The organism is Nonomuraea sp. NPDC050394 (assembly GCF_044459065.1).
Lineage (GTDB): Bacteria > Actinomycetota > Actinomycetes > Streptosporangiales > Streptosporangiaceae > Nonomuraea.
The window spans coordinates 110,749-166,922 of record NZ_JBITIO010000004.1; the positions used below are offsets into that span (position 1 = coordinate 110,749).

Annotated in this window: 48 protein-coding genes, 1 tRNA gene and 1 pseudogene (2 of these 50 only partly in view); 27 read left to right on the forward strand and 23 right to left on the reverse strand. The window is 72.2% G+C overall.

Translation table 11 applies throughout. The features are described from left to right. Positions 1–915 carry the 5' portion of an ABC transporter substrate-binding protein gene (locus ACIBKY_RS18070; RefSeq protein WP_397097793.1) on the reverse strand. The gene continues 684 nt to the left of window position 1, outside the view, so only the first 915 of its 1,599 coding nucleotides appear in the window; the start codon lies at positions 913–915; its stop codon lies beyond the left edge, outside the window. 164 nt (positions 916–1,079) lie between these two features. On the opposite strand from ACIBKY_RS18070, the gene ACIBKY_RS18075 reads away from it, so the two are divergent. Beyond that, on the forward strand, positions 1,080–1,784 hold the full coding sequence (locus tag ACIBKY_RS18075) for a FadR/GntR family transcriptional regulator (protein WP_397097794.1): 705 nt from the start codon (positions 1,080–1,082) through the stop codon (positions 1,782–1,784). Here the strand turns inward: ACIBKY_RS18075 and ACIBKY_RS18080 are convergent. Beyond that, positions 1,775–2,953 carry an esterase-like activity of phytase family protein gene (locus ACIBKY_RS18080; protein WP_397097795.1) on the reverse strand — a complete coding sequence of 393 codons (1,179 nt, stop codon included), beginning with the start codon at positions 2,951–2,953 and terminating at the stop codon, positions 1,775–1,777. The two genes, ACIBKY_RS18075 and ACIBKY_RS18080, sit on opposite strands and share 10 nt — an antisense overlap. Before the next feature lie 159 nt (positions 2,954–3,112). Between ACIBKY_RS18080 and ACIBKY_RS18085 the strand changes: the two genes are divergently transcribed. Further along, positions 3,113–4,480: a glycoside hydrolase family 16 protein gene (locus ACIBKY_RS18085; protein WP_397097796.1), complete on the forward strand. Its 1,368-nt coding sequence runs from the start codon at positions 3,113–3,115 to the stop codon at positions 4,478–4,480. Here ACIBKY_RS18085 and ACIBKY_RS18090 read toward each other — a convergent pair. From ACIBKY_RS18090 to ACIBKY_RS18105, 4 genes are all read right to left on the reverse strand, one after another. Next, complete coding sequence (locus tag ACIBKY_RS18090; RefSeq protein WP_397097797.1) at positions 4,473–7,001, reverse strand: M48 family metalloprotease; 2,529 nt, start codon at positions 6,999–7,001, stop codon at positions 4,473–4,475. The two genes, ACIBKY_RS18085 and ACIBKY_RS18090, sit on opposite strands and share 8 nt — an antisense overlap. Next, complete coding sequence (locus ACIBKY_RS18095) at positions 6,998–7,459, reverse strand: hypothetical protein (RefSeq protein ID WP_397097798.1); 462 nt, start codon at positions 7,457–7,459, stop codon at positions 6,998–7,000. The genes ACIBKY_RS18090 and ACIBKY_RS18095 overlap by 4 nt, the downstream gene beginning before the upstream one ends. Before the next feature lie 235 nt (positions 7,460–7,694). Next, the gene (locus ACIBKY_RS18100; RefSeq protein WP_397097799.1) at positions 7,695–10,163 is read right to left on the reverse strand and encodes a PEP/pyruvate-binding domain-containing protein; all 2,469 of its coding nucleotides are present in this window, start codon (positions 10,161–10,163) and stop codon (positions 7,695–7,697) included. Beyond that, entirely contained in the window at positions 10,160–10,873 is a 714-nt protein-coding gene (locus tag ACIBKY_RS18105; protein WP_397097800.1) for a TetR/AcrR family transcriptional regulator, read from the reverse strand. Before ACIBKY_RS18105 ends, ACIBKY_RS18100 begins: the two co-directional genes overlap by 4 nt. Before the next feature lie 126 nt (positions 10,874–10,999). Here ACIBKY_RS18105 and ACIBKY_RS18110 point away from each other — a divergent pair, with 126 nt between their 5' ends. Continuing rightward, positions 11,000–11,545, forward strand: coding sequence for a hypothetical protein (locus tag ACIBKY_RS18110; protein WP_379619586.1), 546 nt, complete (start codon positions 11,000–11,002; stop codon positions 11,543–11,545). On the opposite strand, the gene ACIBKY_RS18115 is transcribed toward ACIBKY_RS18110, so the two are convergent. Beyond that, positions 11,505–13,481: an ABC transporter ATP-binding protein gene (locus tag ACIBKY_RS18115; RefSeq protein ID WP_397097801.1), complete on the reverse strand. Its 1,977-nt coding sequence runs from the start codon at positions 13,479–13,481 to the stop codon at positions 11,505–11,507. The genes ACIBKY_RS18110 and ACIBKY_RS18115 overlap by 41 nt on opposite strands. A 308-nt stretch (positions 13,482–13,789) precedes the next feature. On the opposite strand from ACIBKY_RS18115, the gene ACIBKY_RS18120 reads away from it, so the two are divergent. The 7 genes from ACIBKY_RS18120 to ACIBKY_RS18150 all read left to right on the forward strand — a co-directional run bounded on the left by ACIBKY_RS18120 (position 13,790) and on the right by ACIBKY_RS18150 (position 24,569). Next, complete coding sequence (locus tag ACIBKY_RS18120; RefSeq protein ID WP_397097802.1) at positions 13,790–15,304, forward strand: cytochrome P450; 1,515 nt, start codon at positions 13,790–13,792, stop codon at positions 15,302–15,304. An 11-nt stretch (positions 15,305–15,315) separates the two neighbouring features. Continuing rightward, a complete protein-coding gene (gene lanKC / locus ACIBKY_RS18125; protein WP_397097803.1) occupies positions 15,316–17,829 on the forward strand; it encodes a class III lanthionine synthetase LanKC in 2,514 nt (837 codons plus the stop codon). A 164-nt stretch (positions 17,830–17,993) separates the two neighbouring features. Then, positions 17,994–19,133 carry a cytochrome P450 gene (locus ACIBKY_RS18130; protein WP_397097804.1) on the forward strand — a complete coding sequence of 380 codons (1,140 nt, stop codon included), beginning with the start codon at positions 17,994–17,996 and terminating at the stop codon, positions 19,131–19,133. Then, positions 19,130–20,137, forward strand: a complete 1,008-nt coding sequence (locus ACIBKY_RS18135; RefSeq protein ID WP_397097805.1) for a radical SAM protein — start codon at positions 19,130–19,132, stop codon at positions 20,135–20,137. Before ACIBKY_RS18130 ends, ACIBKY_RS18135 begins: the two co-directional genes overlap by 4 nt. Before the next feature lie 67 nt (positions 20,138–20,204). Next, the gene (locus ACIBKY_RS18140) at positions 20,205–21,338 is read left to right on the forward strand and encodes a sensor histidine kinase (protein ID WP_397097806.1); all 1,134 of its coding nucleotides are present in this window, start codon (positions 20,205–20,207) and stop codon (positions 21,336–21,338) included. Continuing rightward, complete coding sequence (locus ACIBKY_RS18145) at positions 21,313–22,884, forward strand: BTAD domain-containing putative transcriptional regulator (RefSeq protein ID WP_397097807.1); 1,572 nt, start codon at positions 21,313–21,315, stop codon at positions 22,882–22,884. Before ACIBKY_RS18140 ends, ACIBKY_RS18145 begins: the two co-directional genes overlap by 26 nt. Next, positions 22,881–24,569, forward strand: a complete 1,689-nt coding sequence (locus ACIBKY_RS18150) for a sensor histidine kinase (RefSeq protein ID WP_397097808.1) — start codon at positions 22,881–22,883, stop codon at positions 24,567–24,569. Before ACIBKY_RS18145 ends, ACIBKY_RS18150 begins: the two co-directional genes overlap by 4 nt. Here ACIBKY_RS18150 and ACIBKY_RS18155 read toward each other — a convergent pair. Both ACIBKY_RS18155 and ACIBKY_RS18160 read right to left on the reverse strand, forming a co-directional pair. Continuing rightward, a complete protein-coding gene (locus ACIBKY_RS18155; RefSeq protein ID WP_397097809.1) occupies positions 24,566–25,069 on the reverse strand; it encodes a DinB family protein in 504 nt (167 codons plus the stop codon). The two genes, ACIBKY_RS18150 and ACIBKY_RS18155, sit on opposite strands and share 4 nt — an antisense overlap. Continuing rightward, positions 25,066–25,854: a 1-aminocyclopropane-1-carboxylate deaminase/D-cysteine desulfhydrase gene (locus ACIBKY_RS18160; RefSeq protein WP_397097810.1), complete on the reverse strand. Its 789-nt coding sequence runs from the start codon at positions 25,852–25,854 to the stop codon at positions 25,066–25,068. Before ACIBKY_RS18160 ends, ACIBKY_RS18155 begins: the two co-directional genes overlap by 4 nt. A 43-nt stretch (positions 25,855–25,897) precedes the next feature. Between ACIBKY_RS18160 and galK the strand changes: the two genes are divergently transcribed. From galK to bla, 4 genes are all read left to right on the forward strand, one after another. Continuing rightward, a complete protein-coding gene (galK, locus tag ACIBKY_RS18165) occupies positions 25,898–27,010 on the forward strand; it encodes a galactokinase (protein ID WP_397097811.1) in 1,113 nt (370 codons plus the stop codon). Positions 27,011–27,195: 185 nt separating this feature from the next. Next, positions 27,196–28,329, forward strand: coding sequence for a nitric oxide synthase oxygenase (locus ACIBKY_RS18170; RefSeq protein WP_397097812.1), 1,134 nt, complete (start codon positions 27,196–27,198; stop codon positions 28,327–28,329). Between the two features lie 45 nt (positions 28,330–28,374). Then, entirely contained in the window at positions 28,375–29,148 is a 774-nt protein-coding gene (locus ACIBKY_RS18175; protein ID WP_397097813.1) for an enoyl-CoA hydratase-related protein, read from the forward strand. A gap of 105 nt (positions 29,149–29,253) precedes the next feature. Next, positions 29,254–30,153: a class A beta-lactamase gene (bla, locus tag ACIBKY_RS18180; RefSeq protein WP_397097814.1), complete on the forward strand. Its 900-nt coding sequence runs from the start codon at positions 29,254–29,256 to the stop codon at positions 30,151–30,153. A gap of 286 nt (positions 30,154–30,439) precedes the next feature. On the opposite strand, the gene ACIBKY_RS18185 is transcribed toward bla, so the two are convergent. Continuing rightward, a complete protein-coding gene (locus ACIBKY_RS18185) occupies positions 30,440–30,853 on the reverse strand; it encodes a type II toxin-antitoxin system VapC family toxin (protein WP_397097815.1) in 414 nt (137 codons plus the stop codon). Continuing rightward, entirely contained in the window at positions 30,850–31,110 is a 261-nt protein-coding gene (locus ACIBKY_RS18190; RefSeq protein WP_397097816.1) for a CopG family transcriptional regulator, read from the reverse strand. The genes ACIBKY_RS18185 and ACIBKY_RS18190 overlap by 4 nt, the downstream gene beginning before the upstream one ends. Before the next feature lie 392 nt (positions 31,111–31,502). Here ACIBKY_RS18190 and ACIBKY_RS18195 point away from each other — a divergent pair. Further along, a pseudogene (locus ACIBKY_RS18195) lies at positions 31,503–31,598 on the forward strand (pentapeptide repeat-containing protein); the annotation flags it as partial. Positions 31,599–31,789: 191 nt separating this feature from the next. Then, positions 31,790–32,476 (forward strand): cytidylate kinase family protein, encoded by a 687-nt coding sequence (locus ACIBKY_RS18200; RefSeq protein ID WP_397097817.1) that lies wholly within the window; start codon positions 31,790–31,792, stop codon positions 32,474–32,476. Positions 32,477–32,690: 214 nt separating this feature from the next. Here ACIBKY_RS18200 and ACIBKY_RS18205 read toward each other — a convergent pair. Next, positions 32,691–32,763 (reverse strand) — tRNA-Asn (locus ACIBKY_RS18205). Between the two features lie 123 nt (positions 32,764–32,886). Here ACIBKY_RS18205 and ACIBKY_RS18210 point away from each other — a divergent pair. Beyond that, positions 32,887–33,180: a YtxH domain-containing protein gene (locus tag ACIBKY_RS18210; RefSeq protein ID WP_397097818.1), complete on the forward strand. Its 294-nt coding sequence runs from the start codon at positions 32,887–32,889 to the stop codon at positions 33,178–33,180. Here ACIBKY_RS18210 and ACIBKY_RS18215 read toward each other — a convergent pair. Beyond that, positions 33,174–33,860 (reverse strand): TetR family transcriptional regulator, encoded by a 687-nt coding sequence (locus ACIBKY_RS18215; RefSeq protein ID WP_397097819.1) that lies wholly within the window; start codon positions 33,858–33,860, stop codon positions 33,174–33,176. The two genes, ACIBKY_RS18210 and ACIBKY_RS18215, sit on opposite strands and share 7 nt — an antisense overlap. A gap of 103 nt (positions 33,861–33,963) precedes the next feature. Between ACIBKY_RS18215 and ACIBKY_RS18220 the strand changes: the two genes are divergently transcribed. Continuing rightward, positions 33,964–34,740: an alpha/beta fold hydrolase gene (locus ACIBKY_RS18220; protein WP_397097820.1), complete on the forward strand. Its 777-nt coding sequence runs from the start codon at positions 33,964–33,966 to the stop codon at positions 34,738–34,740. On the opposite strand, the gene ACIBKY_RS18225 is transcribed toward ACIBKY_RS18220, so the two are convergent. The 5 genes from ACIBKY_RS18225 to ACIBKY_RS18245 all read right to left on the reverse strand — a co-directional run bounded on the left by ACIBKY_RS18225 (position 34,737) and on the right by ACIBKY_RS18245 (position 39,304). Continuing rightward, positions 34,737–35,213: a hypothetical protein gene (locus ACIBKY_RS18225; protein ID WP_397097821.1), complete on the reverse strand. Its 477-nt coding sequence runs from the start codon at positions 35,211–35,213 to the stop codon at positions 34,737–34,739. The genes ACIBKY_RS18220 and ACIBKY_RS18225 overlap by 4 nt on opposite strands. Then, positions 35,210–36,487: an amylo-alpha-1,6-glucosidase gene (locus tag ACIBKY_RS18230; RefSeq protein ID WP_397097822.1), complete on the reverse strand. Its 1,278-nt coding sequence runs from the start codon at positions 36,485–36,487 to the stop codon at positions 35,210–35,212. Before ACIBKY_RS18230 ends, ACIBKY_RS18225 begins: the two co-directional genes overlap by 4 nt. Positions 36,488–36,676: 189 nt before the next feature. Next, complete coding sequence (gene efeB, locus ACIBKY_RS18235; RefSeq protein WP_397097823.1) at positions 36,677–37,879, reverse strand: iron uptake transporter deferrochelatase/peroxidase subunit; 1,203 nt, start codon at positions 37,877–37,879, stop codon at positions 36,677–36,679. Between the two features lie 3 nt (positions 37,880–37,882). After that, a complete protein-coding gene (efeO, locus tag ACIBKY_RS18240; RefSeq protein ID WP_397097824.1) occupies positions 37,883–39,064 on the reverse strand; it encodes an iron uptake system protein EfeO in 1,182 nt (393 codons plus the stop codon). Between the two features lie 84 nt (positions 39,065–39,148). Next, positions 39,149–39,304, reverse strand: a complete 156-nt coding sequence (locus tag ACIBKY_RS18245; protein WP_379619625.1) for a hypothetical protein — start codon at positions 39,302–39,304, stop codon at positions 39,149–39,151. Between the two features lie 119 nt (positions 39,305–39,423). Between ACIBKY_RS18245 and ACIBKY_RS18250 the strand changes: the two genes are divergently transcribed. Genes ACIBKY_RS18250 through ACIBKY_RS18280 form a run of 7 tightly spaced genes read left to right on the forward strand, consistent with a single transcriptional unit; the run spans position 39,424 to position 47,698 of the window. After that, the gene (locus tag ACIBKY_RS18250; RefSeq protein ID WP_397097825.1) at positions 39,424–40,596 is read left to right on the forward strand and encodes a hypothetical protein; all 1,173 of its coding nucleotides are present in this window, start codon (positions 39,424–39,426) and stop codon (positions 40,594–40,596) included. Beyond that, positions 40,593–42,722: a tetratricopeptide repeat protein gene (locus ACIBKY_RS18255; RefSeq protein ID WP_397097826.1), complete on the forward strand. Its 2,130-nt coding sequence runs from the start codon at positions 40,593–40,595 to the stop codon at positions 42,720–42,722. The genes ACIBKY_RS18250 and ACIBKY_RS18255 overlap by 4 nt, the downstream gene beginning before the upstream one ends. Next, positions 42,719–43,525 (forward strand): PP2C family serine/threonine-protein phosphatase, encoded by an 807-nt coding sequence (locus ACIBKY_RS18260; RefSeq protein ID WP_397097827.1) that lies wholly within the window; start codon positions 42,719–42,721, stop codon positions 43,523–43,525. The genes ACIBKY_RS18255 and ACIBKY_RS18260 overlap by 4 nt, the downstream gene beginning before the upstream one ends. Positions 43,526–43,534: 9 nt before the next feature. Then, positions 43,535–44,809 carry a VWA domain-containing protein gene (locus ACIBKY_RS18265; RefSeq protein WP_397097828.1) on the forward strand — a complete coding sequence of 425 codons (1,275 nt, stop codon included), beginning with the start codon at positions 43,535–43,537 and terminating at the stop codon, positions 44,807–44,809. Continuing rightward, positions 44,809–45,498, forward strand: coding sequence for an FHA domain-containing protein (locus ACIBKY_RS18270; RefSeq protein ID WP_397097829.1), 690 nt, complete (start codon positions 44,809–44,811; stop codon positions 45,496–45,498). Before ACIBKY_RS18265 ends, ACIBKY_RS18270 begins: the two co-directional genes overlap by 1 nt. Further along, positions 45,495–46,898 carry a hypothetical protein gene (locus ACIBKY_RS18275; RefSeq protein ID WP_397097830.1) on the forward strand — a complete coding sequence of 468 codons (1,404 nt, stop codon included), beginning with the start codon at positions 45,495–45,497 and terminating at the stop codon, positions 46,896–46,898. The genes ACIBKY_RS18270 and ACIBKY_RS18275 overlap by 4 nt, the downstream gene beginning before the upstream one ends. Next, positions 46,895–47,698 carry a transporter substrate-binding domain-containing protein gene (locus ACIBKY_RS18280; protein WP_397097831.1) on the forward strand — a complete coding sequence of 268 codons (804 nt, stop codon included), beginning with the start codon at positions 46,895–46,897 and terminating at the stop codon, positions 47,696–47,698. Before ACIBKY_RS18275 ends, ACIBKY_RS18280 begins: the two co-directional genes overlap by 4 nt. 50 nt (positions 47,699–47,748) lie before the next feature. On the opposite strand, the gene rpoD is transcribed toward ACIBKY_RS18280, so the two are convergent. Together rpoD and ACIBKY_RS18290 are read right to left on the reverse strand one after the other, a co-directional pair. After that, positions 47,749–48,852, reverse strand: a complete 1,104-nt coding sequence (gene rpoD, locus ACIBKY_RS18285; protein WP_312896804.1) for an RNA polymerase sigma factor RpoD — start codon at positions 48,850–48,852, stop codon at positions 47,749–47,751. Between the two features lie 268 nt (positions 48,853–49,120). Further along, positions 49,121–49,987, reverse strand: coding sequence for an SDR family oxidoreductase (locus ACIBKY_RS18290; RefSeq protein ID WP_397097832.1), 867 nt, complete (start codon positions 49,985–49,987; stop codon positions 49,121–49,123). 56 nt (positions 49,988–50,043) lie between these two features. Here ACIBKY_RS18290 and ACIBKY_RS18295 point away from each other — a divergent pair, with 56 nt between their 5' ends. Further along, positions 50,044–51,042, forward strand: coding sequence for a helix-turn-helix transcriptional regulator (locus tag ACIBKY_RS18295; RefSeq protein ID WP_397097833.1), 999 nt, complete (start codon positions 50,044–50,046; stop codon positions 51,040–51,042). A 69-nt stretch (positions 51,043–51,111) separates the two neighbouring features. Here the strand turns inward: ACIBKY_RS18295 and dnaG are convergent, their stop codons facing one another. Continuing rightward, positions 51,112–52,953 carry a DNA primase gene (gene dnaG, locus ACIBKY_RS18300; protein WP_397097834.1) on the reverse strand — a complete coding sequence of 614 codons (1,842 nt, stop codon included), beginning with the start codon at positions 52,951–52,953 and terminating at the stop codon, positions 51,112–51,114. A gap of 303 nt (positions 52,954–53,256) precedes the next feature. On the opposite strand from dnaG, the gene ACIBKY_RS18305 reads away from it, so the two are divergent. Further along, on the forward strand, positions 53,257–54,114 hold the full coding sequence (locus ACIBKY_RS18305) for a M23 family metallopeptidase (protein ID WP_397098406.1): 858 nt from the start codon (positions 53,257–53,259) through the stop codon (positions 54,112–54,114). Here the strand turns inward: ACIBKY_RS18305 and ACIBKY_RS18310 are convergent. Next, entirely contained in the window at positions 54,074–55,237 is a 1,164-nt protein-coding gene (locus ACIBKY_RS18310; RefSeq protein WP_397097835.1) for an NAD(P)/FAD-dependent oxidoreductase, read from the reverse strand. The two genes, ACIBKY_RS18305 and ACIBKY_RS18310, sit on opposite strands and share 41 nt — an antisense overlap. Before the next feature lie 27 nt (positions 55,238–55,264). After that, positions 55,265–56,174, reverse strand: partial view of a deoxyguanosinetriphosphate triphosphohydrolase gene (locus ACIBKY_RS18315; RefSeq protein ID WP_397097836.1) — the 3' portion only. The gene runs 308 nt beyond the window's last position; only the last 910 of its 1,218 coding nucleotides appear in the window; the start codon falls outside the window, past its right edge — the gene reads right to left on this strand; its stop codon occupies positions 55,265–55,267.

A 56,174-nucleotide genomic window follows, 5' to 3' on the forward strand; every position in this document is an offset into this window, starting at 1 on the left:
GCGCACGTCGTCGAAGGGTTTGGCGGCGGTGTTGAACATGAGGAACAGGTGGTTCATGCCCTTACCGCCCTCGACGTTCAGGCCCTGCTGCTTGAGCCGGTCGATGTTGGCGTAGGGGATGTTGTCGGCGATCTGGGCCTCGGCGCCGCCGCCGGAGATCTTGGCCACGCGGGCGGCGGCGTCCACGATGGTCAGCCAGTTCATGCGCTTGGCGGTGGCGGGGCGCGGTCCGTTGTAGCCGGCGAAGGCCTCGAAGGCGGTGTTGGACTTGGGATTGTGCGCGGTCATCTTGTAGGGACCCGAGCCGACCGCCTTGCCGCCCTTGGCCGCGTCCCAGCCACCGGCGGCGCCGAAGACGTGCTTGGGCATGATCTTGGCGATGGTCAGGCGCGGCGCCGCGTCGGGGAAGGGGAAGTTGAAGACCAGCTCGACGCTGCGCTCGCCGGTCTTCCTGACCTCCTTCAGCCAGGCCTTGAAGAAGTTGCCGACCAGCACGTTGGCCGCCGGGTCCAGGACCCGCTCGAAGGTGAAGACCACGTCGTCGGCGGTCACGGGCTTCCCGTCGTGCCACGTGGCGCCCTCGCGGAGGGTGAAGGTCCAGCTCGTCGCGTTGAGGTCCGCCGGCAGCGCCGTCGCCAGCGCGGGGTACGGCTCGCGCGTGATCGGATCGGTGTCCAGCAGGCCTTCGTAGATGTGGGAGATGCCGGCCATCGCGAAGGCCGACGCCGTCTGGGTGGGGTCCCAGCTCTGGTCGTTGCCGTAGCCGATGACGGCGGTGATGAGGTCCTTGTCCGATCCGGCGCCGACGGAGCCGGTCGAGGCGGGGCCGCCGCTGCAGGCGGCGACGGTGGCGACGACGAACGCCGAGGCGCTGGTATAGCGCAGGAAGTCGCGGCGGCTGAACTCAGAGCTCACGGATGCCTCCTGGGGGATACGCTGGCCGGATGTGGCCAGGGGTAGAACGTGGGACATCCCATGTCCTATCTTGTGCGTAACGTGGACGCTAAGCCGGGAGAGAGCTTGCGGTCAACGGATGGTTTCCGGAATGTTACGCAGTGATCGCCAAGAAGGGGCTCTACATGCGTTCACGACCCAGCCGTGCCGTCGAGGCCCAGGAGGCCGTCAAGGAGATCATTCTCGGGCGCGGCCTGGCCGCTGGGGATCCCCTGCCCACCGAGTCCGAGCTCATGGAGGAGCTGGGCATCAGCCGCAACTCGGTCAGGGAGGCGCTCAAGGCGCTCCAGGCCGTCGGCATCGTCGACATCCGCCACGGCTTCGGCATGTTCGTCGGCCGGATGTCGCTGGCCGGCCTCGTGGACGAGCTGACCTTTCACAGCCGCATCACCCTGCAGGACGGCCGCAGCCACATCGCCCACCTCGTGGAGATCCGCGAGATGCTGGAGACCGGCCTCGTCCAGAAGCTCATCGACCTGGGCCCGGAGGCCGACCTGTCGGCCGCCGCCGAGGCCATGGCCAGGATGGAGGACGAGGCCGAACGCGGCGGGGTTTCCCCCGAGATCGACCGGCTCTTCCACGACGTGCTCTACCGCCCGCTGGGCAACCCCCTGGTCAGCCAGTTGCTCGGCGCGTTCTGGGACGTCTACCACCAGTTGCGCGATCAGATCGGTGCCCCGGACGAGCCGCCCGCCGACGTCGCCCGCCGTCACCGCGACATCTACGCCGCGGTGACGGCCGGCGACAAGAGCGCCGCGATCACCGCCGTCCGCGCCCACTTCGAGGGGGTACGCAACCGGGTGGCCCGGCTGGGCATCCCTCAGAGGTAGACGCGGGGGTCGGCGCGCAGGCCGCGCGTCAGCCGTACCTTGATGAACTCGTTGTCGTCGGCCGCGCCCGCGGTGCGGCCGGAGGAGAACGGGAAGTTGTTGTCGTTGAGGATGCCCAGCGTGCGGTCGTCGAGGATGATGACGTCCTCGATGGTCTGGAACGGGAAGGTGAAGGTGGCGCCGCCCGGGGCGGCGAGGTCGAGCAGGTCGGCCACCTGGGTCTTGTCGAGGGCGCCGTCGCGGTCCCTGTCACGGGTGTCGGCCAGGTAGACGCGCTTGAAGCGGGCCTCGGCCCCCTGCAGGTTGTCCCTCTCGATGATCAGGAAGCGGTGGCGGTCCACGGCGATGGCGTCGCCGATCGCGTGCGAGGGGTCCTCCAGGCGGTAGGTCCAGCGGCGCTCGCCGTAGGCGCGCTCGCGCGGGTCGAACTCGTACATGCGCAGCGTGCCCGCGGGGTCGCCGGTCACGGTCCCCTCCAGCAGCGGGTACAGGCGGCGCCCGTCCACGGACCTGGCCATGCCCTCGAAGCCCTTGCTGCGGCCGAGGTTCGGCTGCTCGCCGTTGAGGCCGGGGTTCTCGGGGGCCTTCACGCCGGGCAGCGGAACCGGAGCGTCGAGCAGCTCACCGCGCGCGTTGGCGTGCAGCAGGAACGGGCCGAACTCGTCGCCGAACCAGTAGGTGCCGTCAAGCGAGCGCACGATCGACTCGACGTCGAAGTCGGCGCCGGTCAGCTTGCGGTCGGGGCGGCTGAGCGGGAAGGGCACGAGCCCGCGCGGGTCGGACAGGTTGAAGCCGCCGCGCAGGCCCAGCTTCTTCGTCCGGAAGTCGGGGCGTACGTGGTGCACGCGCAGCAGGAAGTCGGCGCTGTTGGCCTTGGCGCCGAAGCCGTTGTCCGACAGGACGTCGTAGCCTCCGTCGTGGCGGCGGGCGATGCCGCTGAAGCCCTGCACGGGCTGGCCGGGGAAGGGCGGCGTGAGCCCGTTGATGGGCGCCGTGCCCAGCTGCGCGCCGGACCGCTCGCTGCCCGGCACGTACGTCTGCGCGGGCAACGACGCGAACCCGGCCAGGACGGCCCTGCCGAAGCCGCGCTCGGGGGTGGCGGTGGCCGGGACCGCGGCGCTCCCGAAGGCCAGCGCGCCGGCGCACATCAAGATGGCGAAACGTCTCATGGCGCGCACCCTAGGCCGGTCAGGTAACGGGAGGCGGAACACCATGCGAACCCACACCGATGCGAGAGCGCTCTCATCGAGGTTGACACGGCATCAACCGTATGTTTCCTTCAGGTGTGAGAGCGCTCTCTGCACCGTCCACCCCCGCTAGGAGCAGTGATGCCGCGCCGCCGTCTCGCCGTCGCCGCGGCCGCCTTGTCGGCCGCCCTCTCCCTCGTCCTGTACGCCGCTCTCGCCGCCTCGGCCGCCGTGCCGCCCCCGCCCTCCGGGTGGTCGCTGGTCTGGGCCGACGACTTCAACGGCCCCGCCGGATCGTTACCGGACTCCGGCAACTGGATCATCGACACCGGCCACTCCTACCCGGGCGGCCCCGCCAACTGGGGCACCGGCGAGATCCAGAACTACACCTCCAGCCCCTCCAACCTCAGCCTCGACGGAACCGGCAACCTGCGCATCACCCCGCACGGCGCCAACCGCGACTGGACCTCCGCCCGCATCGAGACCCGCCGCTCCGACTTCAAGCCCGCCGACGGCCGCGTGCTGCGCATCGAGGGCCGGATCCAGATGCCCAACGTGACCGGGCAGGCCGCGCTCGGCTACTGGCCGGCGTTCTGGGCGCTCGGCTCGCCGTACCGGGGGAACTACTGGAACTGGCCGGGCATCGGCGAGTTCGACATCATGGAGAACGTCAACGGCATCAACTCGGTGTGGGCCGTGCTCCACTGCGGTGTCGCGCCCGGCGGGCCGTGCAACGAGTTCAGCGGCCTCGGCGCCAGCCGCGCCTGCCCCGGCGCCTCCTGCCAGTCGGCCTTCCACACCTACCGGTTCGAGTGGGACCGCAGTGTCTCGCCCAACCAGTTGCGCTGGTACGTGGACGGCCAGCAGTTCCACTCGGTCAGCCAGTCGCAGTTCGACGCCGCGACCTGGAACAACATGACCGGTCACGCCGGCTACTTCATCCTGCTGAACGTGGCCATGGGCGGCGCCTTCCCCGACGGCGTGGCCGGCTTCTCCACCCCCACCGCCGCGACCATCTCGGGGCGTCCGATGGTCGTCGACTACGTGGCCGTCTGGCAGAGCGGCACCACCGGCCCCACCGATCCGCCGGGTGGCGTCGACGCCCGCTCCACCATCCAGGCCGAGCGCCACCAGGCCCAGTCGGGCACCATCGTCGAGACGACCACCGACACCGGCGGCGGCCAGAACGTCGGCGCGATCACCAACGGCGACTGGCTGCGCTTCGACAACGTCAGCTTCGGCGGCACCGCCGCCACCCAGTTCCGCGCCCGGGTGGCCTCCGGAGCCGCGGGCGGGGTGAGCGGGCTCGTCCAGGTCCGCCTCGGCAGCCCGACCGCGCCGCCGATCGGCGACTTCGCGCTGGCGAACACCGGCGGATGGCAGAGCTGGCGCACCATACCCGCCAACATCTCACCGGTGACCGGCACCCATACGGTCTACCTGACCTTCAGCAGCGGCCAGCCGGCCGACTTCGTCAACGTCAACTGGTTCACCTTCTCCACTAACTGACCCGCACGCAGTACGCGTTGAGCGCGGTGGTGAAGTCCCGCAGGCGGTACTGGGCGGCACGGGCGTCGGCGTAGCCGGCGTGCCCGAGCCTCACCAGGAAAGGGCTCCGGCTGGCGCCGAGCCTGACGAAGGCGGTCGCCCACGTGGCGTAGTAGCCGTCTCCGACGATCGGCGTCAGCGCGGCGCTCGCCAACGCCGCGCACGCCTCGCGGTCGGTGACCGTGCCGGGCGGGCCCGGCGGCGGGACGGCGTTCCCCGGGCTGACGAAGCTGCCGGTCTGCCGGAAGTCGACGAAGCCGTACTGCAGCAGCCAGGTCGGCGCCGTCCCGGCGACCCACAGCGCCGACGCCCCCAGCGCGGCGAGCGCCAGCGTACGGCGCAGCCACGCACGCGCCGGGCGCACCACGGGCCGGGCGGGAGCCGAGGACGTCAACGCCACGAGGGCGCGTACCGCGCTCACCGCGCCCGCCCCCAGCAGGCTCACCGGCACCCCGAAGCCGAACACGCCGATGCACAGCGCGGCGAACTGGGACAGGAGGTCCGCGGCCACGCACTGCCCGGTGGCACACGTCCGGGCCAGCGGCTGCCACACGATCGCCACCGAACAGCCCAGTCCCCCGGCGACCGCCCCCAGGACGGCGTGCGAAGGACCCAGCCCGCGGCCGGTGAACGCCGACGCCACGACCGCGGTCAGCGTCTGCAGCAGCCCCAGGACGACGACGATCGCGGCGGCCACGGCCATCATGTCGCCGAGGGAGTCGGTACGCACGCCCGGACGGAACCCGGCGATCAGCGACAGCAGTATCGGCTCCGGCGTGGCCAGCTCGGCGACCACCACCAGCGACGTCAGGACCGCGGCGGGGGCGAGCGCCACGAGCGGCCTGACCCGGGCGGCCGGCAGGGCGAACTCCTGCGGCGAGTCCAGGTAGAGCCGCCGCCCCCGCGCCCGCGAGGTGTACAGCAGCCAGGAGCCCAGCGGATACAGCGCGGCCAGGAGCAGGACGGTCAGCTTCCCGGAATCGAACACCGACACCAGGACCGCCCAGACGGCCGTGCCGGGCGCGCGCGTCTCCATGCCGATGATGGCGGACATGACCCAGGCACCGAGAAAGGGCCCGAACAGCAACGTGGCCGGCACCAAGGCGCCCAGATAGACGGGCAGCAGCGTGCGCGACCTCGCCACGGGCAGCCACGCGTCGGCGCACGCCGACAGCCAGCGCACGAACGTCACGCACAGCACGAGCAGGAAGAGCGCCATGGCCGCGGCGGCCACGGGCGCGGCGGCGATGGACTCCGCCCAGGACAGGCGCATCCGGCTCGGCGCGCCCAGCAGGCCCAGGACGATTCCCGCCGCCAGCGCCACCCCCGCCGCGACGCCCCTGGGCGCCGGGCGACCGGCCGCCATGGCCGCGAGCGTGGCACGGAACGCCCCGGCCAGCAGGATCGCCGCCACGGGCAGACCCGCGAGCAACGCGCTCACCTGGTAGGCGAGCAGATCCACGTTGCTCAGCCACAGGCTGACGAACTCCATCAGATGCGGCAGCACCAGCCCGGCCGCGACCCCGGCGCCCAGTGCCTCGCCCGGCATCCACCGCAGCAGCCGCCCCGGCTGCCGGACCACCTCGGCCCGGTCGGCCGCGCGCGGATGCAGGCGCAGGAGCCTGACCAGGCTGCCCTTCACATCGCCCCGGGACTCGACCGGGGCGCCGCCGGACATCGCCGCCCGCACGTCCGCGTAGTGCTCGCGGGCGCGCAGCACCGACGCCGCCAGCAGGACCACCAGGATGGTGCCGATCAGGGTCCTGATCGACAGGGGCGCCAGCCGTACCGGATCGAAGATCGCGATGTGGACCAGCAGCGGCGCGCCGACCAGCACCGCGAAGACCCACACGGCCGACAGCGTGAGGCTGGTCAGGTCCACGTCGCGGTTGCGGAGGTGGGCCAGCTCGTGCAGGACGATCGCCCTCAGCTCGCTGCGGTCGCCGCGCCGCGTGGCCTCGTGGAGCGTTCCGATGTTGAGGCGCAGGTAGTAGCGCGGGTAGCGGCCGAACGCGCGCCCGCCCGGCGTGCCGCGGTTGGCGTCGAGAAGCACCTCGGGCGTACGGCGCAGCCCCTCCTCGGCCGCCAGCCCCGCGACCAGGCCCGACAGGTCCTCGCCCGCGGGCACCAGATGCTGGCGGGCGATCGTCAGCCGGGGCCTGACCAGGTACAGGACCAGGATCGCGACGGCCACCGCCAGCATGGCGCCCAGCGCGACCGCGGCCCGCTCCAGGCCGACCGCGCGCAGGCAGCCGAGGTAGCCGGCGGCCAGCGCCCGCGCGTCCTGGCCGCCGGCTCGGGTGGCGGCGTCGGCGGCGAGGTCGCAGGGCGCGTAGGCCGCGCGCCACCGCGAGGTACCGCCCGCGACCAGGTCGATGGAGGAGGCCGCGGCCGCGAGCACGATCGTGACCAGCAGGACGAAGCGGGAGGTGGTCGCCGCCGGTAACAGGAACGGGTTGCCGGGACGCTCCCCGCCGCTCACTGGGGAGGGGTCCAGTCTCGGCGGCTCCAGCGTTCCACGGCGCGTTCGGCGATGGCCTCCGCGTGGTCGCGGCCGGCGGCCTCCAGTTCCTTGACGATGCGCCGCCTGACCTGGTCGGCCGACTCACCCAGCTCGGGCACCGGCGCCTCCGGGCCGCCCGCCCTGCGGCGCTCGCGCCAGCGCCGCAGCCTGGACCTGCCGTCGCGCACGCCGATGACCACCATCTCGGTCATGAGGCCGCCCACGACGCCCCACAGCAGGTTGGTGAGGGTGGGGTCGCCCAGGTCGATGCCGGAGGCGCCGGGCTCGTCGCGGGCCCGGCGCGCGCGGCGGGCGGCTCCGGGAGCGGCGAAGTACACGCCGGTCATCAGGTCGAAGTCGGGGAGTTCCTGGGGGGCGAACTCGGCCACCAGCGCGCGTACGAGCGCACGGCGAGCACCGTCACTGTCCGTCGTCACGCCCGCACTGTAGATCGGCCCGGGGCCCGGGGAAAAGCATTGACGGGGAGGAGGCAACCCCTGACACGCAATCGGTCAGCAATCGGGGCGCGTACGCGTCTTCGCCTGAGGCGGCCGGCGCCCGGTCCAGGGCCAGCTTGGCACGCCGGTAGACGACGCACCGCGCCTCCCATTCCATCTCGTCGATCATGACGGCCATCGTGACCACAGGACGTGATCGTTCGCATGCGTCTTGTCATCCTTTGAGGACTTCCACAGTCCCCCGTTCCCCGTCGACGCGGATGCGGTCGCCGTCCCGGATGCGCGCGGTGGCGTTGCCGGTGCCGACGACGGCGGGGATGCCGAGCTCGCGGGCGACGATCGAGGCGTGGGAGAGCGGTGCGCCCATGTCGGTGACGACGGCGGCGGCGCGCGGGAACATGGGCGTCCAGCCGATGTTGGTCAGCGTCGTCACCAGGATCTCCCCCGGCTTCAGCCGCTCGCCCTCCTCGGGGCCCGACAGCACGCGGGCCACGCCCTCGACGACGCCGGGCGCGCCGGGAAAGCCGGACACCGTGTCCGCGGGGGGCGCCTGGCCGCCGCGGGCGTCGTAGAGGTCGACGCGCCGGTCGGGCGAGGCGGCCCAGCGGACCGGGTCGAAGGGGCCGACGATCAGCATGGGGTAGATCGGAAGAGCGGCGTACTTCCGGTAGGTGGCGCGCCGTACCGGGATCCTCGCCAGCGGCGAGCGCCCGCCGCGCAGCACGTCGAGGATCTCGTCGATCTCCAGGTGGAAGATGTCGTCGCCGAGGCCGGTCAGCTCCCCCGCCCGCAGCACGAACGCGCGCATCGCCCAGAAGACCCGCATGTTCTCCGACCGGGTGTCCTCCCGGTCCCTGACGATCGCGTTCCACCTGTCCACCCGCGCGCGCATCGCCGCGCCCTTGCGCGGGTAACGGTGGTCGAAGCGGGCCCAGGCCGCCGCGCGCGCCTCTTCCTGCCGGGTGAGCAGGTCGCCGGCGGCTCCGGACGCGACCTCGGCGAGCCGCCTGTCGATCCAGCCGGGGTCCTCGCCGGGCCTGGGCACGCTGACCTCGAACTCGTGGGCGCCGCGGTGCCCGTAGACGGCGGCGAACTCCGCCCGGTCGATCTCGCCCCTGGCCAGCTTGTCCAGGCCGATGATCGGTCCCATGCTGGCCAGTTCGCCGCCGGCGTTGGCGCCGGTGAGCATGGCCTCGGCGTCGCTGTCGCCGACCATCTCGCGCAGCTTGTCGCGGGTCATGACGAGCGCGGCGCCACCCTGGCGTCCGGCCGCCTCCAGCATCCGGCAGGTCTCCACGACGTACGGCCGCAGCCCCTCCTCCCAGAAGGCGGCCAGCTCCGCGGGCTCGGAGATCAGCCCGGCGCGCTCGCGCAGCTCCTCACAGCGCGAGCGGGCGGTGGCGAGGAAGGGCCGCAGCCGCTTCACGTTGGCGGCGACCCGGCGGCGCAGCCTGATCGCCATCGGCAGCATGGCCTTGATCAGCTGCCACCGGGAGGCGGGCAGCAGCGGCACGTCGAGACCCGGCGGGATCCTGCCGAAGACCTGCTCGATCGCGCCGAGCCTGCCGCTCATGCCGAACGCCTTGGCGGCGGAGATGGCGATGCTGAGGTTCAGGTAGAAGCGCCCGCCGATGTTGCCGACCAGGCGGTAGCCGGGGATCGCCGACGCGGACATGGCCTCGCGGATGAACAGCCGCACCAGCGACCAGGTGACCGGGGTCATCACGTCGGGGATGGCCTCGCCGAGGTTGCCGCTGGTCCACAGGTACTGGCCGGTGAGGCTGTCGTTCCACTCCTCCACCTCCTCGGCCAGGGCGGTGATCGGGCGGGCCTGGACGACGAAGAGCTCCTCGCCGCGCCTGGCCCACTCGACGTCCATGGGCGTGCCGTACAGCCGCTGGATCTTCTCGCCCAGCGCGGCGAGGCGCAGGACCTGCCCGTCGGAGAGCACGCGCAGGGAGCGGCGCGCGGGAGGGACCGCCCGCTCGCGCGTGCCCCCGGGCTCGCGCACGGTCATGACGGCCTTGTCGGCCACGGTGTACGAGCGCACGCGCCCACCGGCGACCACGGCGTTGTCGGGGGTCACCTGGCCGCCGACGACGGCTTCGCCCAGGCCCCAGGCCGCGTTGACCACGCTCTGCCCGCGCGCGCCGGTGACGGGGTCGGCGGTGAACATGACCCCGGCGGCGTCGGCGTCGACCAGCTCCTGCACGACCACGGCGAGCGCCACGTCGTCGTGCGGGACGTGGTTGCGCTCGCGGTAGGCGACGGCCCGCGGGTTCCAGAGCGAGGCCCAGCAGCGGCGGACGGCGTCGAGCAGGTCCGCGCGGTGGACGTTCAGGTAGCTGTCCTGCTGGCCGGCGAAGGACATCCCGGGCAGGTCCTCGGCGGTGGCCGACGAGCGCACCGCCACCGCCGCCGCGCCGTCGCCGAGCTTGGCGTAGGCGGCGAGGATCTCGGCGGCCAGGTCCGGCGGGATCTCGTGCGTGGTGAACAACTCCCGCGCGCCGGGAGCGCCGAGCCGCTCGCGGAAGGGCGCGGTGAACGCGCGGTAGGCGTCGGTGGTGATGTGGAAGCCCGGCGGGACCGGCAGCCCGGCGCGGCTCAGCCGGGCCAGCGACGCGCCCTTCCCGCCCGCGACGGCGAGATCGGCGGCCGCGTCGTCGAGCGGGAGAACGTTCATGGCAGCTGCCCTTCGAGAGCGGCCTCAAGCTTGCGCCCGGCCATGCCCGCGGCCTGCGCGACGTAGGCGCGGACGGCTTCGGCGATGGCGCGGGCCTCGCGGGGCGACGGCTCGCGGCCCGCTTCGAGCGCGCGGTGCGCGGTGTCGGCCAGCAGTTCGGCCAGCCGTTCCGCCGGCACGCGGTAGGGCTCCGGCGTGAGCCGCGTGGCGGTCAGGAATCCGAACACGACCGAGGTGAGCACGCTCACGTGCTCGGCGTCGGTGAGGTCGGGACGGATCGCGCCGTGCTTCCTGAGCGCGCCGAGCAGCCGGTTCAGCGCCTCCGCCTGGCCGGGGTCGCCGGGACGGGCGCTCTTCATCGTGGTCAGCTTGCCGAGAACCTCGGTGTCGGCCAGCAGCACGGCGCGCACGAGCGGCCGGCGCATGACCTCGGCGGCCACCACCCCGACCAGCTCGCGCAGGGTGCCCGGATCGGCCCGCCGTACCTCCTCCAGAGTGGCGACGCGCTCGCGGCGCAGCAGCGCGGCGAACAGCAGCTCGCGCGTCTTCCAGTGCAGGTAGATCGTGCCCTTGGCGACCCCGGCGGCGCGCGCGACGTCCGCGATGGTGGTCTTGTCGTAGCCCCAGCGCAGGATCAGCTCGGCGGCCGCGTCGAGGACACGATGGGCGCGCTCACGCTGCCGGCCGGGATCTGCGGGCGGCCTGGCCATGTGAAGGTTCCATTCTTTGACCAGATAAGCATATTCGGTCAAAAAACCCGGCACAAGGTACGGCCCCGCCCGGACATTCCCGGATCTTCAGCCCCCGGGCCCGCCCCGCGCCGTACGGTAGACCCCATGGCCAAGGCCTTCTGGATCGATCAGGACTTCGACAGGGACCGCCACGGGCGCTACGCCGCGCACGTGGAGAAGAACCTGCCGGAGTTCGAATGGGGCGACATCGCTCCGGTGCGCTTCGCCTGTGCCGCCTGGAGGCTGGCCACGCCGCCGTCGCTCGACCCCGGCTACGTCCGCTGGGACCGGCGCGTGCTCGACGCCACCTGCGCGCGCAACACCTGGGACGGCACGCTGATCGCCCGCGTCCGGATCGTCTCGCCGCTGCCCGAGCCGCTCACCCGCTCGCGCGCCTGGTGGCGCGACCGCGGCTGGCAGGGCTGGCAGGAGCTGTTCGGCCAGTACGTCGAGCCGACCCAGCAGGACTTCGCCAGAAGCCCGTTCCTGCGGGCGACGCTCCTGGTGGAGGCACCGGTGCCGCTGGCCGGGCTGCCGCCGGAGCCGGAGGGCCCGCACGAGCGCGTCGAGGAGAGCGCCCAGCGGGCCGTCGCCGTGCTGGTACGCGAGCTCAACGAACTCGTCTCCCCGATCCTCGACCAGCTCGGCTAGCCGGCGAGAGATCATCCTCGAGCTGGGCAGGTGGGCAGGCGGCCCGCTCCTCGAGGTAGCCGTCGGCCTGCATGGTGAACAGCTCGGCGTAGCGGCCGCCCAGGGCCATCAGGTGGCCGTGGGTGCCCTCCTCGACGACGCGGCCCTGGTGCAGGACGTAGATGCGGTCGGCGTGCCGTACGTTGGCCAGGCGGTGGGTGATCAGCACCGTGATCCGGCGTTCGGCGCCGGCGCGCAGGCTGGCGAACAGGGCGTGCTCCGCCTTCGGGTCGAGCGCGGCCGACGGCTCGTCGCAGATGAGCAGCGGCGCGTCACGGTAGAAGGCGCGGGCGCAGGTGAGCCGCTGCCACTGGCCGCCCGACAGGTCCTGGCCACCGGCGAAGACCCGCGACAGCAGGGTGTCGTAGCCCTCGGGCAGCTTCTCGATCACCTGGTGGGCGCCGGCCCTGACGGCGGCGGCGCGCATCCTGGCGCGGTCCTCGTGCTCGGTGCCCAGCGTGATGTTGCGGGCGGCGGTGAACGGCCAGCGCCAGAACTCCTGGCTGACCAGCCCCACGTACCGCCACAGCTCGTGGCGTTCCACGGCGGCCAGCGGCAGGCCGTCCCAGGTGACCGCGCCGGAGGTGGGCAGGCGCAGCCCGGCCAGGAGCATGGCGAGGCTGGTCTTGCCCGAGCCGTTCTCGCCGACCAGCGCGATCGTCTGGCCGCGCCGGGCGGTCAGGCTGACGCCGTCGAGCGCCATGGGGCCGTCCTCGCCGTAGCTGAGCTCGGCGTGCTTCACCTCGATCGTCTCGGGCGGCGTGATCACGGCGGTGCCGGCGGGCGGCGGCAGGCGGCTCTCGCAGCGCTCGGCGAACTCGGTGAAGTCGCCGTAGTAGAGACCCTCTTCGTAGATCTTGTTGACGTTCGTGAGCGCCAGCGTGAGCGACTGCCTGGCCGCCTGCAGGGCCAGCACCGCGGTGGCCGCCGCGGCCAGCGGCAGACCGCCGCCGATCAGCAGCAGGCCGAGCACCGTGTAGAGCCCGGCGGTGGCGCCGCCGGACAGCAGGCCGCCCAGCACCCGCACGCGGGTCTGCCCGGCGACGACCTCCAGTTCCGCGCCGGTCTCCGCCGAGACCATCCGGTCGTACTCGCGCAGCAGGAAGTCGCGCATGGTGAACACGCGCACCTCCGCCGCGGTCAGCCGCTCGGCCATCAGCTCGCCGAGCATCCACATGCGGCGGCGGCGCGAGGTGCGGTTGCGTTCGCTCACGTACGACAGCCGTGCCACGCGCACCGCCGCCCACGCCCCCGGCAGGCTGGCCAGCACCAGCGCGGCCAGCAGCAGCGGGTGCACGACCAGCAGCGCCACCGCGGTGCCCGCCAGCCCGGCCAGGCCCGCGACCAGGTCGAGCGTCCCGCGCACCAGCGCCTGCAGGGCCATGCCGCCGCGGTTGCGCGCCCGCTTCATCTCGTCGCTGAAGCCCGGGTCGTCGAACGCGGCCAGTTCCACCCGGGTGGTCAGCTCGAACAGCTCCCGCTCGACCAGCGTCAGCACCCTGGGCATGAGCCTGGCCTGCGCCCAGCCGGCGCCGATCGACAGCCCTGACCTGGCCGCCACGGCCGCCGCCACCACCAGCAGTGAGGGCAGCGCCGCCTGGACCCGTCCGAGCGTGGGCCCGGCGGCGAACAGCGCCACGAGCACGTCGCGCGTGGCCAGCAGGCCGTAGGAGGTGGCGACGCCGCCGAGCATGCTCAGCGCGATCGCGAACGCGGTGTCGCGGCGGTCGGCCCGCCAGGCGACGGCCACCGCGCGGGCGGTGGTGGCGGGCAGCCGGGCGGCGACGCGCAGGAAGCTCGTGCCGGCGAGCGCTGCCGTGTGGGCGTCCCACCAGGCCGTGGCCAGGGACGGCAGGTCCGCGCTCCCCCGCGCGGTGTCCGCGCCTCGCCTTCGCATCCGCATGTTCCCTCCGCGTTTCGGCCGACGCCGCTGGCCAGCGTAGGAAGCCCGGCTTGGAAGTGGCTTGACGACGGCGGGGAAGCCCGGCGTTGGGGCGTTGACCTGCGGATTCACCGCCTCCGGACGGCTCGGGGAGGGGCGTGGCGTTCCGCCCGCCGGGACACCGCGGGTCGCCGTCTGGCGCCGCCGTACGCGCTGACCTGGGAAAACACAGCCCCGGCCGGGCTTTGCAGCCGTCTCCCAGGGCGATCCAAGTCAGGCCGTCCATTCTCGGTCTGTCAGCTCGAAGACGTGAAGGAGCGGTGATGACGGGGACCCTGGTGGTGTTCGGCGCGGGGGCGCCGCCGGTGCGCGAGAACTGGCGGGTCCACGTGGCCGGGACGCCGGACGGCGACTGGGCGCGGGCGGTCGAGGACTTCCTCGCCGCCCCGGCAAGCCCCGCACGAGCGGTTCTCCTGGGCTACGGCGCCGCCGCCCCGGCCGTCGTGGACTTCGCCGACCTCCACCCGGAGCGCGCGGCGGCGGTCGTGGCCGTGGGCGCGCCGTGCGACCTCGACCCGTCCGGCCTGTGCTGCCCGGCCCTCGTACTGGCCGAGGACGACACCCGGAGCGTGACCTCGTTCCTGGCCGCGCTCGACCCGGGCGAGGAGACCGGCTGCCCCGTCCGGCTGCCCGCGCTCACCCCGGTCCTGCTCAACGATCCCGACGTGATCCGGCAACTGCGCGTGCTGGGTCCGGTCCACCGGGTCGACGCCCCCGGGGTGTCGACCTCGTGGATCCTCACCGGCCACGCCGCGAGCACCGCCGCCCTCGCGGACCCGGCGCTGGCCGGTGAACTGGAGATCACGGCCGGATTCCGCCTCCAGGGCGAGCTTGAGCACCGCGGCGAGCAGGACCTCATCACGATCGGCGGCGACGAGCACGCCCGGCTGCGCAAGCTGGTCGGCCCGCACCTGACGCCGCGCCGGCTGGAGACGCTGACCCCGCGCGTGCGGGCCGCGTGTGAGCGCCTGCTGGACGCGCTGCCCGCGCACGAGCCCGTGGACCTGGTGCGTGCCTTCGCCCGCCCGCTGCCGATCATCGTCCTGTGCGAGCTGCTCGGCATCGCCGAGCACGACCGCGACGACATCGCCGACTGGCTGCTGGTGCGGATGAACACCGTGCCGCCGGTGGCCCACGCCGACATCGACGAGCGCCTGCGCGCGCTCATCGCGGACCGGCGGGCGGCGCCCCGCGACGACCTGCCGAGCTGGGTGGCCGAGGCCGAGGGCGAGCGCCTGCCGGAGGACGACCTCGTGGCCGCCGCCCGCCTGCTGATGGTGGGCGGGCACCGCGCGCCGACGACCCTGCTGGCCAACGGCCTGGCCGCGCTGCTGCGCGAGCGGGAGCAGTGGAAGCGGCTGGTCGCCGAGCCGTCGCTGGCCGAGAGCGCGGTCGATGAGCTGCTGCGCTACGTCACGCCCTTCCCCGTCGGCCTGGCCAGGACCGTGTCCTGCCCGGCCGAGGTGGCCGGCCGGACGATCCCGCCCGGCGACCTCGTGGCCGCCTCCCTCGTGGCGGCCAACCGCGACCCGGCCTTCTTCGACGAGCCGGACGAACTGGACATCGGCCGCGCCCGCAACCCGCATCTGGCCTTCGGCCACGGGCACCACTTCTGCCTGGGCGCCGCCCTGGCCAGGATCCAGGCGCGCGTCGCCCTGGAGACGCTGGCCCGCCGCTTCCCCGGCGTCGACCTCACGCACGACGCCCGTGACCTGCACTACCGGCAGAACCGCGTGCGCTACCTGCTGGAACTCCCCGTCGTCCTCAGCCCGCGCTAGGAGCCCGCCCCATGGACGCGACCATTCCCCAGCTGCTCGCCTACTGCCAGGCCGATCCGCTGTTCTTCGAGCCGCCGTGGCGCATCGCCGACGAGCCCGGCCGCTTCGCCGCCGCCCGCCGCGAGCTGCCCGAAGGCTGGCGGCGGCGCGAGAAGGAGCTGTGGGTCGTGCTGCGCCCGCCCGGCGGCGAGCTGCCCGAACAAGGATGGAAGATCCATGTCTCCGCCACCGCCGGCGACGCCGGGCGGGTGTGCGACCTCGTCGTGGAGCACTGCCTGGCGCGTGGGATCGCGGTGAAGTTCCTGCGGAGCCCCGCCGCGGTGCGGCTGCTCAACAGCAAGTACGCCGAGCGCGGCGGCAGCGGCAAGCTGCTCACCCTCTACCCGGCCGACGAGGACGAGCTGAGCCGCGTGCTGCCCGAGCTGGAGGAGTTGCTGCGCGGGTTCGCCGGGCCGTACGTGCTGACCGACCTGCGCTACGGCGAGGCCCCCGTCTACGTGCGCTACGGCGCGTTCCGTCCGATGACCTACGCCGGCGCGGACGGCGAGACCGTCTACGCGATCCGCGCCCCGGACGGCGAGCTGGTGCCCGACGACCGCAGCCCCGCCTTCACCGTGCCCGAGTGGGTACGGGTGCCCGAGGTGCTGACCGGCTCGCTGGCCCGGCGCGGCCAGGGTGGCGCGCAGGACTTCCCCTACCAGATCGAGCGCCCGCTGCACTTCTCCAACGGCGGCGGCGTGTACCTGGCCCGCGACAGGGAGTCCGGCGGCTACGTGGTGCTCTCCGAGGCGCGGCCGCACGCCGGTCTCGACCGCGACGGCACCGACGCGGTCGCCCGCTTGGCGCGCGAGCGCGAGGTCCTGAAGCGGCTGGAGGGCCTCGACTGCGTCCCCCGCGTCCTGGACCACCTGGTGATCTGGGAGCACCACTTCATGGTCGAGGAGTACATCGAGGGCAAGACGCTGATGGAGGAGGTCTTCGACCGCTACCCGCTGGCCGGGCCCGACCCGACGCCGGAGGAGGCGGCCGCGTACACGCGGTGGGCGGTCGACGTGCTCGCCAAGGTCGACCAGGCGCTCATGGCCGTGCACTCCAGGGGCGTGCGCTTCACCGACCTGCATCCGGGCAACGTCATCGTGCGTACGGACGGGCGGGTGGCGCTGATCGACTTCGAGATCGCCTGCGACCTGGCCGACCCGCACCGGCCGGGGCTGGCGGCGCCCGGCTTCGCCGCACCGGTGGGGCTGAGCGGGCGGGAGGCCGACCGGTACGTGCTGAACTGCCTGCGCCAGTGGGTGTTCCTGCCGATCTCGCCGCTGCAGGATCGCGACCGGGTCAAGCTCTCCAGCCTGACCGGCGTGATCACCGAGCACTTCCCGGTGCCGCCGGGGTTCGGTCCCCGGATGCTCAGGGGCTTCGGGCTGAGCGCCGGGATGGACGAGCGGGCCAGGATGTTCGACGACCCGTCCTGGCCGGAGATCAGCGACTCGATCACGGCAGGGATCCTGGCCAGTGCCACGCCCGATCGGCGCGACCGGCTCCATCCGGGCGACCCCCGGCAGTTCGTCTCGGGCGGGCACACCGTGGCCCACGGCGCCGCCGGGGTGCTCTGGGCGCTGCGTTCCGTGGGGTCGCCGGTGCCGGAGGAGCACGTGGACTGGCTGGTGGCCGCCACCCGCGCGGCTCCGGCCCGGCCCGGACTACTCGACGGCCTGCACGGCGTCGCGGTGGTGCTGGACGAGCTCGGCCGCGGCGAGGAGGCCGCGCGGACGCTGGCCCGCGCCAGGGCGGCCGAGCCCGGCTGCGTGGCCGCGGGGCTCCACGGCGGCCTGGCCGGTGTCGGGCTGAGCCTGCTGCACTTCGGGCAGGCCGAGGCGGCCGTCGCGGTGGGCGAGCGGGTCGCCGCGGCGGCCGGCGGCTGCGAACGCGGCGGGCTCCAGCACGGCCTGGCCGGGATCGCCCACTTCTTCCTGCGGCTGCACGAGGTCACCGGCGAAGAGCGCCACCTCGGCCTGGCGCTGAAGGCCCTGCGCCGGGCCGTCGAGCACGGGCGGGTTCTCCCGGACGGCGGCTTCCAGCTTCTGGAGGACAACCGCTACCACGCCTACCTCGGCACCGGCGGCAGCGGCCTCGCCCTGGTCCTGGCGCAGTACCTGGCCCGGCGGGAAGAACCCGGCTTCGCCGAGGTGATCGACGGAGCGCGCCGATCGTGCCGCGCGCCGTTCATCCGGCACCCGTTCCTGTTCATGGGGCGGGCCGGCACCATCGCCGCCCTCCACCACCTCGGCCGGCCCGAGGACCGGCCGGTGATCCACGACCACGTGCGCAGGCTCGCCTGGCACGCCCTGTCCTACCGAGGCCATCTGGCCTTCCCCGGCAACCAGTTGCTGCGCCTGTCCATGGATCTGGCCACGGGCACCGCCGGCGTGCTTGCCGCCCTAGGCGTCGCGTTCGACCTGAACGCGTCGGTCATCCCCGCCGTCGACCTGCGCGCACCCGCGGTCGAAGGCGCCGGAAGGAGGTGAAGGAAATGGCATTCGTCCTTGAGCTCCAGGCGCTCAACGCCCCCAAGGCTCTCACGGCGCACCCGTGCTACAGCCACGTCACGTCGTACGCAGGTACCTGCTGACCGGCACCGGTGCCGGGGATCGGGCAGTGATCCCCGGCACCGGCCACAGAAGGGTTCCCCATGGACAGTAGTTTGCCCCTCGTCAGCGTCGAGACGCTTCGCGACATGGACGCGCTGCGCCGGATGAGGGAGGCAGGTCCGGTCCACCACGTCAACATGGGCGGCAGGGAGCCGGGCTGGATCCTGACCTGCCACGAGGCCGCCGCCAAGGCGCTGGTCGACCCCAGGCTGCGCGGCGACGCGCCCCAGGCGCAGGGACCGGAGAAGGAGCTCGCCGACGAGGAGGACCTGTTCTTCCTGCCGGGCGAGCAGCACGCCAGGCTACGCCGGATGATCTCCCGTCAGCTCACCCCGCGCCGCGTGGCCGGGCTGCTGCCGCGCATCCAGCACGAGGCCGACCTCCTGCTGGACGCCATGCCGGCCGGCGAGCCCGCCGACTTCATCGCCGCGTTCTCCCGCCCGTTCCCCGTCGCGGTACTGTGCGAGCTGCTGGGCGTCCCGCCCGAGGGCCGCCGTTACATCCGCGACTACGTCTTCGGCTGGATCGCCGAGGCCGGCGTGGGCACCGTGGTCACCGAGAGCGCGGGCGTCGCCATGGCCGGCTACCTCAAGGAGCTCATCGCCCTGCGCCGTGCCGCGCCGCGCGACGACCTCATCAGCGCGATGTCGGCCGCCGACCCACGCGACGTGCTCTCCGCGGTACGGCTGCTGCTCGTCGCCGGCCACCGTCCCGTCACCCGCCTGCTGACCGAGGGCGTGGAGATCCTCCTGAGCCGCCGGCCCGGCCTGGTCGAGGACCCCTCGCGGCTCGACCCGGCCGTGGAGGAACTGCTCAGGCTCATCACCCCGACCGCCCTCTCCTCCAGGTACGTCAAGGAGAGCCTGGAGATCGGCGGCGTGGAGCTGCCGGAGGGCGGCGGCGTCCACTGCGTGCTCGCGGCGGTCAACCGTGACCCGGACCGCTTCCCCGACCCCGACACCTTCGCCCCGGACCGCCCGGCCAACCCGCACCTCGCCTTCGGTCTCGGCCACCGCCACTGCCTGGGCGCCGCCCTGGCCAGGGCGGAGGCCAAGGTCGCCGTCGGCACGCTGGCCCGGCGCTTCCCGCGCATGCGGCTCGCGGCCGACCAGGGCCCGGCCCCCACCCGGGCGGGCACCAGGAAGCTGCTCGTCGTCCTCGACCCTGGAGGCCCGCTGTGACCGTCCCCGACCGTCCCCTGGAGATCATCTGGGACATCACCTACGCCTGCCCGCTGCGCTGCGTGCACTGCTACTCGGAGTCGGGCCGGCGGCCCGGCCGCCAGTTGCGCCGCGACGACCTGCTGCGCATGGCCGACGCCATCGTCGCGATGCGCCCCGCCGGGATCTCGATCGCCGGTGGCGAGCCGCTGCTGGTGAAGGAGCTGTTCGAGGTCACGGAGCGGATGACGGCGGCGGGCATCCAGGTGGCGCTGTTCACCGGCGGCTGGACGCTGCGGCCCGAGATGGTCGCCGACCTGGCCCGCGCGTTCTTCCGGGTGAGCGTCAGCGTGGACGGGGCCACGGCGGAGGTGCACGACCGCGTCCGCGGCCGGCGCGGCTCCTTCGACCGGGCCCTGCGGGCGCTGGCCATGCTGGACGGGGCCGGGCCCGTCTTCGGCATCGACTGCGTGGTGGTGCGCAGCAACTTCCGGCAGATCGAGCAGGTCTGCACGGACCTGGTGCCGCGTTTTCCCGGGCTCGGGTTCGTCTCCTTCGGTGCGGTGGTGCCCGAGGGGCTGGCCAGCCGTACCGGCTTCGCCGAGCACGAGCTGCTGACGGAGGAGCAGATGGCGGCGATGGGCGATCCCGCCCTCCGCGAACGGCTGCGCGCGCTCGTCCCGCCGGGCGTGCACGTCACCGCCACCGACAACCTCGCCCTGCAGATGCACCCCGACCGGATCCGCGAGGGCCGGTTCTTCCCCGCGCTCCAGATCGAGCCCGACGGCGCCGTACGGGCGATGCCGGCCTACGAGGGCACCGTCGGCAACCTGCTGACCGACTCCCCCGCCGAGCTCTGGCGGCGTTCGGTCGAACGGTGGCACGACCCGTTCGTGGTCGCCACGCTCACCCCGGTGCGTACCGTGCGGGAGTGGGCCGAGGCCACCCGGCTGATCGACTACCACTTCGCCTCGGCCGCCGATCGCGCGCGCATCGACCGCCGCCCGGCGTTCGCCCAGCTGTGAGGCGGGTTCCGCGTTGAGCGGACGTTGATCCGACGTTGGCAGGCCGCGATTAACCTCCCCGGAAGAGATGGGGAGAAGAAGCTGCCGGGTCCGCAGCGTGGCGATCGGCGTCGCCACGCTCGCCGTCATGCTCGCGGCCGTGGGCGGGGCCCGCGCCGCCGGCCAGTGGGCAGGTCTCGGGGCCGCGCTGCTGGCCGGCGCGCTCTTCCAGCCCCTGCACCGGCTGGCCAGACGGGCCGCCGACCGGCTGCTGGACGGCAGGACCGCCGACGTACGCGCGCTGGCCGCGACCGCCAGGCAACGTCTCCAGCAGGGCGACCCGCACTCCGGGCTGCGCGCGATCCTGGCGCTGCTGTGCGCCGCCCTGCCGGTGACCGGCGCCGCCGTCGAGCTCGACGACCAGGTCGTCCAGACCGGCACGCTGCCGGTCGCCGCCTCCTCGGTGAGCCTGGACCGGCGCGGCGAGCCGGTCGGCCGGCTGCTTCTCGGGGCCTACACCGGGCGGGGCGCGCCCGGCCCCATCACCACGCGGGTGCTGGCCGCGCTCCTGCCCGCGCTGGCCGACGCCGCCCACGCCGTACGGCTGGCCGGAACGCTCCAACGCGAGCACGAGCGGGCCTCCGCGCTGCGCGCCCAGGAGCGCAGGCGGCTCGGCCGGGACCTGCACGACGGACTCGGCCAGTCGCTCAGCGGCCTCGCGATGTCCATCCACGCGGCCCGCATGGCCGCCAGAACCGCCCCGGAACAGGCCGAAGCCCTGTTTATGCGGTTGCTCTCCGCGATGGAGGAGGTGACTATTGAGGTCGGCAGGCTGGTGGACGGCGCGCCCCCGCCCCAGCTGGCCGAGCTCGGCCTCCTCAGGGCGATCGAAGCACTCGTCGGTTCCCCGCTCTCGTCGGGGGGCGGTGACCTGGAAGGGCTGCCGCCCGCGGTGGAGCTCGCGGTCTACCGCATCGTCCAGGAGGCGGTGACGAACGCGCATCGGCACGCGGCGGCGACCTCGGTCACCGTCGCCGTGGAGCGATGCCGGGACCGGCTGCGTGTGCGGGTCCGCGACGACGGTCGCGGGCTGCCCGCCCAGCCGCCGGCGGGCATCGGTCTGCGGTCCATGCGCGAGCGGGCCGCCGAGCTCGGCGGCTGCTGCGTGATCCGGCACGCGGAGGGAGGCGGGACGGTTGTCGAAGTCGATCTACCCCTGTGAGGTTCCCACGTCCACCCGGCTGAGCTTCCAGATCCTTGGACCGTTCCAGGCCCATCGCGACGGCACCGCCCTCGACCTGGGCGGACTGCGCCAGCTCGCGGTCCTGGCCCGGCTGCTGGTGGCGCGGGGGCGGGCCGTACCGGCGAGCCTTCTCGTGGACGAGATCTGGCCGGGACGCCCGCCCGCGCAGCCGCTGGCCAGCATCCAGGGGTACGTCTCCCGGCTGCGCCGCGCCCTTGAGCCCGACCGGCCGCCGCGTCAGGAGGCCACGGTGCTGGTCAACGCGCCGCCCGGCTACGCCCTGCGGGCCGGCGTCGAGCAGGTCGACGCCTGGCGCTTCGAGTCCGAGGTACGCCGCGCCTGCGACGAGCCCCGCCAGGTCTGGACGTCCATGGAGGCGGCACTGGCTCTGTGGCGCGGTCCGGCGCTGGCCGAACTGGCCAACCTTCCCTGGGCGGCCACCGAGGCGGCCCGGCTGGAGGCGCTGCGGCTGGTGGCCGTGGAGCGGCACGCCGACGCCGGGATCCGGCTGGGCATGGCCGCGGCGCTCGTACCCGATCTTGAGGCGCACGCGTGCGCCCACCCGCTGCGCGAGGAGGCCTGGCGGCTGCTGGCCTCTTCGCTCTACTCCTGTGGCCGCCTGGGCGACGCGCTCGGCGCGCTGCGCAGGGCCCGCGCGTTCTGGCGGGAGGAGCTGGGTCTCGACCTGTCTGCTGAGCTGCGCGCGCTGGAGGCGGACTTCCTGGCCCAGCGTCCGGCCGGGCGGCCGTGGCTGCCCGAGCAGCGGCGCGCGCCCGAGCGTCCGGCGCCGCGCGTGCTGGTCGCCGACGACCAGGCGCTCGTGCGGGCGGGGCTGCGCGTGGTGCTGGACGCCGAGCCCGACGTGCGCTTCGCGGGTGAGGCCGCCGACGGGGAGGAGGCGGTGGCTGCGGTGCGGGCGCTCAGGCCGGACGTGGTGCTGCTCGACATCCAGATGCCGCGCCTGGACGGCCTGGCCTGCGCCCGCCGCATCCTGGCCGGGCCACGACCGCCGAAGGTGATCATGCTGACCACGTTCGGCAGCGACGAGAACCTCTACGCGGCGCTGCGGGCCGGGGTCAGCGGGTTCATACTCAAGACCTCGCCACCCGAGCAGCTCGTCGCCGCCGTGCGCGCGGCCGCGGCGGGTGACGCGCTCATCGACCCGGCGCTCACGACCCGCCTCATCGCCTCCTTCGCGTCCTTCTCCTCCTCCGCTTCCTTCGCCGCACCTTCCCTCGCCACCCCTTCCTTCGCCACCCCTTCCTTCGCCACCCCTTCCCTCACCACACCGCCCGAGCCCGCGGGAGTGCCGGTGGGCGGGCTCGACGGGTTGTCGCCGGGGCAGCTGAGCGTGCTGCGCCTGGTCGCGCGGGGGCTGAGCGACCGGCAGATCGGCGAGGTGATGGGCGTCGCCGACGCGGGCGCGCTGGTCGGCGAGCTGCTGGCCCGGCTGGGCCTGCTCGACCGTGCCCAGCTGGTCGTGCTCGCCTACGAGTCGTCCCTCGTCACTCCGGGGGGCCGATGAGCGCATGGACCCGATGGACGGCCGTCGTGGCGGCGGTGCTGACGCTCGCGGCGCTGGTGATGCGGGCGTTGCTGCCCGGCGCGTGGTCGCCCGACGTGCCGCTGCTGCCCGACTACGCCGCCGGGCTGGCCTTCCCCGCGCTGGGGGCGTTCCTGCTGCGCCGCCGTCCCGGTCACCTGCTGGCCCGGCTGATGTGCGCGGGCGGGCTGGCCTGCGCCGTGCGGATCGGCGCCGAGACGGGCATGCTCACCGCGGCCGCCGCCGGTGAGCTCGAACTGGCCGCGCTGCTGCGCTATCCGGCCGCGATCGGCCGCGTGGTGGGCGGCATGCTGCTGGCCGGGCTGCTGCCCGTGTACTCGCCGGACGGCCGGTTGCCCTCGCCGCGCTGGCGGCCGGTGGTGGCCTTCGCGGTGCTGGTGACGGCGCTGGAGTGCGTACGGGCGGTGGTCCGGCCCACGCCGCCGCCGCAGGCGCTCCGCTGGCCCGCGCCCATCCCCAACCCGCTCGCGATCGAGGCGCTGGCGCCGGTCGACGGTCTGCTGCGCGACGTCACCGAGGTCGGCACGCTGGCGGTGGTCGTGGCCGGATTGTTCTCGCTGGCCCTGCGGGCGCGCGGAGCCGACGCCGCGCTGCGCCGCCAGCTCGCCTGGCCGCTCGCGGCCTTCGCCCTGTATGTCATCTGCCTGCTGGCCGGACCGGCGTTCTGGGCGGCGTGCCTGGTCGCGACCGCGCTCGTGCCGATCACGATCGTCGCCTCGGTGCTGCGCCACCAGTTGTTCGGCATCGAGGTGCTGCTCGGCAAGGCGCTGGTCGGCGCGGGGGTGGCGAGCGTGGTCAGCGTCGCCTACCTGGCCGCCTCCGGCGCGGCCAGCCTCGTGGTCTCCGGCCGCGGCCAGCTCGCCGGGCTGGCCGCCGCGCTCCTGGCCGGCGCCGCCTTCCAGCCTCTGCGGGTACGGCTGCGCCGCCTCGTCGACCACGCCATGTACGGCCCCCACGGCGACCCGCACCGCCTGGCCAGACGCCTGGCCGCCGAAGTCGGCCGCGCCGACGCCGACCAGGCGCTCCGTGCGGCGTTGCGGGTGACGGCCGACGGGCTCGCGGTCCGCGGCCTGGCCGTCCGCATCCGCCACGGCGCCACGATCGCGATCGGCGAACCCATCCGGGTCGGCGACGCCGACACCATCGGCCACCGGACGACCAGGACGAACAGGACGACCAGGACGAACAGGGCGGCCAGGGGCGGGCGGCTCGCGGGTGAGGTGCGGGCGGCGGGCAGGGAGTTTCCGCTGGTCTGGTACGGCGAGCCCGTCGGCACCCTGGTCATCGGCCCGCCGGGCGCCAGGCAGTTCACCGCCGGCTACGCCGAGGAACTGCTGTGGGCGGCGGCGCCGTACGTCGCCGACTGCGCCCACGCCGTACGGATGCGCGACGACCTGCGGCGCTCGCGCGAACGGCTGGCGGCGGCCAGGGAAGAGGAGCGGCGGCTGCGCGACGGCCTGCGCGCCGAGCTGGACCGGGCGCTCGAAGGCGTGCACCGGTCGCTGCGGGAGGCGGGCACGAGCCTGCGCAGTTCGCCGTCGGCGGCCGACCGGCTGCTCGGCGACGTGGGCACGGACGTGCACGACGCGGCCATGCGGGTCCGCGCGCTGCTGCACGGCCTGAGCGGCGAGGCTCCCCGGCGCTAGTCGCCCTTCGTGCCGTCGATCAGCTCGCGGATGATGTCGAGGTGGCCGTTGTGGCGCGCGGTCTCCTCGGTCATGTGGCCGATCACCCAGCGCAGCGTCGCGTGCCGGTCGCCGCTGAGCGTGCCGTGGGACATGGTGTCCAGGCCGATCCCGGCGATCTTCCGGCGGACCCGCTCGCACTGCTCCTCGTACTCGGCCAGCAGCCTCGCGATCGGCACCTCCAGGGCGACGGTGAACTCGGCGTCCGGGTCGTCCTGGGTGTAGGGGCCGAGGTCGGTGCCACCGAGGAACATCACCTCGAACCAGTAGTGCTCGTTCCAGCGCAGGTGGTTGACGATTCCGGCGGGCGTCATCAGCGGCGAGGACGGCAGCGGGGCCTTCCTGGCGGCCTCGTCGCCGAGCCCGGCGCACTTGTGCACGACGGTGGCGCGGGCGTAGTCGTGGAAGGTGTCGAGCGTGGTCCGCTCGTCCCACGTGCCGGGGGTGTCGCTTCGTGTCATCGCTCCAGGATGCCGGAAGTGACGAGGGCGACGATCCGGGTGCCGGGGGCGAAGGCGCCCTGCCGTACCAGATCGAGGACGCCGTAGAGCATCTTGGCGACGTAGATCTTCTCCACGCCGTGGTGGGCGGCGAAGGCGTCGAGCTCGGGGGTGGTCCTGGCGTAGCCGCCGAAGTGGTAGCCGGTCTCCAGCCGCCAGTTGGGCCAGACGCGGCCGTAGGCCTCCCGCTGCAGGCGCTCCACCTCGCCGGCCAGGAAGCCGCCGCCCTTCAGGACGGGGAAGCCGATCGCCCGCCGTCCCTCCGGCAGCCCGGCGGAGATGCCCGCCAGCGTGCCGCCGGTGCCGGCCGCGCAGCAGATCACGTCGTACGGCTCGCCGATCTCGCCCGGCAGCTCCGCGCAGCCGCGTACCGCCGCCGCGTTGCTGCCGCCCTCGGGCAGGATGGCCACCTCGCCCCACCGCTCCCGCAGCATCTCCTGTACGGCCGGCGTGTGCTTGAGCCGGTAGGTGGCCCGGTCGAGATAGCCGAGGCGCATGCCGCAGGAGACGGCGTGGGCCAGACAGGGGTTGAGCGGCAGGTGCTCCTCGCCGCGGATGATCCCGATCGTCTCGATGCCACGCTCGCGCCCCGCGGTGGCGACGGCGCGGATGTGGTTGGAGTAGGCGCCGCCGAAGGTGAGGATGCGCGGGTGGCCGAGGTTGTACTTCAGCTTGCGCGGTTTGTTGTCGTCGGCCTTCAGCATGACCCGTACCGAGCCCAGCGACGGATCTGCCAGCGTCCGCATGGCGCTAGTCTACGGACGGGCCGTTGTTGAGGAGTGTTGGGTTATGCGGGTTACTGAAGCTTTCCGTGCGGCGTTCGGCGCCGACCCCCGGACCGTCTGGCACGCGCCCGGCCGGGTCAACCTGATCGGCGAGCACACCGACTACAACGACGGCTTCGTCCTGCCCTTCGCGGTGCCGTGGGGCGTGACGGCCGCGGTCAGCCCGCGCGCGGACGGCGTCGTGCGCCTCCTGTCGCTGCAGGCCGAGGGCGGCCCGGTCACCCGCGGGCGGCTCGGCGACACCCAGGGCTGGGAGCGGTACGCCGCCGGGGTGCTCGCCATCCTCGGCGACCGGGTGCGCGGTGCCGACATCGCCGTGGACGGCGACGTGCCACAGGGCGCGGGGCTCAGCTCCAGCGCGGCGCTGGAGGTCTCGGTCGGCTCCGCGGTCAACGAGGTGTACGACCTCGGCCTGACCCCCATGGAGATCGCCCTGATCGGTCAGAAGGCGGAGAACGACTTCGTTGGCATGCCCTGCGGGATCATGGACCAGGCGGCGTCGGCGCTGTCGAAGGAGGGCCACGCGCTCTTCCTCGACTGCCGCTCGCTGGCCTCCCGCAACGTCCCGCTCGACCTGGCCGCCGACGGCCTGGAGATCCTCATCATCGACACCCGCGCCCACCACGAACTGGCCGACGGCGAGTACGCCAAGCGCCGGGCGGAGTGCGAGTCGGCCGCGCGCACGCTGGGCGTGGCCGCGCTGCGCGACGTCACCGACCTGGCCGACGCCCTCGGCAGGCTCTCGGGCAACGAGCGCAAGCGGACCATGCACGTCGTAACCGAGAACCACCGGGTCGAGGCGGTCATCGGGCTCCTGCGGGCGGGCAGGGCGGCCGAGATCGGCGCGCTGCTCAACGCCTCCCACCTGTCGCTGCGCGACCAGTTCGAGGTGACCGTGCCCGAGCTGGACGTGGCGGCGGAAGCCGCGGTGCGGGGCGGCGCCCGGGGCGCCCGCATGACCGGCGGCGGCTTCGGCGGCTCGGTGATCGCCCTGACCGCCACCGAGCGCGTCGAAGCGGTTCAGCGCTCGGTCACCGCCGCCTACGCGGAAAAGGGCTGGCAGGAGCCCCGCTACCTGCGCGCCACCCCGGCACAGGGCGCCCGCAAGCTCGCCTGAGCATCACTCTATGTATCCATAAGATCACCGAGTTTTCGATTTTGTGGGACAAATCCCGGCCTGTCGGTTAAGGATGTGAACTGCTGCGGAAACGGGGCGGTGCGGAGAGGGCACCGCCACGAGGACGTCAGGCCGGCCCGGAACCGGCCAGGCGATCCGTGTTGCGGAATGCGTTGGTTCACTGCGTGCGTACCTGGATCAGGTCCCTGCGTCCCTTCGATGCCGTCTCCATCCACACGATCATCGAGCGAACGGTCGACCTCCGCGAGGCGGAGCGCTTCATCAGGCTTTTCCACGCCGAGAACCCCGGCGCCGGCGACCTGCTGTCCCGCCTGCGCCAGGTGGTCACCGACGTGGCGCGCCACGGCACCTACACCCACACCCCCGAGGAGCTCCAGTTCGGCGCCAGGGTCGCCTGGCGCAACAACGACCGCTGCATCGGCCGCCTCTACTGGCGCTCGCTCAAGGTCCGCGACCGGCGCACGATCTCCAGTGCCGAGGGCGTGGCGCTGGAGTGCGTCGAGCACCTGCGCCAGGCGACCGGCGACGGCAGGATCCGGCCCACGATCACCGTGTTCGCCCCCGACGCGCCCGCCCGCCCCGGTCCGCGCATCCTCAACGAACAGCTCATCCGGTACGCCGGCCACCGCGCCCGCGACGGCTCGGTCATCGGCGACCCGCGTGCCGCCGAACTGACCGCGCTGGCCCGCGAGCTGGGCTGGCGGGGCGGCCTGGGGCGCTTCGACGTGCTGCCGCTGATCATCCGGCCGGGGTTCGGGGAGCCGCTGTTATGCCACCTGCCCGGGGACGCGGTGCTGGAGGTACCGATCGAGCATCCGGAGTACCGGTGGTTCGCGGATCTGGGGCTGCGGTGGCACGCCGTACCGGCGATCTCGAACATGTGCCTGGAGATCGGCGGGATCTGCTACCCGTGCGCGCCCTTCAACGGCTGGTACATGGGCGCGGAGATCGGCGCGCGCAACCTCGCCGACGCCACCCGCTACGACCAGCTTCCCGTGGTGGCCGAGCGCCTCGGTCTCGACACCTCGACCGAGCGCTCGCTGTGGCGTGACCACGCGCTGGTGGAGCTGAACGTGGCGGTGCTGCACTCCTTCGACCGCGCGGGGGTGACGATGACCGACCACCACACCGAGTCGCGCCGCTTCCTCACCCATCTGGAGCGCGAGGAAAGTGCCGGGCGGGTCTGCCCGGCGGACTGGTCGTGGATCGTCCCGCCGATCTCGGGGGCGGCCACGCCGGTCTTCCACCGCTACTACGACCAGTCCACGCTGACCCCCGCCTACGTCCCCCGCCATTGAGCGGGGTCCTTGCGCGCGCGCCCTAGAACATGATTCGGTTGCGGTATGCCGGAACTCGTTCTCTCCTCGCTCGACCAGGGCGTGCTGACGCTGACGTTCAACCGTCCCGAACGTCTCAACGCCTGGACCGACGCGCTCGGCCGCCGCTACTTCGACCTGCTCGAACAGGCCGAGAAGGACACCGCCGTACGCGCCGTCGTCGTGACCGGAGCGGGCAAGGGCTTCTGCTCCGGCGCCGACTTCCAGACCCTCACCGCGCTGCGGACCGGCGACTACGACGAGACCCCGGACCCACGCCCCAACACCTTCCCCACCACGATCCGCAAGCCCGTCATCGCCGCGGTGAACGGCGCCTGCGCCGGGCTCGGCATGGTCCACGCGCTCGTCTGCGACCTGGTCTTCACCGCGGCCGAGGCCAAGTGGACCACCGCCTTCCCCCGGCGCGGCCTGGTCGCCGAGTACGGGCTGTCGTGGATCCTGCCCAGGCTGATGGGCCAGCAGCGGGCCATGGACGTGCTGCTGTCCGGCCGCGTCTTCACCGGCGCAGAGGCGTACGAGATGGGCCTGGTCAACCGCGTCCTGCCCGCCGGCGAACTGCTGGCGGGAGCTCAGGAGTACGCGCGTGAGCTCGCCGTGCACAGCTCACCCGCCTCGATGGCCGTCATCAAGCGCCAGGTGTGGAACGACTGGGACGTCACGCTGGAGGCCTCCGCCAAGACCGCCGTGCAGGAGATGCTCGCCTCCTTCGGCCGCCCCGACTTCGCCGAGGGCGTGGCCAGCTTCCTCGAACGCCGCGACCCCGACTTCCCGCCCCTCTAGCTCCCCTTCGAGTGGGCCGAAACGCCGTCATATCCGTTTCGCTATCAACCCATGATCCATATCGCTATTGGACACTCGGCGGCGATCTCTGCTCTGCTCTCCGCTATGCGATTTCCCTTCCGGAGTGCCACGGCGGTGTTGACCGCGGCCATCCTGCTCGCCTCCGCCGCCCCGGCGCACGCACGCACCGCCCCGACCGAACTGGAGCGCAAGCTGCGGCAGCTCGAAAAGTCCTACGACGGCCGCATCGGCGCCGCGGCCATCGACCTGGCCACCGGCAAGACCATCGGATACCGGGCGAACGAGAGGTTCCCGTTCAACTCCATGTTCAAGGCGTACGCGTGCGCCGCCGTCCTGCGAAAGGCCCGCGACACCGACCCCGGCCTCCTCGACCGCGTCCAGCGCTGGAAGCCGGAAGAGGTACTGGAGAACTCCCCGGAAACCCGCGAATACACCGACACCGGCATGACCCCGGCCCAGTTCTGCCGCGCCGCCGTCACCAAGAGCGACGGCTTCGCGGGAAACATGCTGCTGAAGCAGATCGGCGGCCCCGCCGGCCTGACCACGTACTTCCGCTCCCTGGGAGACCGCGCCAGCCGCCTGGACCGCTTCGAACCCCACCTCACCGAATGGAAGCCCGGCGAGGTACGCGACACCAGCACCCCGGCGGCAGCCGCCGCCAGCCTGTCCAAGATCACCGTAGGCAACGCCCTCCACCCTCACGACAGAACCCGGCTGATCGGCTGGCTACGCGCCTCCCTCACCGGCGCCGAGCGCATCCGCGCCGGACTCCCCAAGAACTGGACGGTGGGCGACAAGACCGGGACGGGCGGCGCGAGCAACTACGGCACCGCCAACGACATCGCGATCGCCTGGCCACCCAAGTCGAAGGCACCGATCATCATCTCGATCTTCACCAACCGCAACACCAACGGCGTCTCCCCCGACCAGAAGGTCATCGCCACCACCGCCACCGAACTGGCCAAGGCCCTAGGCCACCTCTAAAGGGGACCTCTCATGGGCCTGGCAGTCTTCCTGCGCCCCCGGCCAGTTGGTACCCGGGTCCTCACTCCGCTCGGGTGTCCTCCTTGAGCGCCAACGCCCAAGCCCGGCCGGAGGCATGGGGAGCCGACACCCCGTCCCGGGCAGACCCGCCGAAGGGCCTGAGGAGTTGACGCCCCAGCTCGACCGGACGAACGTCCAGACCGCTCGGCGCCCCGCGGCCTACTGGGCAAGTCCTGCAAATTTGCAAGATCCGGGCACTCCTAGCCAAGCAGGTCAGGAGGACAACTCAGACCTTGATGACAGTGACGCGAACACCGCACAGCGCGGCAATATCCTCAGGGCCGGAGGTGAGAACCGTGACAGGCCCCGGAGCGGCCAGGGCGGTGGCACTGAGCATGGCATCGATGGCGTACCTGTGCCCGTGCAGGCCGGCATCGGACAGGAGCGTGGCGGCGTGGCGGGCGACGGCCTCGGTGATCGGCTCGACGACAAGGCGGGACAGCGTCCACTCCAGGGCCGGCCGGTTGACGCGGGGGTGAACCACCTCGACAAGGGTGGCGGCAGAGGTGATGACGCGAAGGTCGTCGGCACGGGCAAGAGCGAGCCACGAAGTGACCGTCCGGTCACGCAGAACCGCCTTGGCCAGCCCCTCGCTGTCGAGGACAAGGGTGCCGCCGGGAACCGCAGGGGAACGGCTCACGCGGCCGACCCACCAGCGGCCTGTCCCCGCCGGGCCTGGTGAAGCTGGTCGCGCAACGCCTGAACCTCGTCGTCGGTGATGGGGCCATGCTCGGCCTCCGCGACCTGGATGAGTTCGTTGAGGTTGTCGCGCTCGATCTGGCGAGCCACGGCAGCGGCGACGTAGGCGGACAGCCCCGAAGGACCGCTCCGGGACCGGGCGGCCTCGGCGATGTCACGCGGCATCGTGATCGAATACTTGCCAGTAGGCTCGCTCATGCTCCCTATCCTACCTCGCATCCTCCCGCTCTTCTAAGAGCGCCCGATTTACCCACCAGAATCCCGACGGCAACCCTCAGACCTCCGCCAGAGCATCGCCGTACTGACGCGTCTCGGGCGGACTGAACCCCGCCCTCGCACTCGCCCACCACAGCGACTCCGGACCTGTTCGCCGACCCGTGCGTCCGGGGTCTACTGGTGGCTGTCACCTGCACGGGGCCACGAAGTGGCCCTTTCGGCGGCCCGCCCGGAGCTGGTTGTCCCCCGAGGCTTTGAGTCTTTCTGTGATCCGCTTCTCGATCGCCAGGCGGATCCGTCGCCGCGCCCGCAGCGTGTGCGAGGCCCTCGAACTCGATCGCTGCCGATCAAGACATGGTTCGCCGATCTAAACGCTGCGCGGCGCGGAGCTCACCTATGGCAAGCTTGCCGATGCGCGCTTGACTGACGCGAACCTGAGCGGCGCCCATCTGTCCGACGCGAACTTGCCCGGCGCGAACCTGGCGAACGTGGTGTGGAATGAGGAAACATTCTGGCCCGGCGCCGGGTGGGCGGAGCGCCTGCGCCGATCGTCGGAGCGGCGGGCGGACGGCCGGTTCCGGGTACGCGCCGGGGCGTCTCGGACAGGGCCCCCGTACCGCTCTGAGCCAGTTTGTGTGCCTGCGCATTTGGGAGAGGCGGCATGGACCAAGGCACCCGCGGTGAGCTCGTCAGCCGGCTGGCCGAGGCGGTCGGGGCCGTCACGGCCGCGCATCCGCTGCGGGTCGCCATCGACGGCCCGCCCGCCGCCGGCAAGACCACGCTCGCCGACGAACTCGCCGTCGTCCTGCGCGCGCGGGACCGCGACGTCATCCGCGCGACCATCGACGACTTCCTCGTCCCCCGTGCCCAGCGCTACCGACGCGGCCGGTACTCGGCGGAAGGCTGCTACTTCGACGCCCACGACCACGCCGCGCTATGCCGGGTCCTGCTCGATCCGCTGGGTCCCGGCGGAGACCGAAGGTTCCGGCAGACGGTCTACGACGCGGACACCGACACCCCGTCGTCCCCGCCGGCCAAGACCGCCCCCTCGGACGCCGTCCTGCTCTTCGACGGCGTCTTCCTCCTGCGCCCAGAACTCATCGACCGGTGGGACCTGCGCATCTTCGTGTCCGTCCCCTTCGAGCAGACGGTGAAGCGCGCCCGGGACCGAGGCGAAGCGCTGACCGGATCCACCGCCGACACCGCCGCGATCGAACGGTCCTGGCGCGACCGCTACATCCCATCCCAGCAGCTCTACTTCGCCACAGCCCGCCCGGCCGAGCACGCCGACGTCGTCGTGTACAACGATCAGCTCCACCGTCCGACCTGGGAAGTCCGACCGCACTGATCGGCACACCGCCCCCGCCTGGGCCTGGGCGTCAGCCCCTGAAGAAGAACGCCCGAGCGAGGAGGCTCCAACCACCCAGACCGTCTACCGCCACCAGCTCAGACCCGTCTTCGGCAACGACGAGCGAACGCGGTGGTGGCTCCCGGAACGACTCAGGCCCTCTACCTGTTGTTTGGTAGAGGGCCTGAACTGTGCTTACACAAGCACTGTCCTGCTCCCGCGATAGGACTCGAACCTATAACCTGCCGGTTAACAGCCGGCTGCTCTGCCGGTTGAGCTACACGGGATCGAACTTCGCGCTGATCGGCGGGGCTTTGGGCCTCTCGTTCGGCGCATGAATAGATTAGCGCACTCCGGGAGTGCGTGTCGCATCGATAGTGGGGTAGGCCGGGAGACAGCGGAGGTGCAAGATGCGTTATCGGATGACATTCGCGATTGGCCTGGCTGTGGGCTATGTGCTGGGCAGCCGCGCCGGTCGTGAGCGTTACGAGCAGATCAAGCGGGCCGCCCAGCGAGTGGCCGACAGTCCCACGGTGCAGGAGGCCGCGGGGCTGCTCGGAGCACAGGTCTCCAAGGCGGCCTCGATGACGAAGGCCAAGGTCGGCGACCGGGTTCCGTTCCTGTCGCGGTTCAACCACCACGACACGGGCACCGGCTGGCCGGACGAGGAACGCAAGCCCGAGGAGACCGGCGTTCCCTACTGAGAGACGATGCGGGCCAGCGCCCTCAGGCCGGCGACCACGTCGGCCCCGGCCAGGGTCTGGCCCGGATTGGTGAGCCCCGGACTGGTGGGCCCCGGACTGGTGGGCCCCGGACTGGTGGGCCCCGGACTGGTGGGCCCCGGACTGGTGGGCCCCGGACTGGTGGGCCCCGGACTGGTGAGCCACTGTGTCACCACTCCGGTGAGCAGGGCCATCTGAACCGCGCCGAGTGTACGCGCCTCGGCGTCGCCGATCGCGTCTTCCTCGACGCCGCCCAGAAGGGCGGCCAGCCCCCGCCGCCCCTGGAACTGCCCGCCGGCCAGGTAGCGGCGTAGCTCGCCGGAGTGCTCGGCCTGGACGAGCGCCTCGATGGAGGCCAGCCACAACGTCCGGTGCGTGGAGAAGGATTCGATCACCCGGTCCCACATGGCCTCGTAGCGCTGGGCGGGCGTGGCGTCGCCGGCTCCGTAGGCGGCCAGCGTGCGGCCCGTTTCCGTGCCCCAGTCGTCGAGCGCCTCGATGAGCGCGGCGGTGAGCAGCGCCTCGCGGGAGCCGAAGTGGTAGCCGATGGCGGCCATGCTGACGCCCGCGGACGCGGCGATGTCGCGGACGGTGGTGCGCGCCCACCCCTTCTCCTCCAGGCACCGGCGGGCCCCGGCGAGGAGGTCTTCGCGATTTCCCATGCCGCGATGATAGCGGAACGTTCGTCTTAGACAATTGTCTTGCGCGTTCGCGCAAACGGAGGCTACGGTTCTGCCACCACCACCGCCGCGAAAGGGTCACCTCATGGAGAACCGCGCCGAACTGACCATCGACGGCCGCCGCCTGTCCTACCTCGACTTCGGCGGCACCGGCCGCCCGCTGGTCGCGCTGCACGGACACCTGTCCGAAGGCGCCACGTTCGCCCGCCTGGCCGCCGACCTGGGCCCCGGGTGGCGGCTGATCGCCCCCGACCAGCGCGGGCAGGGCGAGTCCGACCGTGCCGCGGACTACACGCGCGAGGGCTACCTGGCCGACCTGGAAGCCCTGCTGGATCACCTGAGCCTGGACCGCGTCGCGCTCCTGGGGCATTCACTCGGCGCCATCAACGCCTATCAGTTCGCCGCCCGTCACCCCGGCCGCGTCGGCGCGCTCGTCAACGCCGAGGGACCGGCGGAGCTTGGGCTGGACGGCAAGAACCCCTTCGGCTTCCTGCTGGACCTGCCCCACTCGGCGCCGACCCGCGACGCGCTGGTCACGGGCCTGGGCCAGGCGGCCCCGTTCTTCGCCGACCGGCTGAGGGAGAACCCCGACGGCACCTGGCGGCTGCCCTTCCACCCGAAGGAGATGTACGCGTCGGAGGAGCACGTGCACGGCGACCACTGGGCCGACTGGACGAAGAGCGGCTGCCCCGCCCTGCTCGTCCACGCGACCAGGGGAGTCATCCCCGCCGGACAGGTGCGTGCCATGGTCGAACGCCGCCCCGGCACCACCGCGGCCCAGGTGGACGCCGACCACCTCGTCTACACCGCGGCCCCGGAGGCGTTCGCCGCCGCCGTCCGGGACTTCCTGGCGACGGTCTAGACGCCCATGCTCCGCCGTACACCCTCAAGGGCTTGTTCGGCCTGGGCGCGGACGCCGGGGTCGTTGGGGTCGATGCCCTCGTCGAACACGAGCGTCCATTCCTTCACCTCGCCGCCCGGCGGGCGGCGGGCGACCAGGCGCACTCCACCCCGCCCCGGCAGCCGCACGTGCTTGTTGACCACGATCGTGGAGTTCACCCGCTCGCGGACCGTCTCGGGCAGGCGGCGGGGCTCGCTCACCGGCGCCCGGTGACGCTCGCCGGCGGTGGTCGCGACGTTCAGCACGCCGTCCTCGCTCCATGCCGCACGCTCGATCGTCTCGTACGGCACCCGCCCCCCGTCAGGCAGGAACAACGCCCGATCGGTGGCCACCACGTACCCGTCGCCCGAGGGCGCGAAGGCGAGCACGCGCTCCCCCGGCTCGGTGGCCAGGGACTTGCGGACGTCGGCGGGCAGGCGGCTCAGGAAGCTCATTCCTCCACGCTATCGGCCAGCAGGTCGAGGGTGAGCGCCGCACTCCAGGAGAAGTCCCTGCACCCGCGCCCGCTGCCGTCGAACGGGTCGAAGCACTCGCGGAACCCGGCCTGCCTGACCAGACGCAGGGTGCCGGTCGTGAGCTGCCGGGAGAGCTGGCCGAGGGAGTGGACGGCGGCGGCGCGGCGCAGCAGCCAGTTGGTGTTGACCCAGGACGGGCCGCGCCAGTAGCGGGTGCGGTCGAACTGGGCGGCCCTGATCTCGCAGCTCGGAACGGGATAGCCGGTGGCGCCCATGAACCTGGCCGACTCCAGCACGTCGATCAGCGCGCGCACGTGCCCGGCGGGCAGGCCGGGGTCGAGGAGGGGGCCGAACGCGCCGATGGTGCTGACCCGGATGAGGCGGTCGGTGCGCAGGTCGCGGGCGTAGAAGCAGCCGTCCCAGAGCCGGTCGAGCAGCGCCTGCCTGATGCGTTCCGCCTGCTCGCGGTGGGGCGTGGGGTCGGCTCCCGCGACCCGGGCGAGTTCGGCGAGAGCTTGGCAGGAGGCCAGCCAGATGCCGTTGAAGAACGGGTCCTCGACGGCGAAGGGGTGCTCGTCGCGCAGGTACTCGGGGCGGTACCCGGCGTTGCGGTAGCGCAGGGCGAGCCAGACGTAGCGGTCGTGGTCGCTGTCGGGGTGGCGTTCGTCGAGTTCGACGTTGCGGTAGCCGTACCGGATCTCTGGGAGGGCGGCGAGCGGCTCGTCCCAGGACGGGCTGTCGTCCATGCCGGACTCCCACGGATGGATGATCGCGGCGAGTCCCGAGCCGCCCAGGTCGCGGGCGGAGGCGAGGTAGGCGTGCTGGGCGGCGAGTTTCGGATACAGGTGGCGCGCGAAGGCGGCGTCGCCGCCGTGCCGCCAGATCCACCAGGTGGCGAGCGCGTGCAGCGGCGGCGCGGTGAGGCCGGAGGTGAGCACGCCGCCGGGCGCCGCGGCGTGGTCCTGGGAGCGCCAGACGGACGGCCCGGGGAAGTACGCCTCGGGGGTGTGGAAGACGATGTGCGGCACCATGCCGGTGGACCACTGGCCGGCGAGCAGTCCGGCGAGCTCGGCGTGGGCGCGCTGGGGGCGGTGGCGGGCGAGGCCGATGGCGACGAAGCCGGAGTCCCAGCTCCACTGGTGGGGGTAGAGGCCGGGCGCGGGCACGGTAGCGGTCCCCGTCCAGTTCGCCTCGAGCACGGCCATGGCCTCGCGCCCGAGCGCGGCATCATCGACCGCGGGCCGCGCTTCCATCAACCCACTATGCGCGCCTCACGTCAAAACCCAAACCCCCAAAAACCTGAGGATCTCGTACGGCTTTCGCCATCCCCCCGCCCCACCGACCCCGGCGGGCCTCCGTCGGGCGCCGCCAGTGAGGGCTCACGGGGCACCCGCCGTAACGACTACGCCCTTACCCAAACAAACCACGCACCAGAACAACGCCTACCCGAACAACGTGTGCCCCCAGAACTGCCCGGGTGCCACGCCCGGCGGGCAGGCCCAGATCCCGGACCCGACGTGCTGGATGTACTCGTTGAGCGGATCCTGCCGAGCCAACGCCCGCTGAATCGGGATAAATCCGGTTTCGGGGTTGCGTTGGTAGGCGAGGAAGAACAACCCCGCGTCCAGCCGCCCCAGCCCGTCGGTGCCGTCGGTGAACGAGTAGCCCCTGCGCAGGATGCGCACCCCGCCCAGCGAATCCGGGTTCGACAGCCGCACGTGCGAATCCGGGGGCTGCCTGGCCAGGTCCACGGCGTCGTGCTCGCGCCGCCCGCCGTAGGGCGCGCCCTCCCCCTTGGTCCGCCCGAAGATGTCCTCCTGTTCCCGCAGCGAGGTACGGTCCCAGGTCTCGATGTGCATCCGGACCCGCCTGGCCACCAGGTACGAGCCACCGCGCAGCCACGACGGCGCCTCCGTGCCCACCCACACGTGCCGGTCGAGCGCGGCCCGGTCGTTGAAGGCGATGTTGTTGGTGCCGTCCTTGAACCCCATGAGGTTGCGCGGCGTCTGGGCGTCCGGCGTGGTGGAGGAGGTCTTGCCGAAGCCGAGCTGCGACCAGCGCACCGCGGCGGTGCCGAAGGCCAGCCTGGCCAGGTTCCTGACCGCGTGCACCGCCACCTGGGGGTCGTCGGCGCACGCCTGGACGCACAGGTCGCCGTCGCTGCGCGCCGGATCCAGCTTGTCGGCGGGAAAGTGCGGCAGCCTCCGCAGCTGGGCGGGCCGGTGGGCGGTCAGCTTGAGCCGGTCGAAGAACGACGGGCCGAAGCCCACCGTCAGCGTGAGCCGCGAGGCGGGCAGCCCGAGCGCCTCCCCGGTGTCGTCGGGCGGGGCCAGCGCCGAGCCCAGCGCGCCCCTGCCGACCTCCTGCCCGGCGGTCATCCGCACGGCCGCGTCGGTCCACGCCTTCAGCAGGGCCACCGCCTTGGGCACGGAGGGCTCGACGAGGTCGAAGGCGGCGAAGTGCAGCCGGTCCTGGACCGGGGTGGCGATGCCGGCCTGGTGCGGGCCGTGGAAGGGGACGGCGGACGGCGCGGCCCGGGCGGGTTCCGGGCCGCCGAGCCGTACCAGGGAGACTCCCACGACCGCGACGCCCGCGCCGGCCGCCAGGCCCGCGCCCGTGAGCAGCTTTCTGCGGGAGACGGCCACGGCTCAGCCCGCCACGGCGTCGGCCAGCCCGGACAGCGGCTCGGCGAGGGCGTTGACGCCGTCGGCCAGCTCCTTGATCTGGGCCTTGGACAGCTTGTCGTAGGTGATCCAGCCGTCACCGGAGGCGTGCGCCTTCAGCAGCTTGTCCAGGTCGGCGAACTCGGTGTCCAGGGTGGTGACCAGGGCCGGGTTCTTCTCCTGCAGCACGGGCGTGAGCAGGTCGTAGACCTTCTTGGCGCCCTCGACGTTGGCGGCGAAGTCCCACAGGTCGGTGTGCGAGAAGGCCTCCTCCTCGCCGGTGATCTTCCCGGTGGCCACCTCGTCGAGGAGCTCCTTGGCGCCGTTGGCCATCGAGGTGGCGTCGATCTGCGCCTTGGGGATGCGCGACTTGAGGTCGGCGAGGTCCCTGAGCAGGAGGTCGCCGTACTTCTTCTCCTTGGCCAGCGTGCCGGGCGCGACCCAGAGGGCCTTCTCCAGGCGGTGCCAGCCGGTCCACTGCTGACCCTCTTCGAGGTCGGCCTCGCGCAGGTCCACCTTGGGGTCGATGTCGCCGAACGCCTCGGCCACCGGCTCGACGCTCTCCCAGCCGTAGCGGCTGGGGGCGTAGAGATCCTTGGCCCGGTCGACGTCGCCCTTCTTGACCGCGGCGACGAACGTCTCGGTCTTGGCGATCGTGTCGTCCACCTGCGCGGTGACGTAGGCTCGGTAGTCCTCGACGGCGCGGGTGACGCGCGGGTCGGCCTGCTTGGCGAGCTCGCCGGTGACCTTGAAGTCCTGGCGGATGCCCTCGCCCTTGTGGCCGGGCTTGCAGGCCAGCTGGTAGGAGCCGCCGCCCAGCTCGACGACGAGCTCACCGGAGGCTCCCGGCTGGATGTTGTTGCGCTCGGAGACCACGCTCTTGTCGGCGCGGTAGACGTAGACCGCGGTGGCCTGGGCGCCCTGGTTCTTGATCGCGAACTTGATGACTCCGGCGGCCAGGTCGGTCTTCTCCGCCACGCAGGTGGTGTCGGTGGCGGCCACCCCCACGGTCTCCTTGACCGCGCCGGTGGGCGCGGCCTGGGTGAAACCGGAGCTGCCACTGCCGCTCCCGGTGCCGCCGTCCGCTCCGTCGTCAGTGCCGCCACAGGCTGTCAGTGCGAGAGCGAGAGAACCGCTCAGGGCGAGCGTCCGGAGCACGGAAGCCATGGGGTCTCCTGGTGACGTAAGGTGCCCCTAACTTAGCTTCCCCTAACCTAACAGGGGAGAGTGACGTACGCCACCAAGGTGACCTCAGTCGGTGAGCACCTTCTTCAGCAGCAGGACGCCGAGCCCGACGGCGCCGATGATCAGGGCCCACTTGATCAGCGTGAACACGAGGCCCACGAGCGGGCCGAGCAGAATGAAGGCCGCGACGAGAGCGGCGATGATCAGAAGAATTCGTCCCATGTCATCGACGGTATGCGCGGATTCAAGCCAAATGCAGGCGTCACAGGGTTGAATCAGGGTCAAGTCAGGGATCCCCCTACCTGGCCTGAACGGGGAGTGTGATGAGCCTGGGTCTGCCCATGAGCCGAGAAGGCGCCGACTATGAGCTCCGAGCACGCGCGGAGGAACGCGACCGCATCTCGGGCGACCTTCTCGACCTGGATGCCCACAACACCTACCAGCTACTCAAGGGCGCCACCCTGCGGGGCGCCACGGCGAGCAGGTGGGCCGCCGCGCAGGCGTCGGTGGCCGCGATGTGGGCGCTGTACGACCTCTACCGCGCCGTGCTCCGGCAGGCCGAAGAGGTACGGGCACGGCGCGGTAAACCGGGTACCGCGGAACTGGCCGAGATCACCGCGTTGCTGACCGGCCCTTCCGTCGTGCTCAAGGCCGCGGCCAAGCCCGTGGAGCAGCGCACGCTGGGCGAGGCGGAACCGGACGAGCTGCTCACCCTCGACCAGACGGTGGCCAGGATGGACGCGGCGTTCGGCGAGATCGCCAAGACCCTGCAGGACGTCGACGCGGTCTGGAACCCCGCCCTGCCCCGCATCGAGCAGGCCGAGGCGGGCGCGCAGGCGCTCGCGACCATGACCGCCGAGCTGGGCGAACGCCTCGACCTCAGCGCGATCGAGTCCGACCTGGCGCGCGTGCGCGCACAGGTCGTCGAGGACCCCGTCGGCTGCGCCCCGCCCGGCCCCGAACTGGACCGCCTCACCAAGCTTCTCGACGCGAGCCGCGCCGACCTGGAGCGGGCCGTGCGCGCCAAGCGCGACTACGCCGCCCGCCGTGACCGGCTGCTGGCCGCCATCGACACGGTACGGCAGGCCGAGGCGGAGGCCAGGATGGCCCACGGCCAGGTCGTCGTCAAGATCGTCCTGCCGCCGTCCGCGGCACCCAGGAACCGCCTGCGGGACCTCCTCGCCCACCTCTCCGGCCTCGACTCCGCGGCAGAGGGCTGGCTCACGAGATCGGCCCGCCTCGACGCGCTGGAGAAGGCCGCCGCCGAGGCCACCGGCCAGGCACGGGCCAGCACGCGGGCGCTGTTCGGCCTCATCGGCCGCCGCGACGAGCTGCGCGGCAGGCTCACCGCCACCCAGGCCAAGGCCGCCAGGGTCGGCCTGGCGGAGAACACCGAGTTCAGCCGTCTGTACGAGCGGGCGCACCAGATCCTCTGGACCGCCCCCTGCGACCTGAGGCAGGCGTCCACCGCTGTCGACCTCTACCAGAACGCCATTCATGGAGGCAGCCGATGACCACGTGTGCCCAGCCGGGCTGCCCGGGCACCATCGAAGACGGCTACTGCGACCTCTGCGGCCACGCGGCCGCCGCACCACCCGCCACGCAGAGCGCTTCCCCGGCCACCGGTCCCCTGAGCACGCCCATGAGCACGCCGGTCAGCGGCCCGGTGAGCCGCTCGACCGGCGGCCGGCTGGCCGCCTCACTGGAGGACCTGCCGCCGGTGCCCGCCGTCAACCCCGACGACGTGGTGCTCAAGGACCCGCACGTGGCCGAGGACAAACGCTTCTGCACCTCGTGCAGCCGGCCGGTGGGACGCGGCAGGGACGGTCAGCCCGGCCGTGCCGACGGGTTCTGCCCGAACTGCCGCACCCGCTTCTCCTTCAGCCCCAAACTGGTGGAGGGCGACCTGGTCGGCGGCCAGTACCAGGTGCGGGGCGCGATGGCCCACGGCGGTCTCGGCTGGATCTACCTGGCCACCGACGAGAACCTCGACGGCAAGCCCGTCGTGCTCAAGGGCCTGCTCAACACCAACGACGCCGAGGCCCTGGCCGCGGCCGAGGCCGAGCGGCGCTTCCTCACCTCCGTCGACCACCCGAACATCGTCGACATCATCAACTTCCAGCACCACGACGGCCTCAGCTACATCGTCATGGAGTTCGTCGGCGGCCAGTCGCTGCACCAGTTGCGCCGCCAGGGCGTGATCCCGCTGCGCGACGCGCTCAAGTACGGCAGGGAGATCCTGCGCGCCTTCGGCTACCTGCACGAGCAGGGCCTGGTCTACTGCGACCTCAAGCCCGCCAACGCCATTCGTGTCGGCAGGCGGCTCAAGCTCATCGACCTGGGCGCGGTCCAGCGGCTCGGCTCGCCACCGGGCACCTCGTGGGTGACGCGCGGCTACCACGCGCCCGAGCTGGAAAACCTGCCCTCCTCCGTGGTCTCCGACCTCTACACCGTGGCCAGGACGCTGGCGGTGCTGGCCATACCCGGCTTCAGCCCGGTACGCGACGGCAAGGAGAACCCGCTGCCGGCCGACTGCGGGCACGAGTCCTTCACCCGGCTGCTGCGCCGGGCGACCGCTCCCGAGCCGCCGGCCCGCTTCCAGAGCGCGGCCGAGATGGAGGAGCAGCTCACCGGCGTGCTGCGGGAGATCAGCGCCGAGGCGGAAGGCGTCCCGTTCCCGCAGGTGTCCGGGCTGTTCGGGCCGGAACGCCTGGCGGCGGGCGCGGCCCTGTCCCCCGACCCGGCCCGGGTCTTCGCCGACCTGGATCCGCAGGAGGCCGCGGCGGCGATGCCGGTGCCGCTTGCCGACCCCGCCGACCCCGCTGCCGGCGCGCTGGCGGGCCTCGCGGGCCGCTTCCCGCAGCAGTTGCTCGCCCAGGTGGAGGCGATGCCGCAGACGCCCGAGACCATCCTGACGCGGATCAGGCTGCTGGCCGAGACCGGCAGCCCGGAGGCCGGGCAGGCGCTCGCCGACGCCGCCGGCACGCTGGGCGGCGACTGGCGCCTGACCTGGTACCGGGGTGTCCACGCGCTGGCCACCGGCCACGCCGGCACGGCCGCCGGGCTGTTCGACGAGACCTTCACCCTGCTGCCCGGCGAGCTCGCTCCCAAGCTGGCCTTCGCCCTGGCCCTGGAGGCCGCGGGCAAGGACGCCGGCCGCTGGTACGAGACCGTCTGGCGTACCGACCGCTCCTACGTCAGCGCCGCCTTCGGCCTGGCCAGACGCCATCTGGCCGCGGGCGACACCGCCTCGGCGGTGCGCGTGCTCGACCAGGTGCCGGCCAGCTCCAGCCACCGCGTGGCCGCCCAGCTCGCCTGCGTGGCCATCGGCGCCCGCACCCGGGCGGGTGACGCGCACGAGGCCGCCGGCGCCGCCGACCGCCTCGACGCGCTGACCGACCTCGACCAGAGCCGCCGCGACGGCATGCTGGCGGAGGTCCTGACCTCCGCCCTCGCCGGGCTCGCGAAGGCGGCCCCGCAGGCGGGCCTGACGATCGCCGGGCAGCCGTTCACCGAGGAGAGCGTGCGCGGCCAGCTGGAGGGCATCTACCGCCGCCTGGCCCACGCCGCGACCTCGCGCCGCGAACGCCACACACTGGTCGACCGGGCCAACGCCGTCCGGATGAGGACGTGGGTATGACCTGTCCCCTCTGCGCGGCCTCGGTGCTGCCGTCGGACTCCTTCTGCGAGGCCTGCGGCCATCCGCTCAACGCCCCCACGTGTACGGCGTGCGGCACCCCCACCGTGGACCCCGAGGGCTACTGCGAACGCTGCGGCCTGCGCCAGCCCACCGCCCGCGACCACGAGGAGGCGACCCTGGAGACGGGCGCCGCGGGGGTGAGCGACAAGGGGCTGCGCCGTACCCGCAACGAGGACGCGATGGCGCTGCTGGAGGCGGGCGGCACGACCGTGGTGGTGGTCTGCGACGGCGTCGCCTCCTCCCCCAGGGCGGACGAGGCGTCGGCGGCGGCCGTCCGGACCGCCTCGGCCGCGCTGGCCGGTGGCGCCTCGTCGGAGGAGGCCTTCAAGCTGGCCTTCCGCGCCGTCGCCGATCTGGCCGACGATCCGGACAACCCTCCGGCCTGTACCTATGTCTCGGCCGTGGTGGGCGGCGGGCGGATCACGCTGGCATGGGCGGGCGACAGCCGCGCGTACTGGCTGCCCGGCTGGACCCAGCTGACCGTGGACGACGCCGCGCCCACCGGCGAGATCACCGCCTGGCTCGGCGCCGACGCCGGCCCGGTCGAACCGCACGTGCGGACCTTCGCGCCCAGCGAGCCCGGCCTTGTGTGCGTGTGCACGGACGGCCTGTCCGGTTACCTCGGCGACGGTGTGCCCGACGCGGGCGAGCCTCAGGCGCTCGCCCGCGACCTGCTCAAGCACGCGCTCGACGCGGGCGGGCGGGACAACGTGACCGTCGTTCTGATCCCCGTGAACCCCTAGGAGGCACTGATGGCTGACTTCAAGCTGAACATCGACCAGAACAAGTTCCTGCCGACCGACGGCCGCGAGGTGCACGCCGTCCTGACCATTGAGTCCTCCGGGACCGTCACCAAGGACACGGGGCCCGCCGAGGCCGCGGAGATCATCATCATCGACGTGTCCGGCTCCATGAGCGGGAGCAAGATCAGGGATGCCAGGGAGGCCGCTTCCGCGGCGGTGCAGGCGCTGCGCGACGGCGTGCACTTCGCGGTGATCGCCGGCAACCACGAGGCCGCGGTGATCTATCCGCAGAGCGGCAGGCTGGTTCCGGCGCACGGTGCCTCGCGCAAGGAGGCGCTTGGCGCGATCCGGCGGCTGGGCGCCGGTGGCGGCACCGAGATCGGCCGGTGGCTCCAGCTGGCCGAGAACCTGTTCCGTTACCACCCGAACGCCATCAAGCACGCGATCCTGATGACCGACGGACAGAACAACCAGAGCGCCGACGTCTTCGCCCGCGCGCTGCAGGCGTGCGAGGGCAGGTTCGTCTGCGACAGCCTCGGCATCGGCGAGGACTGGGTTCCCGCCGAGCTGCGCAAGGTGGCCGAGGCGCTGCTGGGCACCTCCGCCTTCGTCAGGAACCAGGGCGACCTGGCCGCGTTCTTCCGCGACCTGACCCAGCAGTCGATGGGCAAGACCGTGGCCGAGCTGGCCCTGCGCCTGTGGGCGCCGCAGAACTCGCGGATCAAGTTCGTCAAGCAGGTCAACCCCACGCTCGTGGAGCTCACCGGCAAGCGCACCGACGTGAACCCGCTGACCGGCGACTACCCGACCGGCTCGTGGGGCGCCGAGGAGCGCGTCTACCACCTGTGCGTGGAGCTCGACCAGCCCGGCCAGATCGGCAACGAGATCAGGGCCGGGTGGGTGAAGCTCGTGCTGCCGGACACGCAGGAGGTCTTCGCCAGCGGCAACGTGCTGGCCCAGTGGACCGACGACCTGGCCCTGTCCACCCGGCTCAACCCGAAGGTCGCCCACTACAGCGGCCAGGCCGAGATGGCCGTGCTGATCCAGGAGGGACTCAGCGCCCGCGACGCCGGCGACCTGGACACCGCCACCGCCCGCCTGGCCAGGGCCAGGAAGATCGCGGTCGAGTCGGGTCACGGCGACACCGCGAGGCTGCTGGACAAGGTGGTCGAGGTCGACTCCTCCGGCACCGCGCGGCTGCGCCGCCAGGTCGACAAGGCCGACATGATCGAGCTCGACACGGGCTCGGTGCGCACCAGCAAGCTAAGGAAGGAGGAGGGCTGATGGCCACCTGCCCGAACGGGCACCCGTCGGGCGCCGACGACTACTGCGACGTCTGCGGCACCCAGATGTCCGGCGGCGGGGTCGCGGCCTCGCTGACCGTCCAGCCCCCCACCCAGGTCGCGGCGGCCCCGGCCGGCGGCGAGCCGTGCCCGGTGTGCCAGGCGCCGCGGGCCGGGCAGTTCTGCGAGGTCTGCGGCCACGACTTCAACGCACCCGCCGAGACTCAGGGCCATTCCGACCTGCACACCCCCGGCCCCGGCCCCGGCGTGCCCCCGTCCCCGCCGACGCGCTGGGAGGCGATCGCCGGCGCCGACCGGGCCTACTTCAACGAGATCATCGCCGAAGGCGGTCCCGACGCGGCCGCCATGGCCTTCCCGCCGTACTGCCCCGAGCGTTCGTTCGCGATGGCCGGCCGGCACGTGCGGATCGGCCGGCACAGATCCTCCGGCGGCAACGACCCCGAGATCGACCTCAGCGGCCCGCCGCAGGACCCGGGCGTCTCCCACCTGCACGCCGTCCTCCTGCTCAGGGACGACGGCGGCTGGGACCTCGTCGACCCCGGTTCCGCCAACGGCACCCGCGTCAACGGCAAGGCGCTCAAGGTCAACGTGCCGGTGCCGGTGAAGCCGGGCGACCGCATCCACGTGGGCGCGTGGACCGTCATCACCATCCGCGAGAACATGCCATGACGATCGTCCAGCCCGCCACCACACCGCCGCCCGCGCAGACCCAGAGCGCGGTCCCCGCTCCGGTGGTCACGCAGCACGCCGTCTCGCGTCACAGCGTGCCCGGCCGCGTCCGCACGCTCACCGGCGCGGTGCTGATCGCGCTCGCGTTGCTGTCGGCGCTGCTCGCCTTCGGCAGCGGCAGCGCCCGCGAGGGCCTGCGGGTGATCGGCCACGACTCCGGCCCGCAGGTCGTCGCCACGGCCGGCCTCTATCTCGGGCTGAGCGACATGGACGCGCAGGTCGCCGACGTGCTGCTCATGGGCAGCGAGTACGGCGAGCGCCGCGCCGCCGCCCTGGCCCAGTACGAGCGCCGCCGCACGGAGGCGAACCAGGCCCTGCTGGACGCGTTCGAGCTGGCCGACGGGGACCCGGCGGAGCGGCTCACCATCCAGTCCGTCCTGGACGGCCTGGGCCGCTACGAGCGCCTGGCCGGCGAGGCCCTGCTGCTGAACACCCAGTCGGACCACCGCGCGGGTGTCCCTCCGGAGGCGGTGCTGGACGTCTACCGGAAGGCCACCGACCTGATGCGGCTGGAGCTGCTGCCGAAGGCGTACAACCTGACGCTGGAGAGCGGCACGATCGTGCGCCGCACCCACGACGAGGAGAGCGCAGCCGTCCGGCTGCTCATGCTCGGGCTGATCGCCGCGCTGATCGCGGTCGGCGGACTCATCGTGGCCCTGCAGCTCTATCTGGCCCGTGCCTTCCGCAGGCGGCTGGCGCCCGCGCTCCTCGTCGCGACGGCGCTGACCGTCGTCGCGGGGCTGGTCGGGGTGGGGGTGCTGGGTCAGGCGCTGCAGTCGATCGCGGCGGCCAAGCGCGACGGCTTCGACGCGGTGCTGACCACCGCCCGCGCCCGCGCCATCGGCAACAGCCTCCACGCCGACCAGGCGCGCTATCTGCTCGACCCGGACAGAGCCGACACCTACGAGCACGCCTTCCTCGACAAGTCGCAGTCGCTCGTCTACGCCGACGGCGGCAACGTGGAGGCCTACCACGCCACGCTGGCCAAGAACGGGAAGGTCAGCCTGGGCCTGCTGGCCCCGGTCCGCGCCAACATCTCCGACAACTTCGCCGCCTACCGGCGCTTCCAGGAGGCCGACGGCCGGATGCGCACGCTGGCGACCTCGGGGCAGACCGCGCAGGCCGTCTCGGCCAAGCTCGACGAGCTGGCCAAGGGCTTCGCGGCGTTCGACAAGGAACTGGTGACGGTGGGCGAGCGCTACGAGGCGACGTTCACGAAGACCGTCGCCGCCGGTGACGGGGCGCTGGACGGGCTGTGGCGGCTGGCGCCGTGGGCGCTCGGCGCGGCCGCCGTCCTGATCGCCGCCGGCGTGTGGCCCCGGCTGAGGGAGTACCGATGAGGCGGATCGCGGCGCTGGCCGTACTGGCGCTCGTGGCGGTGTCCTGCGGGACCGGCGGGGTCGAGAGCGTGATGGGCAAGGAGACGATCAGGATCGGGGTCCGTACCGACCTGCCGGGGATCGGTGTGCGCACGGCTTCCGGCGGGTTCGAGGGCTTCGACGTGGACGTGGCCCGCTACATCGCCGACAAGCTCGGGGCAGCGCCGCAGTTCGTGCCGGTGCTGGCCGCCGACCGGGAGAAGGTGCTCGCCGACGACCGGGCCGACCTGGTGCTGGCCACGTTCTCCATCACCCAGGAGCGCAAGTCGCGGGTGTTGTTCGCCGGTCCTTACCACCTGTCGTACCAGGACATCCTGGTACGGCCCACCGAGCGGGACATCAAGAACGTCCGGAGCCTGGCGGGGCGGCGGATCTGCGAGGTGCAGGGGGCCAACGCCGGCCAGCGGGTGGTCGAGGAGCGCAAGGTGGCCGCCCAGCTCGTCCCGGTGCCCGACTACGGCACCTGCCTGCAGCACCTGAAGGCCGGGCAGGTGGACGCCATCACCACCAACGACATCATCCTCGCCGGCCTGGCCGCGAAGGACGGCTCCGGCCTGCGGCTGCTCAACGCGCGCTTCAACGAGCAGCGGACCGGCGTGGGCCTGCGGGTGGGTGACGTGGAGGGCTGCGAGGCGGTCAACCGCGCGATCACCGACATGTACCAGGACGGCACGGCCAAGTCGCTGTTCAAGAAGTGGTTCGGCACGACCGACCTGGACTTCTCGACGATCGCCGTGCCCCAGTTCGAGGGCTGCTCGTAAACACGGACGCGCGGGCCCGGCGGCGTCCGGGCCCGCGTGCGTCGGTGAACTCAGTCCAGGTAGTCCCGGAGCATCTGCGCACGTGTGGGGTGGCGCAGCTTGGCCAGGGTCTTGGACTCGATCTGCCGGATGCGCTCGCGGGTGACGCCGAACTCGCGTCCGACCTCCTCCAACGTGCGCGGATGACCGTCGGCGAGGCCGAAGCGCAACTGGATGATGCGCTGCTCGCGATCCGACAAGGTCGCCAGGATGTCGTCGAGCTGGTCCTGGAGCATGATGAAGGCGGCGGCTTCCATGGGGACCACCGCGTCGGCGTCCTCGATGAAGTCGCCCAGGTCGGAATCTTCCTCACCGATCGGCGACTGCAGCGAGACCGGCTCCTGGGCGATGCGCTGGATCTCCACCACGCGATCGACCGGCAGGTCCATTTCCTTGGCGATCTCTTCGGGGATGGGCTCGCGCCCGAGGTCCTGGTGGAGCTGACGCTGCACCCGGACGAGTTTGTTGATCGTCTCCACCATGTGCACCGGAATGCGAATGGTGCGCGCCTGGTCGGCAATCGCCCGAGTGATCGCCTGCCGGATCCACCAGGTCGCGTACGTGGAGAACTTGTAGCCCTTGGTGTAGTCGAACTTCTCGACCGCGCGGATCAGGCCGAGATTGCCTTCCTGGATCAGGTCCAGGAAGAGCATTCCGCGGCCGACATAGCGTTTGGCTATCGACACCACGAGTCGCAGGTTGGCCTCGATGAGGCGTTGTTTGGCCCGGGTCCCCTGCCAGACGAGCTCGCGTAGTTCGGGGAAGGCCAGGCGGGATACCCCGTTGCCCAGCTTGTCCTCGGCGAACAGACCGGCTTCGATCGACTTGGCGAGTTCCACCTCCTCCTCAGCGGTCAGCAGCGGCACGCGGCCGATCTCGCGCAGGTAGATGCGGACAAGATCGCTGGTCGGCGCGCGTTTGCCTACGTCTTCCTCGTCGGCGCGAGTGGTCTCCTCGTCGCCCTGGGGCTCGAGGACCTCCACGCCGTTCTCGGCGAGCATGCGCACGACGCGTTCCAGCGCGTCGGACGGCAGCTCGGATCGGTCGAGCGCGGCGGCGACGTCATCGACGGTTACGCTGCCGCGCTCCCTTCCCTTCGCGACGAGGTCCGCCACCTGGTCGACCGATGGCGCTCCTGCTGGCAGTACCGATGCACCCACGGGACACAGTCTGCAGTATTGGTTCCATAAAATGGCAGACCCATTTTTGTCACAGAAGGTAAGGCGCGGGGTCTTACCAAATTGAGATCGGTTTAAGGTTTAGCCCGAGTTTGATCAGGAAAGTAAAGTCAATTGCGCGATGTGATCGGGAGCGCCCGGCAACTGTGCGGTGCCGGGCGGACGGCTTTCCCTGCCTGAGACGTCGGGAATCAATCCACTGAATTCACCGGAAATCCCCGATGTGGTCGCGGGCCCAATCGGCGTACGTGCGCCCGGGACGGCCCAGCACCTGCTCCAGATCGGGCCACGGACGCTCCAGCGCCGACCAGTCCTGATCGGAGTAGCCGTCCTCACCGGATGCCGTACCACCGTCGTAGTCGACGAAGCCGAGCATGAGATCGGCCGACGCGGCGGCGAACCCGCCCTGCGCCTTGAGCAGTTCCCTGGCCCGCTCGCGCGAGACCTCCTCGTAGCGCACCGGCTCGCCGAGCGCCGCCCCGATGGCGGCGACCTGCTCGCGCACCGTCCACGAGGCCGGCCCGGTGATCGTGTACGCGCGGCCGTGGTGCCCGTCCTCCAGCAGCGCCCGCACGGCGACGGCGGCGATGTCCGCCTCGTGGACGAGGTTCATCGGCTCGTCGGCGAACGGATAGCGCACCACCCGCTCGGCCCGCACCGACGGGGCCCAGAGCTGCAGCATGTTCGCCATGAACCCGCCGGGCCGCACGTGCGTCCACTCCAGGCCCGACTTCTCCACGATCGTCTCGACCGGGTTGTGATGCAGCCCCACGCTCACCGAGGCGCCCGACAGATCGACGATCCGCCGCACGCCCGCCGCCTTGGCCAGCGCCACCACCTCCTCGGCCGTCTCCTCGACCGGGAACAGATAGAGCGCCCGGATCCCCTCCAGCGCCGGTTCCAGCGTCCGCGGCCGCTCCAGGTCGGCCCCGACCACCTCGACCTCGTCCGGCAGCCCGTGCGCACCCTCGGGCCTGCGCGTCGTCGCCCTTACCCGCACGCCCGCGTCCACGAGCTGCTTCACCACGTTGCGGCCCACGAATCCCGTGGCGCCCGTCACCAGAACCGTCATGCCACTCACGCTAGAACCCATTCCGGCCACTTTCCGTCCGCAATATCCTGCCGGTTATGGCGAACACAAGCGGCCGGATGCTGCGCCTGCTGTCCCTCCTGCAGACCCACCGCCACTGGCCCGGCACCGACCTCGCCGCCCGCCTCGGCGTCAGCGAGCGCACCCTGCGCCGCGACATCGACCGCCTGCGCGAGCTCGGCTACCCGGTCGACGCCGCCCGCGGCGTCGACGGCGGCTACCAGCTCCGATCCGGTACGGCCATGCCGCCCCTCCTCCTGGACGACGACGAGGCGGTCGCCATCGCGGTCGGACTCCAGGCGGCCGCGGACGGCGCGGTCGCGGGCGCGGAGGAGACGTCCGTCCAGGCCCTCGCCAAGATCGTCCAGGTCATGCCGCCCAGGCTGCGGCACCGGGTCGACGCCCTGGCCCGCTACACGGTCCGCCCGTTCACCTCGGCGGGACCCCGGACCGACCCCGCCACCCTCACCACCCTCGCCCAGTCCTGCCGCGACACCGAACGCCTCCGCTTCACCTACCGCGCCCCTGATTCGGCGTCCCGTCCGGAGCCCGGTACGGAGGACAGGCGGCAGGTGGAGCCGCATCGGCTGGTGTCCGTACGGCACAAGTGGTACCTGCTGGCCTGGGACCTCAACCGGCACGACTGGCGGACCTTCCGGGTGGACCGGATGCGGGCCCCGGCCACCACCGGCGTGCCGTTCCGTCCCAGGGAGGTACCGGGCGGCGATCCGGCGGCCTTCGTGCGCGACCGCTTCACCTCGCAGTCCACCGCCTGGGAGGTCGTGGTGATCGTCCGGACCTCCCTGGAGCACGCCCGGCGCGTGGTCGCGGCGACGGGCGGCATCGTGGAACCCGTCGACGACGAGAGCTGCCGTCTCGTGCTGCACGTGGACGAGTTCGACTGGCCGGTGCTCATCCTGACCGCGCTGGCCGCCGACTTCGAGGTGGTGAGGCCGCCCGAGTTCCGCGCGTACCTCCGGGAGACCGCGGCGCGCCTGGCACGCGGCGTCAGCCCGCCGGACGGACGGTCAGGCTGACGGCGCCGTGTCGATGCTCGCCCGCAGGGTCAGCCGCCGGCGGCGCGGTCTTGGTGCTCGCCCGCGGGGTCAGCTGCCGGCGGCGCGGTCGCGCAGGACGCGGCGTTGTTGTTCGAGGGCGACCAGTTCGCCGAACATCCGGTTGTACTCCTGCTGCTCCTCCACCGGGTTGAGCCGCTGGATCCTCGCCTTGACCTGGGCGATGGCCCGGTCGACCGCGACCGCTTCGATGGCGGCCAGCATCGCCGCGCCGTACCTCTCCTCGACGTGCGCCTCGGCCCGGATGACCTCGACGGCGAAGCGCGTCACCAGCCCGCGCGCGGCCTCGTCGGGCGCGTGCTCCAACAGGCGGTCGACCCACTCGCGCCCGCCGAACCCGGCCGCCGCCACGCCGCCCGCCGCGACGATCACGCCGTGGATCACCACGTGGTCGGCCCCGGTGAACGCCGCCGGGTCGAGCGCGTCGAAGCGCGGCCCGAGCAGGGCGGGACGCTGGATGGCCAGCTTGAGCAGTTCGCCCTCGACCCGCACGTTGGGGTCGATCGGCGCCTCCCGCCGCGCCCGCTGCGGACGCCCCTGCTGCGCGCCGCCGACCTCGGCGATGCGCTGCATGACGAAGCGCTCGTCCATGAACCCGAGCCACCGGTCGAGGTCGATCGCGTAGCGCTTGCGCAGGCCGACGTCCTTGATCCCGGCCACGATCGGCGCCGCCGCGTCCAGCGCCGCGATCTTGCCCTCGTTGCTGCGCAGGTCGTAGCGGGCGATGGTGGAGCGGATCGCGAACTGGAAGAGCGGTTCCCGGCTGGCGATCAGATCGCGGACCGCCGCGTCGCCCTGCTTGATCCGCAGATCGCAGGGGTCGAGCCCGTCGGGCTGAATGGCCACATAGGTCTGGGTCACGAACTTCTGCTCGTCCGCGAACGCCCGCAGCGCCGCCTTCTGGCCCGCCGCGTCACCGTCGAAGGTGAAGATCACCTCACCGGTGGCGGCCGACTGGTCCAGCAGGAAGCGCCGCAGTACCTTGATGTGCTCCTCGCCGAACGCGGTGCCGCAGGTGGCCACGGCCGTGGGCACGCCGGCGAGGTGGCAGGCCATCACGTCGGTGTAGCCCTCGACGATGACGGCCTGCGAACGCTTGGAGATCTCCTTCTTGGACAGGTCGATGCCGTAGAGCACCTGGGACTTCTTGTAGAGCGGAGAATCAGGGGTGTTGAGGTACTTGGGACCGTCGTCGGTCTCGATCAGCTTGCGTGCCCCGAACCCGATGACATCGCCCGTGGCATCGCGAATGGGCCAGATCAACCGGCCGCGGAACCGGTCGATGGGCCCCCGGCGCCCTTCCTTGGCCAGCCCGCCCTTGACGATCTCCTCCGCCGTGAAGCCCCGCCCCATCAGGTGCCGGGTCAGCGCCTCCCATTCGTTGGGCGCGTACCCCACGCCGAAGAGCTCGGCGTCGGCCCGCTCGAACCCCCGCTCCGACAGGAACTTCCGGCCCGGCGCCGCGTCCGGCGACAGCAGTCTGTCGCGGTAGAACTCCGCCGCCGCCTTGTGCGCCTCGATCAGCCGGGCCCGCTCCCCGTGATCGCGCTTGGGCACATAGCCGCCCTGCTCGTACTGGAGCGTGATTCCCGCCCGCGCGGCCAGCCGCTCCACCGCCTCGCTGAACGGCAGATGCTCGGTCTTCTCCACGAAGGTGATCACATCGCCACCTTCTGAGCAGCCGAAACAGTAGTACATGCCGCGCTCGGGGGTGACGTTGAAGGACGGGCTCTTCTCGTCATGGAAGGGGCAGAGGCCCTTGAGGTTGCCTCCGCCGGCGTTGCGCAACTGGATGTGCTCGCCGATCACCTCGGCGATGGGGGAACGCTCACGAACGAGTGCGATGTCGACATCACGGATCCGGCCAGCCACGCGGCAGAGTCTATTGCGACCCACCGACACAATCGCCGCCGCATGCGCAACGGGCTTCATTGATCAAGGCATGGAAGTGCGCCGTCCATCCTGAGGGGCGGGAGGACGGGTGAGCGGAGTGGGCGGCTCGCCCGTATGGTGGGGTCCGGGTGCATTCTGGGAGACATCATCCGGATCCGCGCGAAGCGTGGCCCCAGAGATCGGCGCGGCCCAAGCCCTTTCGGGCAAACAGGTGATGCGGGAGCTCCCGGTCGGCTACAAAGGGAACGGTTGTCGTTGGATACGGTGACACGGGTGGAGATCATGCGATCGGGGCTTTTGGGGCGTTGTGCCGCCGCTGCGGGGGCATTGCTGGTCAGCGCGGGTTGTGCGCAGGGCGCCGGTGTCGCCGGGGTCAGCGCCAGCGCGCCCGCCACCGTCACCCCTTCCGCCACCCCACAGGTCACCGGCACCATCCCGCCCAAGGAGCCGCAGGCACGGCCCCAAGGCGATGACCCCGTCAAGGTGCCGCCGCCCAAGATGTCCAAGTACCAGTACGTCTTCCCCGTCAAGGGCTGCCGGACCACGTACCAGCGGCAGCTCCTCGTGCTCCCCAAGACCACGATCTGGGCCGCCCAGGGGTGCTCCTTCGTCGCCCCCATCGGCGGGACGATCGACGAGGTCAACACCAAGAACCGCTGGCGCCCCTCCACCGACAAGGGAGCCGACCGCGAGGGCAGGTTCGTCACGCTCGTCGGCGACGACGGCGTCCGCTACCTGGGCGGCCATCTCGACAGCGTCACCGAGGGCCTCGCCCCGGGCACCAAGGTCAAGGCGGGCCAGGTCCTCGGCCAGGTCGGCAAGTCGGGCAACGCCCGCGACACCGGCGCGAACCTGTACTTCGCCATCTCCTGGAAGACCGGCCCCGCCTACTGGTGGGTACGCCGCGGCATGGTCGAACCCTGGACCTACCTGGACGCGTGGGCCGAGGGCAACAAGACCTACTCCCCCCGCGACGCCGCCTTCGGCCTGCGCAAGAAGCTGGGCGAGACGCCGCCCTGCCAGGTGCAGTGCAAGTCGAAGAAGGCGCCGCAGCCGACCAACGACACGAAGAAGCCGAAGGACGAGGAGCCGCCGGTCGTCATCGGTGACCCGACGACAACTCCTGCGAGTCGACCTTGACCCCTGACCTGATGAGGTCCTGGATGTCGCCGACGACGTCCCACACGTTGACGTTCATCCCGGCGACGACCCGGCCGTCACGCAGCCAGTAGGCGATGAACTCCAGTTCGCCGACGTCACCGCGGAAGACGACCTCGTCGTAGCCCTGGATGTCGCCGGAGAACTCCATCCCGATCTCGAACTGGTCGCTGAAGAAGTACGGCACGCGGTCGTACGCCACGTCCTGGCCGAGCATGGAGCGGGCCGCGGCCGGGCCGCCGTTCAGGGCGTTGGCCCAGTGCTCGACGCGCAGCCTGCGGCCGTACAGCGGGTTGAAGGACTCCGCCACGTCACCGGCGGCGTACACGTCGGGATCGGACGTGCGCAACGCGGCGTCGGTCAGGATGCCGTCGGCGACGTCGAGCCCGGCGTCCACGGCCAGGCCGGTGTCGGGCGTGGCTCCGATGCCGACGAGGACGAGGTCGGCTTCGAGTCGTTCACCGCTGCTGAGCCGTACCCCCGTCTGCGTGATCTCCGCGACGGGCGTGCCGAGGCGCAGGTCGACGCCGTTGCGGCGGTGCACGTTCGCGAAGACCTCGCCGAGTTCCGGCCCGAGCACGCGGTGCAGCGGCGTGGGCTCGGGTTCGACGATCGTCACCTGGCAGCCGGCGGCGCGGGCCGCCGCCGTGGTCTCCAGGCCGATCCAGCCGGCGCCGACGACGAGCACCCGTCCGCCGCGGGCGAAGCGCTCTTTGAGCGCCTCACTGTCCTGCACGGTGCGCAGGTAGCGTGCGGGTCCCGGCAGCCGCCGGGGGCTGGATCCGGTCGCGATGAGCAGTTTCTGGTACGGCTGCCGCGACCCGTCGGACAGCCGGACGGTGCGGCTCCCGAGGTCCAGCCGGGTGGCCCGGAGGCCGAGGCGCAGGTCGATATCGTGCTCCGCGTACCAGCCGGTGGCATGGACGAAGATCTTTTCTCTCTCGCTTTTGCCCTGCAGATAGCCCTTGGACAGGGGCGGGCGTTCGTAGGGTCGTTCCGTTTCCGCGCCGATGAGGACGATCTCGCCGTCGAAGCCCTCTTCGCGCAGCGTCTGCGCCGCCTTGGCCCCAGCAAGCCCGGCACCGACGATCACAAATGTGGCCATGGGGGCAGTATCCGCCCCCGCAGGTCCTCAGGAAAGCCGCCGGTGCCAGGCGACCGCCGAAGTGTCGGTGAGAGAGGCGATCTGGTCGATGACGACACGAACGCGCCCGGCGTCGTCGTCGGCCTGGAGGTAGGCGGGGCGGAAGGCGGGTTCGAGCGTGCGGGGCGCGCCGAGCGTGATGAGGGAGGCCAGTTCGGTGATGAGCTCACGCTGTCTGGCCTGGTTGGCGTGGTGGTCGTCGCGGGTCATCACGTAGTGGGCGGTGACGCCCTTGAGCAGCGCGCATTCGAGCCGGGTGTCGTCGGGCACGACGAGGTCGGCGCGGTGGCGCGGGCCGTACGCGCCGATGGTGGCGCTCTGCGCTGAACGGCAGAAGCGTCCGATGAGGCCGCTGGTGAGGGCTTTGAGGCCGGCCAGGTCGGCCAGGGTGGCGGCGAACGTACGCGGCCAGAGCGGGTCGGCGATGAACTTGGCGAAGACCTCTTCGAGCAGGCCGGGGTCAGCGTCGCGGGCGTACCAGAGGCGGGTGACCTCGCAGACCTGGCGGCGCTCCTCCGCCGACTGGAGGGCTTCCGGGGTGACGTATCCGGCGTGCAGCGCGTCTTCGAGGTCGTGGACGGAGTAGGCGACGTCGTCGGCCCAGTCCATGATCTGCGCCTCGAAGCTGACGCGGCCCTCGGGGGCGCCGTCGCGGATCCACGCGAAGACCGGCAGGTCGTCCTGGTAGACGCCGAACTTGGGGGACTTGTCGCAGGTCCAGGGGTACTTGATGGAGGCGTCGAGTGCGGCTCTGGTCAGGTTGAGCCCGGCGCTCTCGCCCGACTCCGTGAGGACCTTGGCCTCCAGGCGGGTGAGCAGGCGCAGGCTCTGGGCGTTGCCCTCGAAGCCGCCGCACGAGGGTGCGAGCGCGTTGAGCGCGACCTCACCGTTGTGCCCG

Bases quoted from the DNA above. Each gene is read 5' to 3' on its own strand.
- ACIBKY_RS18265 (WP_397097828.1), top strand. From the start codon at position 43,535: ATGGCTGACTTCAAGCTGAACATCGACCAGAACAAGTTCCTGCCGACC.
- ACIBKY_RS18175 (WP_397097813.1), top strand. From the start codon at position 28,375: ATGCCGGAACTCGTTCTCTCCTCGCTCGACCAGGGCGTGCTGACGCTG.
- ACIBKY_RS18215 (WP_397097819.1), bottom strand. From the start codon at position 33,860: ATGGGAAATCGCGAAGACCTCCTCGCCGGGGCCCGCCGGTGCCTGGAG.
- ACIBKY_RS18075 (WP_397097794.1), top strand. From the start codon at position 1,080: ATGCGTTCACGACCCAGCCGTGCCGTCGAGGCCCAGGAGGCCGTCAAG.
- ACIBKY_RS18150 (WP_397097808.1), top strand. From the start codon at position 22,881: ATGAGCGCATGGACCCGATGGACGGCCGTCGTGGCGGCGGTGCTGACG.
- ACIBKY_RS18130 (WP_397097804.1), top strand. From the start codon at position 17,994: ATGGACAGTAGTTTGCCCCTCGTCAGCGTCGAGACGCTTCGCGACATG.
- ACIBKY_RS18140 (WP_397097806.1), top strand. From the start codon at position 20,205: ATGGGGAGAAGAAGCTGCCGGGTCCGCAGCGTGGCGATCGGCGTCGCC.
- lanKC (WP_397097803.1), top strand. From the start codon at position 15,316: ATGGACGCGACCATTCCCCAGCTGCTCGCCTACTGCCAGGCCGATCCG.
- ACIBKY_RS18160 (WP_397097810.1), bottom strand. From the start codon at position 25,854: ATGCGGACGCTGGCAGATCCGTCGCTGGGCTCGGTACGGGTCATGCTG.
- ACIBKY_RS18155 (WP_397097809.1), bottom strand. From the start codon at position 25,069: ATGACACGAAGCGACACCCCCGGCACGTGGGACGAGCGGACCACGCTC.
- ACIBKY_RS18110 (WP_379619586.1), top strand. From the start codon at position 11,000: ATGGCCAAGGCCTTCTGGATCGATCAGGACTTCGACAGGGACCGCCAC.
- ACIBKY_RS18120 (WP_397097802.1), top strand. From the start codon at position 13,790: ATGACGGGGACCCTGGTGGTGTTCGGCGCGGGGGCGCCGCCGGTGCGC.
- ACIBKY_RS18290 (WP_397097832.1), bottom strand. From the start codon at position 49,987: ATGACGGTTCTGGTGACGGGCGCCACGGGATTCGTGGGCCGCAACGTG.
- ACIBKY_RS18210 (WP_397097818.1), top strand. From the start codon at position 32,887: ATGCGTTATCGGATGACATTCGCGATTGGCCTGGCTGTGGGCTATGTG.
- ACIBKY_RS18270 (WP_397097829.1), top strand. From the start codon at position 44,809: ATGGCCACCTGCCCGAACGGGCACCCGTCGGGCGCCGACGACTACTGC.
- ACIBKY_RS18190 (WP_397097816.1), bottom strand. From the start codon at position 31,110: ATGAGCGAGCCTACTGGCAAGTATTCGATCACGATGCCGCGTGACATC.
- galK (WP_397097811.1), top strand. From the start codon at position 25,898: ATGCGGGTTACTGAAGCTTTCCGTGCGGCGTTCGGCGCCGACCCCCGG.
- ACIBKY_RS18255 (WP_397097826.1), top strand. From the start codon at position 40,593: ATGACCACGTGTGCCCAGCCGGGCTGCCCGGGCACCATCGAAGACGGC.
- ACIBKY_RS18275 (WP_397097830.1), top strand. From the start codon at position 45,495: ATGACGATCGTCCAGCCCGCCACCACACCGCCGCCCGCGCAGACCCAG.
- ACIBKY_RS18305 (WP_397098406.1), top strand. From the start codon at position 53,257: ATGCGATCGGGGCTTTTGGGGCGTTGTGCCGCCGCTGCGGGGGCATTG.
- bla (WP_397097814.1), top strand. From the start codon at position 29,254: ATGCGATTTCCCTTCCGGAGTGCCACGGCGGTGTTGACCGCGGCCATC.
- ACIBKY_RS18115 (WP_397097801.1), bottom strand. From the start codon at position 13,481: ATGCGAAGGCGAGGCGCGGACACCGCGCGGGGGAGCGCGGACCTGCCG.
- ACIBKY_RS18250 (WP_397097825.1), top strand. From the start codon at position 39,424: ATGAGCCGAGAAGGCGCCGACTATGAGCTCCGAGCACGCGCGGAGGAA.
- ACIBKY_RS18280 (WP_397097831.1), top strand. From the start codon at position 46,895: ATGAGGCGGATCGCGGCGCTGGCCGTACTGGCGCTCGTGGCGGTGTCC.
- ACIBKY_RS18080 (WP_397097795.1), bottom strand. From the start codon at position 2,953: ATGAGACGTTTCGCCATCTTGATGTGCGCCGGCGCGCTGGCCTTCGGG.
- ACIBKY_RS18295 (WP_397097833.1), top strand. From the start codon at position 50,044: ATGGCGAACACAAGCGGCCGGATGCTGCGCCTGCTGTCCCTCCTGCAG.
- ACIBKY_RS18310 (WP_397097835.1), bottom strand. From the start codon at position 55,237: ATGGCCACATTTGTGATCGTCGGTGCCGGGCTTGCTGGGGCCAAGGCG.
- ACIBKY_RS18105 (WP_397097800.1), bottom strand. From the start codon at position 10,873: ATGGCCAGGCCGCCCGCAGATCCCGGCCGGCAGCGTGAGCGCGCCCAT.
- efeO (WP_397097824.1), bottom strand. From the start codon at position 39,064: ATGGCTTCCGTGCTCCGGACGCTCGCCCTGAGCGGTTCTCTCGCTCTC.
- ACIBKY_RS18200 (WP_397097817.1), top strand. From the start codon at position 31,790: ATGGACCAAGGCACCCGCGGTGAGCTCGTCAGCCGGCTGGCCGAGGCG.
- ACIBKY_RS18260 (WP_397097827.1), top strand. From the start codon at position 42,719: ATGACCTGTCCCCTCTGCGCGGCCTCGGTGCTGCCGTCGGACTCCTTC.
- ACIBKY_RS18100 (WP_397097799.1), bottom strand. From the start codon at position 10,163: ATGAACGTTCTCCCGCTCGACGACGCGGCCGCCGATCTCGCCGTCGCG.
- ACIBKY_RS18225 (WP_397097821.1), bottom strand. From the start codon at position 35,213: ATGAGCTTCCTGAGCCGCCTGCCCGCCGACGTCCGCAAGTCCCTGGCC.
- ACIBKY_RS18085 (WP_397097796.1), top strand. From the start codon at position 3,113: ATGCCGCGCCGCCGTCTCGCCGTCGCCGCGGCCGCCTTGTCGGCCGCC.
- ACIBKY_RS18220 (WP_397097820.1), top strand. From the start codon at position 33,964: ATGGAGAACCGCGCCGAACTGACCATCGACGGCCGCCGCCTGTCCTAC.
- ACIBKY_RS18230 (WP_397097822.1), bottom strand. From the start codon at position 36,487: ATGGAAGCGCGGCCCGCGGTCGATGATGCCGCGCTCGGGCGCGAGGCC.
- ACIBKY_RS18245 (WP_379619625.1), bottom strand. From the start codon at position 39,304: ATGGGACGAATTCTTCTGATCATCGCCGCTCTCGTCGCGGCCTTCATT.